Source organism: Aliiroseovarius sp. S1339 (assembly GCF_023195695.1).
Taxonomy (GTDB): Bacteria; Pseudomonadota; Alphaproteobacteria; order Rhodobacterales; family Rhodobacteraceae; genus Aliiroseovarius.
Genome location: NZ_JALPQG010000002.1, coordinates 283700 through 341370, shown reverse-complemented (window position 1 = coordinate 341370; position 57671 = coordinate 283700). Strand labels below are relative to the sequence as shown.

General features: G+C 57.7%; 53 protein-coding genes (2 of these 53 running past the window's edge). 24 read left to right on the top strand and 29 right to left on the bottom strand.

The window, feature by feature from the left end:
- The 6 genes from MUY35_RS04650 to MUY35_RS04625 form a co-directional block, all read right to left on the bottom strand.
- Positions 1-696: the 5' portion of an ABC transporter substrate-binding protein gene (locus MUY35_RS04650; RefSeq protein ID WP_248364255.1), read on the bottom strand. Its footprint begins 294 nt before the window's first position; 696 of the gene's 990 nt are visible here — the first part of the coding sequence; it begins with the start codon at positions 694-696; the stop codon falls past the left edge of the window.
- A 40-nt stretch (positions 697-736) separates the two neighbouring features.
- The gene (locus MUY35_RS04645) at positions 737-1582 is read right to left on the bottom strand and encodes an ABC transporter permease (RefSeq protein ID WP_248364253.1); all 846 of its coding nucleotides are present in this window, start codon (positions 1580-1582) and stop codon (positions 737-739) included.
- On the bottom strand, positions 1579-2514 hold the full coding sequence (locus MUY35_RS04640) for an ABC transporter permease subunit (RefSeq protein ID WP_248364251.1): 936 nt from the start codon (positions 2512-2514) through the stop codon (positions 1579-1581). Before MUY35_RS04640 ends, MUY35_RS04645 begins: the two co-directional genes overlap by 4 nt.
- Positions 2507-3289 (bottom strand): ABC transporter ATP-binding protein, encoded by a 783-nt coding sequence (locus tag MUY35_RS04635; protein ID WP_248364250.1) that lies wholly within the window; start codon positions 3287-3289, stop codon positions 2507-2509. The genes MUY35_RS04640 and MUY35_RS04635 overlap by 8 nt, the downstream gene beginning before the upstream one ends.
- Position 3290: 1 nt before the next feature.
- Positions 3291-4745, bottom strand: coding sequence for a dihydropyrimidinase (hydA, locus tag MUY35_RS04630; protein WP_248364248.1), 1455 nt, complete (start codon positions 4743-4745; stop codon positions 3291-3293).
- A gap of 77 nt (positions 4746-4822) precedes the next feature.
- Positions 4823-6076 (bottom strand): Zn-dependent hydrolase, encoded by a 1254-nt coding sequence (locus tag MUY35_RS04625; RefSeq protein WP_248364246.1) that lies wholly within the window; start codon positions 6074-6076, stop codon positions 4823-4825.
- Between the two features lie 183 nt (positions 6077-6259).
- On the opposite strand from MUY35_RS04625, the gene MUY35_RS04620 reads away from it, so the two are divergent.
- Complete coding sequence (locus MUY35_RS04620; protein ID WP_248364244.1) at positions 6260-6907, top strand: TetR family transcriptional regulator C-terminal domain-containing protein; 648 nt, start codon at positions 6260-6262, stop codon at positions 6905-6907.
- Positions 6907-7533 (top strand): TetR family transcriptional regulator C-terminal domain-containing protein, encoded by a 627-nt coding sequence (locus MUY35_RS04615; protein WP_248364242.1) that lies wholly within the window; start codon positions 6907-6909, stop codon positions 7531-7533. The genes MUY35_RS04620 and MUY35_RS04615 overlap by 1 nt, the downstream gene beginning before the upstream one ends.
- Here the strand turns inward: MUY35_RS04615 and MUY35_RS04610 are convergent.
- From MUY35_RS04610 to glpD, 4 genes are all read right to left on the bottom strand, one after another.
- Positions 7514-8404 carry a DMT family transporter gene (locus tag MUY35_RS04610; RefSeq protein ID WP_248364240.1) on the bottom strand — a complete coding sequence of 297 codons (891 nt, stop codon included), beginning with the start codon at positions 8402-8404 and terminating at the stop codon, positions 7514-7516. The genes MUY35_RS04615 and MUY35_RS04610 overlap by 20 nt on opposite strands.
- 7 nt (positions 8405-8411) lie before the next feature.
- Positions 8412-9716, bottom strand: coding sequence for an NAD-dependent dihydropyrimidine dehydrogenase subunit PreA (preA, locus tag MUY35_RS04605; RefSeq protein ID WP_248364239.1), 1305 nt, complete (start codon positions 9714-9716; stop codon positions 8412-8414).
- Positions 9716-11056 carry an NAD(P)-dependent oxidoreductase gene (locus MUY35_RS04600; protein WP_248364238.1) on the bottom strand — a complete coding sequence of 447 codons (1341 nt, stop codon included), beginning with the start codon at positions 11054-11056 and terminating at the stop codon, positions 9716-9718. The genes preA and MUY35_RS04600 overlap by 1 nt, the downstream gene beginning before the upstream one ends.
- Positions 11057-11160: 104 nt before the next feature.
- A complete protein-coding gene (gene glpD / locus MUY35_RS04595) occupies positions 11161-12729 on the bottom strand; it encodes a glycerol-3-phosphate dehydrogenase (RefSeq protein WP_248364237.1) in 1569 nt (522 codons plus the stop codon).
- A gap of 390 nt (positions 12730-13119) precedes the next feature.
- Between glpD and MUY35_RS04590 the strand changes: the two genes are divergently transcribed.
- Both MUY35_RS04590 and MUY35_RS04585 read left to right on the top strand, forming a co-directional pair.
- Positions 13120-13578, top strand: coding sequence for a (2Fe-2S)-binding protein (locus MUY35_RS04590; protein ID WP_348984495.1), 459 nt, complete (start codon positions 13120-13122; stop codon positions 13576-13578).
- A 2-nt stretch (positions 13579-13580) separates the two neighbouring features.
- Positions 13581-15815, top strand: a complete 2235-nt coding sequence (locus tag MUY35_RS04585; protein ID WP_248364235.1) for a molybdopterin cofactor-binding domain-containing protein — start codon at positions 13581-13583, stop codon at positions 15813-15815.
- A gap of 388 nt (positions 15816-16203) precedes the next feature.
- Here MUY35_RS04585 and uvrB read toward each other — a convergent pair whose 3' ends face one another.
- The gene (gene uvrB, locus MUY35_RS04580) at positions 16204-18378 is read right to left on the bottom strand and encodes an excinuclease ABC subunit UvrB (protein WP_282569179.1); all 2175 of its coding nucleotides are present in this window, start codon (positions 18376-18378) and stop codon (positions 16204-16206) included.
- 583 nt (positions 18379-18961) lie between these two features.
- Here uvrB and MUY35_RS04575 point away from each other — a divergent pair.
- Positions 18962-19273, top strand: a complete 312-nt coding sequence (locus MUY35_RS04575; RefSeq protein WP_248364234.1) for an ETC complex I subunit — start codon at positions 18962-18964, stop codon at positions 19271-19273.
- Positions 19274-19846: 573 nt separating this feature from the next.
- Here MUY35_RS04575 and MUY35_RS04570 read toward each other — a convergent pair.
- The 4 genes from MUY35_RS04570 to MUY35_RS04555 all read right to left on the bottom strand — a co-directional run bounded on the left by MUY35_RS04570 (position 19847) and on the right by MUY35_RS04555 (position 23354).
- A complete protein-coding gene (locus MUY35_RS04570) occupies positions 19847-20734 on the bottom strand; it encodes a metallophosphoesterase (RefSeq protein WP_248364233.1) in 888 nt (295 codons plus the stop codon).
- Between the two features lie 114 nt (positions 20735-20848).
- Positions 20849-21775: an HAD family hydrolase gene (locus MUY35_RS04565; RefSeq protein ID WP_248364231.1), complete on the bottom strand. Its 927-nt coding sequence runs from the start codon at positions 21773-21775 to the stop codon at positions 20849-20851.
- 75 nt (positions 21776-21850) lie between these two features.
- Entirely contained in the window at positions 21851-22228 is a 378-nt protein-coding gene (locus MUY35_RS17155) for a DUF6634 family protein (RefSeq protein WP_348984496.1), read from the bottom strand.
- A gap of 244 nt (positions 22229-22472) precedes the next feature.
- Positions 22473-23354 (bottom strand): metallophosphoesterase, encoded by an 882-nt coding sequence (locus tag MUY35_RS04555; RefSeq protein ID WP_247034127.1) that lies wholly within the window; start codon positions 23352-23354, stop codon positions 22473-22475.
- 424 nt (positions 23355-23778) lie between these two features.
- On the opposite strand from MUY35_RS04555, the gene MUY35_RS04550 reads away from it, so the two are divergent.
- Positions 23779-24228, top strand: a complete 450-nt coding sequence (locus tag MUY35_RS04550; RefSeq protein WP_247034129.1) for an antitoxin Xre/MbcA/ParS toxin-binding domain-containing protein — start codon at positions 23779-23781, stop codon at positions 24226-24228.
- Positions 24229-24745: 517 nt separating this feature from the next.
- Positions 24746-26170 carry a DUF2235 domain-containing protein gene (locus MUY35_RS04545; RefSeq protein ID WP_247034131.1) on the top strand — a complete coding sequence of 475 codons (1425 nt, stop codon included), beginning with the start codon at positions 24746-24748 and terminating at the stop codon, positions 26168-26170.
- A gap of 294 nt (positions 26171-26464) precedes the next feature.
- Here MUY35_RS04545 and MUY35_RS04540 read toward each other — a convergent pair whose 3' ends face one another.
- Together MUY35_RS04540 and MUY35_RS04535 are read right to left on the bottom strand one after the other, a co-directional pair.
- Positions 26465-27058 (bottom strand): N-acetyltransferase, encoded by a 594-nt coding sequence (locus MUY35_RS04540; RefSeq protein WP_248364227.1) that lies wholly within the window; start codon positions 27056-27058, stop codon positions 26465-26467.
- Positions 27059-27372: 314 nt separating this feature from the next.
- Complete coding sequence (locus MUY35_RS04535) at positions 27373-28005, bottom strand: tyrosine-type recombinase/integrase (RefSeq protein ID WP_248364226.1); 633 nt, start codon at positions 28003-28005, stop codon at positions 27373-27375.
- A 211-nt stretch (positions 28006-28216) separates the two neighbouring features.
- Between MUY35_RS04535 and MUY35_RS04530 the strand changes: the two genes are divergently transcribed.
- On the top strand, positions 28217-28654 hold the full coding sequence (locus MUY35_RS04530; protein WP_248364225.1) for a GFA family protein: 438 nt from the start codon (positions 28217-28219) through the stop codon (positions 28652-28654).
- Positions 28655-29155: 501 nt separating this feature from the next.
- Here the strand turns inward: MUY35_RS04530 and MUY35_RS04525 are convergent.
- The 3 genes from MUY35_RS04525 to MUY35_RS04515 all read right to left on the bottom strand — a co-directional run bounded on the left by MUY35_RS04525 (position 29156) and on the right by MUY35_RS04515 (position 32441).
- Positions 29156-30049: a haloalkane dehalogenase gene (locus MUY35_RS04525; protein WP_248364224.1), complete on the bottom strand. Its 894-nt coding sequence runs from the start codon at positions 30047-30049 to the stop codon at positions 29156-29158.
- Positions 30050-30268: 219 nt separating this feature from the next.
- On the bottom strand, positions 30269-31018 hold the full coding sequence (locus MUY35_RS04520) for a lysophospholipid acyltransferase family protein (protein WP_248364222.1): 750 nt from the start codon (positions 31016-31018) through the stop codon (positions 30269-30271).
- Between the two features lie 319 nt (positions 31019-31337).
- A complete protein-coding gene (locus MUY35_RS04515; protein ID WP_248364221.1) occupies positions 31338-32441 on the bottom strand; it encodes a hypothetical protein in 1104 nt (367 codons plus the stop codon).
- A gap of 51 nt (positions 32442-32492) precedes the next feature.
- Between MUY35_RS04515 and MUY35_RS04510 the strand changes: the two genes are divergently transcribed.
- From MUY35_RS04510 to MUY35_RS04500, 3 genes are all read left to right on the top strand, one after another.
- Positions 32493-32651, top strand: a complete 159-nt coding sequence (locus MUY35_RS04510; protein ID WP_248364220.1) for a hypothetical protein — start codon at positions 32493-32495, stop codon at positions 32649-32651.
- A 159-nt stretch (positions 32652-32810) separates the two neighbouring features.
- On the top strand, positions 32811-33980 hold the full coding sequence (locus MUY35_RS04505) for an IS66 family transposase (protein ID WP_248364219.1): 1170 nt from the start codon (positions 32811-32813) through the stop codon (positions 33978-33980).
- On the top strand, positions 33980-34507 hold the full coding sequence (locus MUY35_RS04500; RefSeq protein WP_248364218.1) for a GrpB family protein: 528 nt from the start codon (positions 33980-33982) through the stop codon (positions 34505-34507). Before MUY35_RS04505 ends, MUY35_RS04500 begins: the two co-directional genes overlap by 1 nt.
- A 527-nt stretch (positions 34508-35034) precedes the next feature.
- Here the strand turns inward: MUY35_RS04500 and MUY35_RS04495 are convergent.
- On the bottom strand, positions 35035-35766 hold the full coding sequence (locus MUY35_RS04495) for a DUF6602 domain-containing protein (protein ID WP_248364217.1): 732 nt from the start codon (positions 35764-35766) through the stop codon (positions 35035-35037).
- Positions 35767-35966: 200 nt separating this feature from the next.
- Between MUY35_RS04495 and MUY35_RS04490 the strand changes: the two genes are divergently transcribed.
- Positions 35967-36311 (top strand): DUF305 domain-containing protein, encoded by a 345-nt coding sequence (locus MUY35_RS04490; protein WP_348984494.1) that lies wholly within the window; start codon positions 35967-35969, stop codon positions 36309-36311.
- A gap of 432 nt (positions 36312-36743) precedes the next feature.
- Here MUY35_RS04490 and MUY35_RS04485 read toward each other — a convergent pair whose 3' ends face one another.
- The 4 genes from MUY35_RS04485 to MUY35_RS04470 all read right to left on the bottom strand — a co-directional run bounded on the left by MUY35_RS04485 (position 36744) and on the right by MUY35_RS04470 (position 41227).
- On the bottom strand, positions 36744-39077 hold the full coding sequence (locus MUY35_RS04485; protein WP_248364216.1) for a heavy metal translocating P-type ATPase: 2334 nt from the start codon (positions 39075-39077) through the stop codon (positions 36744-36746).
- Positions 39078-39144: 67 nt separating this feature from the next.
- A complete protein-coding gene (locus MUY35_RS04480) occupies positions 39145-39831 on the bottom strand; it encodes a VTT domain-containing protein (protein WP_248364215.1) in 687 nt (228 codons plus the stop codon).
- Positions 39832-40036: 205 nt separating this feature from the next.
- A complete protein-coding gene (locus tag MUY35_RS04475; protein ID WP_248364214.1) occupies positions 40037-40423 on the bottom strand; it encodes a DUF302 domain-containing protein in 387 nt (128 codons plus the stop codon).
- 213 nt (positions 40424-40636) lie between these two features.
- A complete protein-coding gene (locus tag MUY35_RS04470) occupies positions 40637-41227 on the bottom strand; it encodes a calcium-binding protein (RefSeq protein ID WP_248364212.1) in 591 nt (196 codons plus the stop codon).
- Positions 41228-41397: 170 nt separating this feature from the next.
- Between MUY35_RS04470 and MUY35_RS04465 the strand changes: the two genes are divergently transcribed.
- The 7 genes from MUY35_RS04465 (at position 41398) to ccmI (ending at position 48158) form a co-directional block, all read left to right on the top strand.
- A complete protein-coding gene (locus MUY35_RS04465; RefSeq protein ID WP_248364210.1) occupies positions 41398-42120 on the top strand; it encodes a response regulator in 723 nt (240 codons plus the stop codon).
- Positions 42120-43529 carry an ATP-binding protein gene (locus MUY35_RS04460; protein ID WP_248364209.1) on the top strand — a complete coding sequence of 470 codons (1410 nt, stop codon included), beginning with the start codon at positions 42120-42122 and terminating at the stop codon, positions 43527-43529. The genes MUY35_RS04465 and MUY35_RS04460 overlap by 1 nt, the downstream gene beginning before the upstream one ends.
- The gene (locus MUY35_RS04455) at positions 43526-43846 is read left to right on the top strand and encodes an SHOCT domain-containing protein (protein WP_248364208.1); all 321 of its coding nucleotides are present in this window, start codon (positions 43526-43528) and stop codon (positions 43844-43846) included. Before MUY35_RS04460 ends, MUY35_RS04455 begins: the two co-directional genes overlap by 4 nt.
- Positions 43847-43950: 104 nt before the next feature.
- Positions 43951-45951 (top strand): heme lyase CcmF/NrfE family subunit, encoded by a 2001-nt coding sequence (locus tag MUY35_RS04450; protein ID WP_247034174.1) that lies wholly within the window; start codon positions 43951-43953, stop codon positions 45949-45951.
- 4 nt (positions 45952-45955) lie between these two features.
- Positions 45956-46519, top strand: a complete 564-nt coding sequence (locus tag MUY35_RS04445) for a DsbE family thiol:disulfide interchange protein (protein WP_248364207.1) — start codon at positions 45956-45958, stop codon at positions 46517-46519.
- Positions 46516-46992 carry a cytochrome c-type biogenesis protein gene (locus tag MUY35_RS04440; protein WP_248364206.1) on the top strand — a complete coding sequence of 159 codons (477 nt, stop codon included), beginning with the start codon at positions 46516-46518 and terminating at the stop codon, positions 46990-46992. Before MUY35_RS04445 ends, MUY35_RS04440 begins: the two co-directional genes overlap by 4 nt.
- Positions 46992-48158 (top strand): c-type cytochrome biogenesis protein CcmI, encoded by a 1167-nt coding sequence (ccmI, locus tag MUY35_RS04435; protein ID WP_248364205.1) that lies wholly within the window; start codon positions 46992-46994, stop codon positions 48156-48158. The genes MUY35_RS04440 and ccmI overlap by 1 nt, the downstream gene beginning before the upstream one ends.
- 179 nt (positions 48159-48337) lie before the next feature.
- Here ccmI and MUY35_RS04430 read toward each other — a convergent pair whose 3' ends face one another.
- Genes MUY35_RS04430 through MUY35_RS04415 form a run of 4 tightly spaced genes read right to left on the bottom strand, consistent with a single transcriptional unit; the run spans position 48338 to position 52987 of the window.
- The gene (locus tag MUY35_RS04430) at positions 48338-49114 is read right to left on the bottom strand and encodes a hypothetical protein (protein WP_248364204.1); all 777 of its coding nucleotides are present in this window, start codon (positions 49112-49114) and stop codon (positions 48338-48340) included.
- Complete coding sequence (locus MUY35_RS04425; RefSeq protein WP_248364202.1) at positions 49107-50051, bottom strand: cation diffusion facilitator family transporter; 945 nt, start codon at positions 50049-50051, stop codon at positions 49107-49109. Before MUY35_RS04425 ends, MUY35_RS04430 begins: the two co-directional genes overlap by 8 nt.
- Positions 50052-50111: 60 nt before the next feature.
- Positions 50112-52232 carry a protein-disulfide reductase DsbD domain-containing protein gene (locus MUY35_RS04420; RefSeq protein WP_248364201.1) on the bottom strand — a complete coding sequence of 707 codons (2121 nt, stop codon included), beginning with the start codon at positions 52230-52232 and terminating at the stop codon, positions 50112-50114.
- The gene (locus tag MUY35_RS04415; protein ID WP_248364200.1) at positions 52226-52987 is read right to left on the bottom strand and encodes a DsbA family protein; all 762 of its coding nucleotides are present in this window, start codon (positions 52985-52987) and stop codon (positions 52226-52228) included. The genes MUY35_RS04420 and MUY35_RS04415 overlap by 7 nt, the downstream gene beginning before the upstream one ends.
- A gap of 788 nt (positions 52988-53775) precedes the next feature.
- Here MUY35_RS04415 and MUY35_RS04410 point away from each other — a divergent pair.
- The 5 genes from MUY35_RS04410 to MUY35_RS04390 form a co-directional block, all read left to right on the top strand.
- Positions 53776-54288 carry a L,D-transpeptidase gene (locus tag MUY35_RS04410; protein ID WP_248364199.1) on the top strand — a complete coding sequence of 171 codons (513 nt, stop codon included), beginning with the start codon at positions 53776-53778 and terminating at the stop codon, positions 54286-54288.
- A gap of 32 nt (positions 54289-54320) precedes the next feature.
- The gene (locus MUY35_RS04405; protein WP_248364198.1) at positions 54321-54779 is read left to right on the top strand and encodes a cytochrome c; all 459 of its coding nucleotides are present in this window, start codon (positions 54321-54323) and stop codon (positions 54777-54779) included.
- A 395-nt stretch (positions 54780-55174) separates the two neighbouring features.
- Entirely contained in the window at positions 55175-55759 is a 585-nt protein-coding gene (locus tag MUY35_RS04400; RefSeq protein WP_248364197.1) for a cytochrome c, read from the top strand.
- Position 55760: 1 nt separating this feature from the next.
- Positions 55761-56702: a cytochrome c gene (locus tag MUY35_RS04395; RefSeq protein ID WP_248364196.1), complete on the top strand. Its 942-nt coding sequence runs from the start codon at positions 55761-55763 to the stop codon at positions 56700-56702.
- 49 nt (positions 56703-56751) lie between these two features.
- A protein-coding gene (locus MUY35_RS04390) for a multicopper oxidase family protein (RefSeq protein ID WP_248364194.1) crosses the window boundary here: on the top strand, positions 56752-57671 show its 5' portion. It continues 472 nt past the right edge of the window; only the first 920 of its 1392 coding nucleotides appear in the window; it begins with the start codon at positions 56752-56754; its stop codon lies off the right edge, out of view.

Sequence of the window (57671 nt, the reverse complement as noted above, 5' to 3'; positions counted from 1 at the left end):
CTTGTTGGTAAACGCCTCGTCGCTCAGGTTTTCTTCCATCACGTAAAGGCCGTCTTCCAGCGTCGCGACGCCTTGGTCTTCATACTTGAACGTCACCAGCTCTTCCGGTGTGACACCGGCATCAATCACCTGCCAGTATTCGTTATAGGTCATGGTCGAAATGCAATCGGCCTGACGTTGCACAAGGGGATCGACGTTGAAACCTTGCTTCAACACTTCGACGCCAGTTTCGCTGGCGCCATCGGTTGCGATACCCAATTTGGACATCCAGCTCATGAATGGAAACTCGTTGCCGAAGAACCAGACACCAAGGGTGCGGTTGGCCAGATCTTCCGGCGCGCTGATACCGACATCGCCCCAGCAGGTCAGCATCATACCGGACGATGCGAACGGCTGCGCGATGTTGACCAGCGGCAGACCCTTTTCGCGTGCGGCCAGTGCGGCAGGCATCCATTCAACGATCACGTCGGCCCCGCCGCCTGCGATCACCTGAGTGGGCGCAATATCCGGTCCACCGGGCAGAATGGTCACGTCCAGATCCTCTTCGGTATAGAACCCTTGGTCCAGCGCGACGTAATAGCCCGCGAACTGCGACTGGGTGACCCATTTGAGTTGCAATTTCACTTCGTCCGCCGCCATAGCGGTGCCCGAGGTGAGCGCCAGGGCAGCAGCCCCGATCACTGAATTGAATTTCATGTCTCTCTCCTTGTTGAACTTCGTTTGTTATTATTATTGCTCAGCCTCGTTGGGACGGGTGCCAGAATGTCACCTTCTTTTCGATCCACGCCACAACACCATAGAACATCGTGCCTGCCAATGCTGCGACGGCAATTTCCGCCCAGACCAGATCAATGGACAGACTGCCGACACCGGTTGAAATGCGAAAGCCCATGCCGCGGGTGGGTGATCCGAAATACTCGGCCACGATTGCGCCGATCAGGGCCAGCGTGGCCCCCACTTTCAGCCCGTTGAAGATAAACGGCATGGCGGCCGGGATGCGCAGTTTCCACAGGGTTTTGAAATATCCTGCGGCGTAGGTTTTCATCAGATCGCGCAGCATGGCGTCGGTTTCGCGCAGGCCTTGCACCGTGTTCACCAGAACGGGAAAGAACACCATGACGACCACCACAGCCGCTTTTGACTGCCAGTCAAACCCGAACCAGCTGACAAGGATCGGGGCGATGCCTACGATGGGCAGGGCGGCCACGAAATTCCCGATGGGCAGAAGCCCGCGCGTCAGGAAGGGGGACCGGTCAATCAAGACCGCCATTACAAAGGCCGCACCCGCGCCGATAAAGTAGCCGCTAAGCGCACCTTTCAAAACGGTTTGCTTGAAATCCACCCACAGCAACCCTGTCGAGTTCGCAAACGTGTCCGCGACCGCAGATGGTGCTGGCAGGATTGCGGCTGAGACGTTGAAGCTGTGGACCAAAGCCTCCCACGCGACCAACAGTGTCATGCCGAAGATGATCGGCACCGCATATCGCACAAGCGCCGTGTCGGACCATTTGGACCGGGCCATGGTGACATTTGCAGCCCAAGCCGCCAGCCAGAAGGCGAGGGCGAAGATCAACCAATTCATGAGCGCATCCCCATCCTTCGCAGCAGCACATGCTGCGTTCGATCAAGCAGGGTGACCAGCACACCGGCCAGAATGGCGGCTGCAAAAAGCGCCGCCCAGATCGCCAGCGGTGTGCCAAACTGATCCCCGATCAGGATGCGCGCGCCAAGACCACTGATTGCCCCGGTTGGAAGCTCGCCAATGATGGCACCGACAAGAGCGGCCGCAATGCCGATTTTCAGCGACGTGAAAAGATAGGGCAGCGAAGCTGGCATGCGCAGTTTCAGGAACCGCTGCACGCCGGATGCGCTGTAGGTTTTCAACAGGTCCAGTTGCTCTGCGGTGGGCGAGCGAAGGCCTTTGACCATGCCCACCAGCACCGGGAAGAAGCACAGGTAGGATGAAATCAACGCCTTGGGAAACCCGCGCCCCTCGATCCCGACCTGCGATGACAAGACGATGATCATCGGCGCCAGCGCCACGATGGGGATGGCTTGCGAGATGATGGCCCACGGCATCACCGACATCTCGATCACGCGGGACTGCACGATTGCAATGGCTCCGACAATGCCAATTGTGGTGCCAAGCAGAAAGCCCCAGAAGGTGGACTGAAGCGTGATCCATCCGTGATAGATCAGCGACCGTTTCGACCACGTGCGCCCCTTCAGGACCATCGCGCCCGTGGTCTTCCACAGCTCTTCGCCGACTTGCATGGGGGTGGGAAGCCGGGGGCGATCAAGGTCATATCCCGCCGCGATATGGTCGCGGTTGTTCGACATCAGGGTCAAAATCGGCACATTGCGCCGTTCAACCGCTGACGGGGGCTCAATTTCCGCGCCCGCGCGTGCCGCCTGATCAAGAGCCACGCGAATATTCATCGGCGCGACAGCGAGATACCAGATGACGACGATGGTGGCCAAAACGGTCAAAACGGAAAGCGCGGTCTTAGTCATAGGAATGTCCCGCCCGCAGCCCTTCGCGCACCCGATGTGCCACGTCCAGAAACGCCTGAGTGTCGCGGATATCAAGCGGGCGATCTACCGGCAGCGGGTTCTCGATAACATCGGATATCCGCCCCGGTCGGGGCGACATGACGACGATCTTGGTTGATAGATATACCGCTTCGGGGATCGAGTGGGTGACGAAAGCAATCGTCTTCTGCGTCTTGGCCCACAGCTTCAAAAGCTGCTCGTTCAAGTGGTCGCGCACAATCTCGTCCAGCGCGCCAAAGGGTTCGTCCATCAGCAGAATGTCCGCGTCAAACGCCAGCGCCCGCGCGATCGAGGCGCGTTGTTGCATCCCGCCAGACAGCTGCCACGGGAATTTCTTCTCAAACCCGTCCAGTTCGACCAGTTCGAGAACGCGTTTGATGCGCGCGTCTTGGTCCTCTTTCGTATACCCCATGATTTCAAGCGGCAGGCGAACATTGCGCCCGATGGTGCGCCACGGATACAGCCCTGCGTGCTGAAAGACATAACCATAGGCACGCGATTTACGCGCCTCGCGTGCCGACACACCATTCACCGTGATCGAGCCACCTGTGGGCTCCTCCAGGTCAGCCATGCAGCGCAGGAACGTTGTCTTGCCACAGCCCGACGGGCCGATGAAGCTGACGAAATCGCCCTTGTTGATATCAAGCGACACGTCCTTGAGCGCATGCACCGGGCCGTCATTGGTTTGGAAGGTCAGCGAGAGGTTCTCGGCCTTTACGATGGTTTCTGTGCTCACCTTAGACACCTGTCGCCGGAATGCCGGTGCGTTTGACCGGCTGTGGTGCGGTCAGTTCTTTCCATTTGCTGAGCGCGGTGTTGACCGTCGCGTTCGGTTCGCGTTCAACAAACTTGCCGTGGCCTTCCTGCGTCTTGATCTCGCCGTCATGCACCGCAACCTGGCCGCGTGTCAGCGTGAAGCGGGGCAGGCCTTTGACCTTGTGGCCTTCAAACACGTTATAATCGATGGCCGATTGTTGGCTGCCTGCCGTGATGGTCTTTTCCTTCTCGGGATCCCACACAACAAGGTCGGCGTCGGCCCCCACCAGAACAGCTCCTTTCTTGGGATAGCAGTTCAGGATTTTGGCGATGTTGGTTGAGGTGACGGCGACAAATTCATTCATCGTCAGGCGCCCCGTGGCCACGCCGTTCGTCCACAGCATCGGCATCCGATCCTCAAGCCCGCCGGTGCCGTTCGGGATCTTGGTGAAATCCCCAACGCCATAGCGTTTTTGTTCGGTCGTGAAGGCACAGTGGTCGGTCGCGACGACGGACAAGCTGCCCGATTGCAGACCGGCCCACAGGCTGTCTTGGTGCATCTTGTTGCGGAAGGGCGGCGACATCACGCGACGCGCTGCGTGATCCCAATCCTTGTTGAAATACTCGCTTTCATCCAAGGTCAGGTGCTGGATTAGCGGCTCACCCCAAACCCGTTTGCCCTGCATGCGGGCGCGGCGGATCGCCTCGTGGCTTTCCTCGCAGGACACATGTACGACATAGAGCGGCGCACCGGCCATGTCGGCAATCATGATCGCGCGGTTGGTGGCTTCGCCTTCGACCTGCGACGGGCGGGAATAGGCGTGGGCTTCCGGCCCGGTGTTGCCCTCGGCCAGCAGCTTGGCGGAGAGTTCCGCCACTACGTCGCCGTTTTCGGCATGCACCATCGGGGTCGCGCCCAGTTCGGCCAAACGGTTGAACGAAGCGAACAGCTCGTCATCATTCACCATCAACGCGCCCTTATAGGCGAGGAAGTGCTTGAACGTGTTGATGCCGCGTTCCTGAACGACGGTTTTCATGTCGTCGAACACTTGCTCGCCCCACCATGTCACGGCCATGTGGAAGGAGTAGTCGCAATTGGCGCGGGTCGATTTGTTATCCCAGCGTTTCAACGCGTCCAGCAGGCTTTCCCCTTGGTTTGGCAGCGCGAAATCGACAACCATCGTGGTGCCACCGGCCAGTGCCGCCCGCGTGCCGCTTTCGAAATCGTCCGAGGAATAGGTGCCCATGAACGGCATTTCGAGGTGCGTGTGCGGGTCGATCCCGCCGGGCATGACGTAGCAACCGGTGGCGTCCAACTCCTTGTCGCCTTTCAGATCCGGGCCAATTTCGATGATCTTGCCGTTGTCGATCAAGACGTCTGCCTTGTAGGTAAGGTCTGCTGTGACGACGGTTCCATTTTTAATGACTGTGGTCATTTCAGTTCTCCCTGTGGATGGCGTCTTTTGATATCCTCACCCAGTGGGTGGGGCACCTTTGCGCCATAACTAGTTGTTCAGTCGACGATTTCCGCCGTCTCCAAAACCGCATGCATCAGCACGTCCGTGCCTGCCGCCGCCCATTCCTTGGAAATGTCCTCCGCCTCGTTGTGGCTCAGGCCATCCACACAGGGGCACATGATCATCGCGGTCGGATAGATCTCGTTGATCCAGCAGGCGTCGTGGCCCGCGCCGGAGACGATGTCCATGTGGCTATAGCCCAGTTCTTTCGCGGCATTGCGCACGGCTTTCACGCAGCCTTCGTCAAAGGCGGGCGGGTCGAAGGTGCCGACCATCTCCCAGCTCATTTCCACGCCGATATCCGCACAGAGCTTCGGCGCACGTTCGTCAAACTCGGCGATCATCGCGTCGATCACCTCTTGCAGGTGCGAGCGGAAATCGACGGTGCAGACGACCTTGCCGGGGATGATGTTGCGCGAGTTCGGGTAGACGTCGATATGGCCAATCGCCCCCACCGCGTTGGGTTGGTGCTTCATCGCGATCTCGTGGACCAGTTCGGTGATCAGCGCCAAGCCACGTCCTGCGTTGATCCGCATGGGCATGGGGGTCGAGCCTGTGTGGCTTTCCTTGCCGATGATGGTCACTTCCAGCCAGTTCAGACCTTGGCCGTGGGTGACGACGCCGATGTCTTTGCCCTCGGCCTCAAGAATGGGGCCTTGTTCGATGTGCAGCTCAAACATCGCGTGCATCTTGCGTGCACCGACTTCTTCGTCGCCGACCCAGCCGATGCGCTTCAACTCGTCACCGAATTTCTTACCTTCGGCATCTTCGCGCGCGTAAGCCCAGTCTTGCGAGTGCTTGCCAGCGAACACGCCAGAGGCCAGCATGGCAGGCGCGAACCGCGTGCCTTCTTCGTTGGTCCAGTTGGTCAGCACAATCGGGTGTTTGGTCTTGACGTTCAGGTCATTCATCGTGCGGATGGCTTCCAGCCCGCCAAGCACACCCAGCACGCCGTCATACTTGCCGCCCGTCGGCTGCGTATCCAGATGCGAGCCCATATAGACAGGCAGGGCGTCGGGGTCTTCGCCAGGGCGGGTGGCAAACATGTTGCCCATAGTATCGACGCCCATGGTGCAGCCTGCAGCCTCGCACCAGCTTTGAAACAGAGCGCGGCCGTCGGCGTCTTCGTCGGTCAGGGTCTGGCGATTGTTACCGCCCGCGACGCCCGGCCCGATCTTGGCCATCTCCATAATGCTGTCCCAAAGACGGTCAGGATTGATGCGCAGGTTTTTCCCGTGGCTCATAGTCATCTCCCATTTGGTCGGCCTTGCGGCGTGCGGAAATTAGATTCCGTCGTTACCCACAGGCTGGCGGATTTCTGCACGATCGGTCAATCTTTTTCTGACCGATCGTGCAGACAACACCTGTTTTTTGCGCAAAACTCGTGCCACAAGATGAAACGCTGTGCGGATTTTGCACAAACAACGAGTGTGATGAGCGACGTGAACAAGACGACAAGAGGCATCCAAAGCCGCAATCGCGAAGAGGTGACAGCCCGCATTCTGGTTGCCGCCGAAAAAGTGTTTGCCGAGTTTGGATATGCCGGTGCCTCGATCAGTCGGATCGCGGCCGTGGCGGGGCTGCCCAAATCAAACGTGGTTTATTATTTCGAGACGAAAGAGGCGCTGTATCGCCGTGTCGTGGGCGAGATCTTCGATATCTGGCGTGCAGCGGCGGACAGTATCAAGGTCGACAACGACCCGATCCAAGCGCTGGGCGACTATATCGACACCAAACTGGATCTTGCGCGCACGCGGCCCTATGGCTCGAAAGTTTGGGCGAACGAGATTATCCAGCGCGCGCCCATCGTGCAGGACTATCTGGAAGACGAGTTGCGATCCTGGACCGAAAACCGGATTACGGTGATCGACGCATGGATTGAAAACGGGCAAATCCGCCCGATCAGCGCACGTCATTTGCTCTATGCAATCTGGGCGACGACGCAGCATTACGCTGACTTTACCCATCAGATCACGACACTGAACAATGGGGTCGAGCTGTCGGATACGCAGTGGGACGAGACCAAGACAGCCGTCAAAGACTTGCTGCTGTCCGGCGTTCAGCTGCATGGGGACACCTGATGGCGAAAGCAGGTGCAACATCCCGCCCGACACGGATTCAGCGCGAAAAGCGACAGGCGATTTTTGAGGCGGCGTTGAATGTATTCTCTGAAAAGGGATTGCGGGGGGCGACACTTGATCAGATCGCCAAAGCTGCCGGGATATCGAAGCAAAACATTGTCTATTACTTCAACGGCAAAGAAGCGATTTATTCCGAACTGTTGGAAGGTCTTCTTGAACAATGGGTCAGCCCGCTGCGCGACTTGTCCGAGGACGGTGATCCGATGGAAGAAATCCTGACCTATGTCAGCCGCAAAATCGAAATGTCACGCGACATGCCCCGTGAAAGTCGTTTGTTTGCGACCGAGGTTTTGCATGGCGCGCCCCGTTTGGGCGACATGCTGAACACCGATCTGAAGGCGCTGGTGGATGAAAAAGCCGCGATCATCGCAGGTTGGATGGTCGAGGGGCGGCTGGCGACCATTGACCCGCATCACCTGATCTTCTCGATCTGGGCGATGACACAGCATTATGCGGATTTCGACCTTCAGGTGCAGGCGGTCTTGGGACCGGTGCGCAGTGACACACGGTTCGAAGATGCCGAGGCGTTCATCACCCATATGCTGGTCAGAACGCTTCGCCCCTAAGCAGCATGGCAAGTGCCAGCAGGGTTGCGGCCACACCGGCCATCAGAAGGGCAGGTTGGGTCGCGCCGTAAAACAGGAACTCCCACAGCACCACCCAGCTGGGCACCAGATATGTATAGGCCATGACCTTGCTGGCGGGAAGGCGCTGGCTGGCATATTGGACCAGAAAGAACGTGCCGGCTGTGGTGACAACCGCAAGATAGGTAATGACCATCCAAACCGCCGGGCGCAGGGCCGCGAAATCCGTGTGGATCACGTCGCGGAACCCATAAATGCCGGTGACGATCAACGCGCCCAGCACAGTCCCGATCGAGGTCTGCAAAGGCTGCACACCCTGCGCCAGCTTGCGCGCCAAAGCGGGCACCAGCGCATGGCACAGCGCGCCGATGGCAAACAGCGCCTCGCCGCGCCCAACCTCAAAACGCAACAGTGCGTTCAGGTCGGCGCGGAAAATGACCCACACCGCCCCCACCGCACCGATGGTCAGCGCAATCAACGTCCACCGCCCCGACCGTTGCCCCGCGATCAGCAATCCGCACCCGGCGGCCATCAGCGGGGTTAGGGTGAAGACGGCAGCGGTCGAGACCGGGGTCGTGATCCTGAGCGCTTCGAACATGGTAATGAAATAGACGGCCATCAGCCCGCCCATCAGGCCAAAGCGCCAAAAACCCGTGAAGACCGGACGCACCGGTATACGCATGACGCGCGCCAGCCCGAACAGGACCAGCGCGGCCAGCGCAAACCGCACCGTGTTCAGGGCGGTGGGGGTGATCTCTTTTGCGACGATGTGGCCAAAGCTGAAGGACAGCGACACCAGCGCCGAGAAAGACAACATCGCCAGATGGCCCTGCCGGGAGGAGGACAGGGCCATCCCAGCCTTACTCGGCGGCTGTGGCGCTTGGGTTGTTGGGGTGGGTTGTCCAGTTGGCATATTCTTTCTCAACAACCTTTCCGGTTCGTTCGTCCATGGCACCCGGTGCTATGGTTTCCATGGTGATGCAGCCGTCGACGGGGCAGACATTCACACACAGGTTGCACGCCACGCATTCGTCGTCTTTCACGTCGAAAACGCGATCCTCGGACATGCTGATCGCTTGGTGCGAGGTGTCTTCGCAGGCTGCATAACAGCGCCCGCATTGGATGCAAGCGTCTTGGTCAATGCGCGCCTTGGTGACGTGGTTCAGGTTCAGATATTGCCAGTCGGTGACATTGGGCACCGCACGGCCGACCACTTCTTCGATTGAGGTGTAGCCCTTTTCATCCATCCACTGGCTGAGGCCCGAGATCATTTCCTGCACCACCTTGAACCCGTAGGTCATGGCGGCCGTGCAAACCTGCACGTTGCCCGCGCCAAGCGCCATGAATTCGGCTGCATCGCGCCATGTGGTCACACCGCCAATGCCCGAAATGGGCAAGCCATGCGTGCCGGGGTTGCGGGCAATCTCGGCCACCATGTTCAGGGCGATGGGTTTCACCGCCGGGCCGCAATAGCCGCCATGGGTGCCTTTGCCGTCGATCATCGGTTCGGGCGCCATGGCGTCCAGATTAACGTTGGTGATCGAGTTGATCGTGTTGATCAGACTGACCGCATCCGCGCCGCCATCTTTCGCCGCCTGCGCGGGCAGAAGGATGTTGGTGATGTTGGGCGTCAGCTTCACGATGACGGGCAGGTCGGTGGCTTCCTTGCACCAGCGCGTGACCATCTCAATATACTCCGGCACCTGACCGACAGCCGATCCCATGCCGCGTTCGGCCATCCCGTGCGGGCAGCCGAAGTTCAGCTCGAACCCGTCACAGCCGGTTTCGGCGATGCGGGGGATGATGCGTTTCCACTCATCTTCCTCGCAGGGCACCATCACGGACGCGATCAGCGCGTGGTCGGGATAGTCCTTCTTCACGCGGGCCATTTCCTCAAGGTTCACCTCAAGCGGGCGGTCGGTGATCAACTCGATGTTGTTCAGACCCAGCAAGCGGCGGTCGGCCCCGTGGATCGCGCCATAGCGCGGGCCGTTCACGTTGACGACGGGTGGCCCTTCGGCTCCAAGCGTCTTCCACACAACACCACCCCAACCGGCTTCGAACGCGCGGCGCACGTTGTATTCCTTGTCGGTGGGCGGGGCCGAGGCCAGCCAGAACGGGTTGGGTGACTTAATTCCAAGAAAGTTTGATGTCAGGTCGGCCATTAGCTTGCTCCTGTCAGAGTGGCGTGGATGTCCATGGCCGCATCGCGACCTTCGGCAACGGCGGTGACGGTCAGGTCGTCCCCGCCCGAGGCGCAATCGCCCCCGGCCCAGACATTTGCCAAGTTGGTTTTCTGCGCGTCATTGACCGCGATCTTGCCGCCGTCCAGCGTCAACCCGTCCGGCGTATCACCAAGTTTCTGGCCGATGGCTTTGAACAGTTGATCGGCGGGCAGGGTGAAGGTCTCGTCCAACGTCTCCAACTTGCCATCGCGCGTTTCGGTATAGGCGAAGGTCACGGCAGTCAGCGATCCGTTGCCTTCGATCCCCACCGGGGTCGCATTGCAGATCAACGTCACGCCTTTCTGCCGCGCCAAGTCCTGTTCAAACTTGGAGGCTGCCATCGCCTCTTGCCCGCGACGGTAAACGATTGTCACGTCCTCGGCGCCCAGCAGTTTCGCCTGAACGCCCGCGTCAATCGCGGTCATGCCGCCGCCGATGACGACGACGCGTCGGCCAACGGGCAGGGCGGTCAGGTCACTTGCCTGCCGCAAATCGGCGATGAAATCGACGGCATCCGTGACGTTGGTTTTGTCTTCACCGTCAAGACGCAATGCGTTGACGGCGGTCAGGCCCATGCCAAGAAACACCGCGTCGAAATCATCTTGCAGCCCGTCCAATGTGATGGACTGACCCAAAGCCTGCTGATAGCGGATTTCGATCCCGCCAATGGCCATGAGCCAATCCAGTTCCTTCTGCGCGAAATCATTGGTGGATTTGTAGGCAGCAATGCCAAATTCATTCAGACCGCCCCCTTTGGACCGCGCCTCGAAGACCACAACGTTGTGGCCCAGCATCGCCAAGCGGTGCGCACAGGCAAGGCCAGAGGGGCCAGCGCCCACGACGGCGACCTGTTTGCCGGTCTCAGCCGCACGCACGAATGGGTGCACACCTTTGGCCATCAATGTATCGGTCGCATAGCGTTGCAGGCGGCCGATTTCGACGGGCTTGCCCTCGGCAACTTCGCGCACACACACTTCTTCGCAGAGCGTCTCGGTCGGACAGACCCGCGCGCACATCCCGCCCAGGATGTTCTGGTCAAGGATGGTCTTGGCCGCCGCTTCCGGCGTTCCGGTGGCGATCTGGCGGATGAACAGCGGGATGTCGATGGTTGTCGGACAGGCCGTCATACACGGCGCATCGTGGCAAAAATAGCAACGATCCGCAGCCACAAGCGCTTCGTGTTCGTCGTAAGCTGGATGCAGGTCCGCGAAGTTTGCTTGCACGTCGGCTGGCGTTAGGCGACCCGGAGAGACGCCGTTTTCCCTGTTGGTTTGGGGCATTTCGTGATTCCCATTCTTGTTTTGATCCTTTCATGAAGGCACAAAATCAAGAATTTTACCAGATGGTAAAAAAATAAATCAACAGAAGTATAGGGAAGCGCGGGTCAGAGGTTTCTGATAATCCAATTATCGAGCACCTCAATCTCGCCCTTCTGCAGACGCAGGCCGAGCTTTGAACGACGCCAGACGACATCCTCGGCCCGGCGGACATATTCCTTGTCGATCAGCCAGCGGACTTCCTGTTCGCTCAGGGTTGCGCCGAAGTCGCGGCCAAGGTCACCAGCAGATTTCGCGCCGCTTAAAATGTTCCAACTTTCAGTGCCATAGGCCCGCACAAGACGCTTGGCCCAAATGTCGGTCAGGAACGGGAAGTCTTCTTGCAACTTTGCAATCAGCGCCTGCACCCCGTCGACGGGGAAGTCGCCACCGGGCAGCGGCACGCCCGCGGTCCAGTTTGGTTGATCGGTCGCCAAATGGGGCCCGAGCTTTGCCAGCACGTTTTCAGCAAGGCGGCGATAGGTGGTGATCTTCCCCCCGAAAATGTTCAGAACAGGAGCCCCCGCCTCATCATTCAGCTTCAGCACATATTCACGGGTTGCGGCTGTGGCAGAGCTCGCGCCGTCATCATAAAGCGGGCGCACACCAGAATAGCTCCAGACCACATCGTCTTGCGTGATCGGTTTCTCAAAATACTGGTTGGCGAATGCAATGAGGTAGTGCTGCTCTTCCTCGGTGCAGACCGGGCTTGTGTCTACATCCTCGTGCGGTGCGTCGGTGGTGCCGATCAGGGTGAAGTTCGTCTCATAAGGGATCGCAAAAATGATCCGTCCATCCTGGCCTTGGAAGAAATAGGCTTTGTCGTGATCAAACAGCTTGGGCGTGACGATGTGCGATCCACGCACCAACCAGACCCCTTCGGTGGTCTGAACGTCCAGCGCTTCGTCGATCAACGCGCCGATCCATGGCCCTGCGGCGTTCACAATGATCTTGGCCTTGTGCTGGGTGACTTCTCTGGTCTGGGCATCTTGGGTTTGAATATCCCAATGATCCGTGTGGCGCGTCGTTTTGATCACCTTCGTGCGCGTCATGATCGTGGCACCACGCGCTTCGGCGTCGCGCGCGTTTAGGACGACAAGTCGCGCATCCTCAACCCAGCAATCGGAATACTCATAGGCTTTTGCAAACTTGTCTTTCAGGGGCGCGCCTTCCGGAGTGCCCGGCAATGCCAATGTTTTGGTACCCGGCAATATCTTACGCCCGCCAAGGTGGTCGTAAAGAAACAGGCCAAGGCGGATCAGCCAGGCAGGGCGGCGCCCCTTCATCCACGGCATGACAAACGTCAATAGCTTCGAGGTCGGGGTGTCTCCCTCAAACCGCATGTCTTTGTGATAGGGCAGCACGAAGCGCATGGGCCAACTGATGTGGGGCATCGCGTGCAAAAGGACCTCCCGTTCGACCAATGCTTCGCGCACCAGCCGGAACTTGAAATACTCAAGGTATCTTAACCCACCGTGAAACAGCTTGGTGGATGAGGAAGAGGTCGCCGACGCCAGATCATTCATTTCGGCCAGTTTTACAGATAGCCCGCGTCCCGCCGCGTCGCGCGCTATCCCACAGCCGTTTATGCCGCCGCCAATGATGAACAGGTCGCTGATGTTGTCTGTCTTTTCCATCGGGTGGCCTCGCATCCGTGATTGCCAATGGTATGCACAGAATCTTGATCATGCGAATGAAAAAGACTTTCGCCAATATCCGTTTTGGCGCAAATTTGCGCAGATTCTGACGGCCAGACCCGGCTGCGATGTGGTCGTGACAGGTGGCGCGATGTGGGCCGCGGATGGCAGGCTTTTGGGTGAGCTTGCCGCCTGATCGGCGCGCCGTCGGATCCGGGCCGGGTTGCCACGGATCAAGCACAGCCAGGCAACTTGGCCGCAACCGCAACGAACGCGGCCCCGAAATCGTTGTTGCCTAGCATTAATTTCTGTGGCTTTATTACCTGACCGGTGGTCATTTATCCGTCGACACGTTATTCTATGCAAGCAGCGCGGTCGGGAGGCGGCTCGGTGAAACTCACGGTAAATGGTACGGTGCACGACGTGGATGTCGAAGAGGACATGCCACTTTTGTGGGTGCTGCGTGATGAAGTCGGGCTGAACGGGCCAAAATATGGCTGTGGTGTCGCTGCATGTGGCGCATGTACGGTGCATATTGATGGGGTCGCAGTGCGGTCTTGCCAAACGCCGGTGTCCGATGTGGATGGCGCTGTCACCACCATCGAAGGCCTTGGAAACCCATCTGAAATGCACGCGGTGCAAGCCGCTTGGCTGGAACATCAAGTGGCGCAGTGCGGCTATTGTCAGGGCGGACAGATGATGCAGGCGGCTGACCTTTTGGCAAACATTCCCACCCCGACGGATGCGGATATTGATGACGCCATGTCCGGCAACCTGTGTCGCTGTGGCACATATCCACGTATCCGCGCGGCTGTGAAGACAGCCTCCAAGACATTGCGAGAGGCGTGACCATGGGCCGTGTCGCAACAATCGCTCGTCGCACATTTATGGTCGGTTCTGTCGCCATTCTGGGTGGTGTGGCCTTCGGGTATTACAAATACAAGCAACCTGCCGAAAATCCCTTATTGGATGATCTTGCTGATGGCGCGGCCGCGTTGACGCCTTATGTGCTGATCAATGCAGACGGCATCACGCTGATCACACCGCGCGCAGATATGGGGCAGGGGTCGTATTCCGTTCAGGCGGCTTTGATCGCCGAGGAACTGGATGTCGATCTGAACCAAATCAAGGTTGATCCCGGCCCGCCGTCAAAAGCCTATTATAATACCGCACTTGCGAACGATGCCGTTCCGTTCCCATCGACGAACCAAAGTGCTGCGGCCAACACCATGCGCGGGACCGTCGATTTGGTGATGAAGCTGATGGGCGTCCAGCTCACCGGTGGTTCGACCACTGTGCCTGATGGGTATGAGAAGCTGCGCGTCGCAGGAGCCGTTGCGCGTGAGACATTGAAAGCCGCGGCCGCCGAACAAGCCGGTCTGACCATCACTCAGCTGAAAACCGAACGCGGCGCGGTCGTGCTGCCGGACGGCAAGCGCATTCCCTATCAGGCGCTCGCCGCCAAGGCCGCCGAGATCAAGCCCGTTACAGATGTGGTGCTGCGCCCGTCAACCCAATGGCGGCTGGTGGGCAAGCCCATGCAGCGCGTTGATATGGTGGCGAAATCCACCGGCACGCAAAGCTATGGAATCGATATGCGGATGGACGGGTTGGTCCATGCCGCCGTCCGCCTGAACCCGCGCAAAGGTGGCGACGTGATCAGCTTTGATGCCAGCACCGCCGAGGCGATGCGCGGTGTGCAAAAGGTTATCCCCGTCACCGGAGGGGTGGGCGTGATTGCCGACAACACATGGCGCGCCTTTCAGGCTGTGGACGCGATCGAGGTGGAATGGGGTGACGCGCCATATCCTGCAGAACAAGACCAGCACTGGCAGGTTCTTGCAGACACGCTGGACAGCGGCGATCAAGATGCCCGGCCACGCGACGATGGTGATGTAGACAGCATGCCCATGACGATCAAGGCTGAATACCACGCGCCCTATGTGGCGCATGCACCGCTGGAGCCGCTGAATGCCACGGTTCGGGTCACAAGCGCTCGCGTTGATGTCTGGACCGGAAACCAGATCCCACGCATGACACAAGCAAATGTTGCCAAGATCACAGGTGTGCCGGTCGATAATGTGCATGTGCATATCCTGATGATGGGCGGCAGTTTTGGGCACCGGCTTGAAGACGAGGTTGTGAAACGCTGCGCGGAAATGGCGATGGCACTGCCGGGCACGCCTGTAAAGCTGACCTATAAGCGCGAAGAAGACACGGCCCAGGATTTCACCCGCCCGGTTGCAATGATGCGCGCGCAAGGGGCGGTTGAGGCGGGGCACGTAACGTCGATGGATATTCGCGTCGCGTCTCCGTCGATCTTGGACAGCCAGATGGGCGAGCGGCAGGGCATGGGTTTGCCGGGGCCGGATGCGACCATCACACAGGCGCTTTGGGATCAGCCCTACGCGATTCCGCATTATCGCGTGACGGGCTACCGGTCGCCAAAGTTGGGCCCGGTCAGTTCGTGGCGGTCAGTCGGGGCGTCGCAAAACGGGTTCTTTCACGAGAATTTCCTGAACGCTTTGATCCACGAGGCTGGAGCCGACCCGGTCGAGGAGCGCCTCCGCCTTATGACGGATGAGCCGTCGCGCAAAACACTTGAGGCCGTAGCCGAGATGTCGGGTTGGGGCGGAGCGCTGGGCGCAAACAAAGCCCGAGGCGTAGCCTTCTGCCTGTCCTTCGGCACCCCCTGCGCGCAGATTATCGAGATCACCAATGGCGAACATGGCATCAAGCTGGACAAAGTCTGGGTCGCCGCCGAAGTCGGCCGCGTCATTGATCCGGTGAATTTCGAGAACTTGGTGCAGGGCGGCGTGATCTGGGGGCTTGGCCACGCGATCAACAGTCAGATCACCTATTCCGACGGCATGGCCGAGCAAGACAACTTCTACGATTTCGAAGGTTTGCGCATTTATCAAACCCCCGAAATTTTGGTGCGTGGCTTGGAGAACCGTGACCACGTCACTGGGGTGGGCGAACCGCCCGTGCCGCCAGCCGCGCCCGCCTTGGCCGAGGCGATTTTTCAAGCCACCGGCACCCGACCGACCGAGATGCCATTTGCCAATAGTTTCACTTTCGTCTGACCGCCTAGCCACCACTCACGAGGTCAGACCCAGCGCGCTCGCCTGTATTGGCGGGCGCGTTTTTTTCTATTCTCTGAGTTTTCTATCTTGGATCAAGAAGTACAGGGTGTATGAAGCAATGGTCGCCCAAATCGCCAGCCCTATCCAAATCAGAACGGCGAAAACTGCCCAGAGAAACCCCAAAAAGATCACCAGGGTAAACTCGAACAGCTCCGACATTTGACGAAGATATTCAGCAAAGGGACCGCTGCACTCAATGCCGATTGCAATCGAGCCGGTACAGACACCTGAGGAACTCGCCCATACTGCAAGAACTGGGCCACCAAGAGTTGGAGCCAAGAGCAAATATAGAAAGAATTTGAGAAAAGGGGTCCAGACAGTCAATGGCTTACCTGCCCCGACCTTTGCGACCCGCCCGTTGCCCCGGTTTGCCAGCAGTCGACCGCCCCTTTGTCTTGGTCGCCGCTTCCCCGGCGGCCTCAATCGCGGATTGCCGCGCCAAGGGGTCGTCGGCGATCGCGAGTTCCACCGCTTCCAGCCGGTGCACCTCGTCACGCACGCGGGCGGCCTCTTCAAATTCGAGGTTCTCGGCCGCTTTGCGCATCTGGGCTTTCAGGCCTTCCAGATGGGCCAGAAGGTTGTCGCCGACCATGGGCTTGTCGATGGTCGCCGTGACGCGCGACATATCGGTGTCACCTGAATAAAGACCCGACAGCACGTCATCGACGTTCTTCTTGACCGTCTCAGGGGTGATCCCGTGTTCGATGTTATAGGCCTTCTGCTTTTCACGCCGCCGTTCGGTTTCTTTCAGCGCGCGCTCCATCGAGCCGGTGATGCGGTCGGCATACATGATGACCCGACCTTCAGCATTTCGCGCCGCGCGCCCGATTGTTTGCACCAGAGACGTTTCCGAGCGCAGGAACCCTTCTTTGTCGGCATCCAGAATGGCGACCAGACCACATTCGGGGATGTCCAGCCCTTCGCGCAGCAAGTTGATGCCGACCAGCACGTCAAACGCCCCAAGGCGCAGGTCACGCAGGATTTCGATCCGTTCAAGCGTGTCGATGTCCGAGTGCATGTAGCGCACGCGGATGCCCTGTTCGTGCAGGTATTCGGTCAGGTCCTCGGCCATGCGCTTGGTCAGCGTTGTGACCAGCGTGCGCATACCGCGGGCGGCGACTTTGCGCACTTCGTCCAGCAAATCGTCAACCTGCATGTCGACCGGGCGGATTTCGACCTCTGGGTCAATAAGGCCGGTGGGGCGGATCACCTGCTCGGCAAACACGCCGCCGGTCTGCTCAAGCTCCCAACTGCTGGGCGTGGCGGACACGAACACCGATTGCGGGCGCATTGCGTCCCATTCCTCAAACTTGAGCGGTCGGTTGTCCATGCAACTGGGCAGGCGGAACCCGTGTTCGGCCAGCGTGAATTTACGCCGATAGTCGCCGCGATACATGCCGCCGATTTGCGGCACGGATACGTGGCTTTCATCCGCAAATACGATCGCATTGTCGGGTATGTATTCAAATAGGGTGGGCGGCGGTTCGCCCGGCGCGCGACCGGTCAGGTAGCGTGAATAGTTTTCGATGCCGCTGCAAAACCCGGCAGCCTCCAGCATCTCGAGGTCAAACTTGGTGCGTTGTTCAAGCCGCTGCGCTTCCAGCAGCTTGCCTTCTTCTTCGAACTGGATCAGGCGCACGGCAAGCTCTTGTTTGATGCTTTGGATCGCCTGTTTCAGCGTCGGTGTCGGCGTAACATAGTGCGAGTTTGCATAGACGCGCACCTTTTCCAGCGTGTCTGTCTTGGCCCCGGTCAGTGTGTCAAACTCGGTGATGCCTTCCAGTTCTTCGCCAAAGAAAGACAGGCGCCAGCCGCGATCCTCAAGGTGGCTGGGCCAGATTTCCAGACTGTCGCCGCGCACCCGGAATGACCCGCGCTGGAAGGCGTTGTCATTGCGCTTGTATTGCTGTGCCACCAAATCGCGCATGATGGATCGCTGGTCGTATTCCTTGCCGACCGTGATGTCTTGCGTCATGGCGGTATAGGTTTCCGGCGAGCCGATGCCGTAGATACAGGACACCGAGGCCACAATGATCACATCGTCCCGTTCCAGAAGGGCGCGGGTGGCCGAGTGGCGCATCCGGTCGATTTGTTCGTTGATCTGGCTTTCCTTCTCAATGAAGGTATCGGACCGCGCCACATAGGCTTCTGGCTGATAATAGTCGTAATAGCTGACGAAGTATTCGACCGCGTTGTCAGGGAAATACCCCTTCATTTCACCATAAAGCTGGGCTGCGAGCGTTTTGTTCGGGGCCAGAATGATCGCAGGGCGCTGCGTTTCTTCGATGATCTTGGCCATTGTGAAGGTCTTGCCCGTGCCGGTCGCCCCCAAAAGCACCTGATCACGTTCACCGGTTTCCAGCCCGCCGACAAGTTCCGCGATTGCCGTGGGTTGATCGCCTGCGGGCTGGAACGGTGTGTGCATGACAAATCGCTTGCCGCCCTCAAGCTTGGGGCGGGCCGTCGGGGCGAGGGTCGGGCTGGTCAGCGGGCTGTGGGTCATGCGAATCCTTCCGGCTCTAGAATGGTCACATTTTGTTCTTCTTCAAGAGGTAAGGAATACTTTACCCTTCCCTCCCCATAATTGGCGAGTTGAGCGGATTGCCCATTTTTCGGATTATGGGGTTAAGATAGAAGCTTTCGTCTATGTGAAGGCGCTTACCAGTTGGCAACCAAAGGTTGCAATAGTGCAAAGAGGAGCGAAAAGCCCCTTTTTGCTTTAGGCTATCTAAATACCAGAAATATAACGTAAAAAATTTGCCCCAAGACAAAAAATTTCTGCAAAAAATGCAACTAAAGGTGTTTTTAGTGCTTGCCGAAGCGCGAACGCCGCGCTAGGTTTGTCTTGCAAGCAGCAGAACGGACTGCCGGTGGCGGTGATACACCCACCCCACCCCACCCCTCGCTCCCTCGCCGTCCACCGGCAGTCACTCTGATTTTCCAAAACCACCACTCACGATGCGCTTCCGGCCCGCAGCTGGGCTGGAAGCCGCATGTGGGGTGCAACCACCATTTCATTGCCAAATCCGCTTGAATTACGATCCCGCATGCCGGATAAACTGCTCAGGCTTTCAAGGAGATTCCGGATGCGTGCACGTATTTATCAACCCGCTCGCAATGCCATGTCGTCGGGCTTGGGTAAGACCAAGGTCTGGCTGTTGGAATACGCGGCGGACGAATCGCGCGAGGTTGACCCCCTGATGGGCTGGACCAGTTCTGCGGACACGCAAAGTCAGGTGCGCCTGAAGTTCGATACGAAAGACGCCGCGCTGGCCTATGCGCGCGAACATGGCATTGAGGCCATCATTCAAGAGCCGAACAAGCGAAAGCCTATTATCAGGCGCGGCGGCTATGGCGACAACTTCGCCACCAACCGCCGAGGCCCCTGGACCCACTGACCCCCTGTAAATCGGGGCAAAGTTGTCTCGAAATCGGGGTAAGGATCCCGCGAACCACCGCCCGGATCAATAGGTTGGTCTCGTGACCGAAGCGCACACAACATTTAGAGCCATAGGTGACCGACCAGGTCGCCTTCTTTGTTTGTGTTGAACAGAGAGTCATTCCGATTGATCTCACACGATCCATCATTCGCAGCGAATGTTTCGAGGAACGGAGAGGGACGAGGGCGGCGACAAGGCACCATTAAACGAGGAGCGTGTTTCTCTCGGCGCGCGTAGGTTGTTTCGCGTAACCTGCAGATCGGGGACTATCGCGTGCAGACAGTTTGGCGCATCGGGATGGCCAGCGGATCATGGGAAAGCTTTACGCTTCTTGCAGCTTGATCGTTTGCGAGTCGGCCCGCCCCGGGTCACCAGTGAAAAAATTTAGTCGAGCCCGGTGCCATGCCGAACGCGCATCCCCTTTGCCGCGCGCATCGTTGAGGGCTTTGAGCGATATCTCATCGTGCAAAATCTAACCGGCTCGTCAGGACAACAAAGATGCGCTTTAACTTTATCGTCCGGTGACTTGTTTCAGACTAAGAATTTCTTCACCGCAGAAATCTGAACTTGGGCCTTGCCATGGTGGGACCGGAAGTGTGCAAAGGCCAATTGCGGTCGATATGCGGCACCGATATCGAGCGCGATTGTGCGATAGTCTTCGATTCCGTCGCAAACCTTCAGATCGTCGGGCGTGACAATATCTCGCCGAAGAGCCGGCGTGTGACCATGAACGATAACGGTCGGTTTATGGTCGCGCCGTTCTGGGTTTGGATCTTGCAAATCCCACCCCTCTCGATGTGACAGAAAAGGGTAACGCATTGTCGCCCAGTGGTCCTCGATTGCGAAAAAAAATCGATCCCGTGCCAGAAACTCGGCAATATCTCCGCAAGGACGAACGCCAGCATGAACAAAGAGTATTTCTCCAAGGTACTTATGGGTTGGTCCTTCGGCCATCCTATGCAGATATTCAGGATGCAGCACCCGCTTGAGTTCTTGGGTGATCTCGCCCGAGGAGTGCTTGCTTTCTGACATACCGATCTCAGCCAAGACGCTACCACCACCATCTGAGACCCAGCGAGAAAGCAGTCTGGGTGAAGACAGCGCGAAGATCAGAGACAGATCATGGTTGCCGGGCAGGACGTGCAATTCGTCCGCATTGGCAAACTGGGCCGCCCCCATCGCTATATTTACGGCGCGGATCGATTCAGGTCCGCGATCAATCAGGTCTCCGAGAAAGACCAGATGCCGTGTGCGCGCCTGTCTTGGCGTATTTTTGATCTCGTCCAACAGTTGTACAAGCAGGTCAGCCTGCCCGTGGACGTCGCCAATCGCGAATACTTCCATTTCTTCTGGCAAGTCGCTGGGCAGGCCTCGCCATGGCAAGCTATAAGAAGCATAGGGCTGCGGGTCATCAGGCATGGCTCTCCAATCTGTTCAGGTTGGGTTTGCGTGGCGACATTGGGCAAAATCAGCGCTGCGCCATTCGTTACTGAGATGCTGGTGAGCGGCTTGGCAATTTGCCGTCAGCGCGTTTCAAACGTCCAATATGGGATTCTGATCGAACTGCGACATCAGAGTTTTCCAAGTCCTTAATTCGACGTCATAACCAAGGTCTTCCGCGATCCCTGCGATGTTAAGTCGATCGACCGCTTTGGGGTTTTCAGTGTGAACAAGGATGAGTTTTTCGCCTCCCCCATACTTAATGCGGTGCAGTCTTTCATGCACGATCTCGCTGACATCAGACGCTTCGCCAATGCCAGCCGCGCCGAAGACAATCACGGCGTGACCTGCGACATTTTTTTCTATGGCTTTAAGGCCAAAACCTGAGGTCGCGACAAGACCTTCTATAATCAAGACTGTATCGAAGACGAAGTGACACCGCTTCCTGAAAAGCTCGGTGTCCCCCATGTCATAGATGTTCAGATCGAGCGGCAAAAGGACCGTATGTGCAAGCTCAGCGTCGTCTCCATGTCTGCCAGAAGCCAGAGTGCCGCGCCGTCGGTTATCAAGCGATTGCACCTGTTGCACTGCGTCATCGCCAAAACAGACGCGCATCCCAAATGAGGCTGGGGCTTCAATGTCGCAGCCTTCCGCATCACCTATGTACAGAATGTCGTTCGCCTTCATGCCAAAGCCCCTTGCCGCGCTTTCGAGCAGGACGGACCTGCCACCACGCGTTTCGGTAGCTTCCGATACGATGACCAGATCGGGATCAGAGGGTAAGGCGTCGATTGCAGATCTTACTTGAGCCTTTGGAAGCTCGGTTAGGACCACGATAGGCAAACCCGCGTCGTGTGCGGCCTGCCAGATTTCGGCCCCCCTTCGCGAAATATGAAATCCTAGATTGGCGTTGAGTTCTCGTGCAATCCGAACGTTTTCAGGCAGGGCCTGGTGTTCAGTCAAAAGTGATCTGACAAGATCAATGCAAATAGCGCGCGGTCTGCTGCGATGCGTTGTCATAATGGTCTCCACATACAATATAGCGGCCGGAACTGATTGTAGAATTCAAACAGCCCCCGGAAAGCTGCGGCGCTTTCAGACATCCTTGAGCCCCTCGCGGACCAAGTCTTCCGCAATGAGGGCTTGAAGCTCCGAGAATTCCAGCGCGCGGGCTCTCAACCCCGCCGCTTTCCGGCCCAATCGTTCGGTCAGATTGTCCGCCGTCGCTGGGTCGTTCAGCCGGTACCACCGCGACACTGTTCGCGCCCATGTTCTGCTGGCATCGATCCCGCAAAGCCGCGAAGTACTTATCAAAGGTCCTCTCAAGGTAGGGTGACCGGTCTGCATTCCCACAAGTATCGCCCCACCATATTCAGGATCACGGATTGCTATCCAGGGTGATATAGTCGGCGCATTTTTTAGATCATCAGATGTGGGGCCACTGATACCGAGTTCAAATGAACGACTTGTCATGCGTCTCATCAACTTCGAAATCAACCGCTCCCTGCAAGACAACCAATCACCTATTGGAACACACCGCGCTGGACCCACCTTAACGTATCGTACCGATGGGGTCAGGGCCTCGAATGCCTTAAGAACCTCAAGCGGAATCGAACCCGTCACCACATAAGAATCACCGCCCGAAGCCACAGAAATAACGGGGTCTGCTTGCTTCAGAGTTTCCAGAAGAATGAGGTCATAAGCATTCGGGTCCAACTCAGCTCTCCCACACGCATGCGTCGATTAGATAATCGCTTTCCGACCGGTGAAACTCGCGCGCGTAACCGACGCTCACGTTGCGCACATCCGTCTTGCCGACTATTGCGCGCAACCTTCTGTGGGAGTGACCGAAGAACCAAGCGTCGGGTTCAAACCTTTCGATCAGGTCCGTCATGTCAGAGTGAAAAGCTGGCGTGAGATCGTCGATCGGTCCGGCGACGGACAAATGCGGTCCGTGATGGGTCACAACAACAGTGCGGCCAGCATCGCCGGCAGGATGAGGTGTCATCAACCCGCGCTCAAGCCAATCTCGATGGTCACGGTGAAGTGCCAGAATATCTTCGGGTTCTATTTCACTGACCGACGGCTGCCAACCAATCCCGTCCCCGGTGGCCAGCGGTTTAACAGGGATCTCCTTCCAAATCTGTGAGTAATCCCGCATGATACGACCAGCGACACCCATGGCTTTCTCCGCGTCCCCGACCAGATCGAAATCGGTCCAGAGTGTGCAGCACAGGAGCCGTGTATCGCCATGGCGCAACTCCGCCTGCTGAACGAAATGCGCTCCAATCGACCGTGCGTGTTCGGCGAGAAGATGTTCGTCGGTCAATGCCGCGCCATAATAATCATGGTTTCCCGGAATGACGTAGATGCGCTCTGGCGCAATATGGTGTGTCAGATAGGAGAGGCCTCTGATCCACCGTGTCGGCGGCCCGTTTGTCAAATCTCCAGCAATGAGAAGCGCATCGAGTGAGCCGTCGAAGAGACGTTCAAGCCCGCTCGCAGTCACGACATTTTCACCAGCCCGTTCATAGCTGTCGATATGAAAATCCGCCAGGATTGCGATCCGGCCGCTCTCGTACGGTATTGTGTGATCCACGTTAATTTCCCTCGATCGGTCGGCAGAGCTTTGCCGTTACCTGACAGCGGAGCAAGATGCGTGTCAACTCATTAAATAACTGTTTTTAAAAGATTATTTGCGAATAATGAAGCCCTCACTTTTTTCGCGCATCTTGGGATATGGCGATGCCCTGTAAGGCAAGGCCGTACGCATCTTTTCCCTGCATTATTCGCAAGTATAGTCATTTGCGAAAAATCGTACGGATGGCACCAACGGCCCATTCCGGTCATTGATCGTCTAACAAAGCACCGCTGGGTAGCATCCGGAAGCAGGCATTGTTGACAACACAAAGCGCCCTATAATGCGTCGAGTAGCTGAGGAGGGGATCTTGCTGGAAGGTGAATCAAATTTGATAGCGTACCAAGTGACGCGTAGATCTTGATCAGATAGAAAAGGCGGCACTATGACCCACGTCACATCATCTGCTACCCAGTCTGGCCGTATCGCGGCTCTTCTCGGTCTCAAGAATGCCGCCAAAATGGACGATGTCGCACTCGCGGACAAGATCGCTGAGGGTCTTGAAGCACAGGCAGCCATCGCTATGGAAGCCGCCTTAGGACCGACGATCAATGTCGTCGGGCATATCATCCCTGAAGCTACATTCAAACGCGCGTACAAAGCGCGCAAGCCGTTATCGCGTGAGATGAGCGATCGCCTTTATGAGGTCGGTAGGGTCTGGGATTTAGTTTGTCGCAGTTACGACGGAGATGAGAATGCGGCTGCGGCCTTCTTATCGCGCAGCCACCCGTTTCTTGGTGGCCGAGCACCCTTGGAGCTTGCTTGCAGAAGTTCAGCTGGCGCAGATGCTGTGGTAAATCTGATGCACCGTGCGGAGGCTGGCTTCTCAGTGTGATGCAGAGATCAATGTCGGCATGCCGGATCTGGAATGCTCCAGACACAAACCGGCAAAATCTTCGATGTGTCAACAATTAAGCCCTCCGGCCCGACAGGATCCCATCGCGAGGGTAAAGTTCAGAGATGTCGGCATAGCCGCTCGGAACATCCAGCACGATGTGGATATTATTCGCCTACTCTCTCAAGCCGGAGCGCCCACTGGTTCTCCCAGTGACTTCCGTCGGCGGTTTCAGGCAGATGACGTCTGTAACAAGAGGGAGTTCTGGGCCGCCCGGACGGCTCTTTACCGACTTTCAGCGACCATACTGTATCTATGATGCAGCTTCCCGAAAACGGACGCTGACAACAGGTCCATGTGAGTTAGTATCGATGATAGGGAAGCGACTATCCTTATCGGCGTCATGGCCGCGCTTGATCCGCTAAGCGTCCGAAAAGGCGTGACATTTGGAGTTTGGTTGACGCCACTTGCCCGCTCAACGATACAGGAACAAACTATAAACGCGAGGCGACTGAGCATGTCAAAGAACATCATTATCTTTTCAGACGGGACTGGCCAAGTTGGTGGACTGCGCCCAGACCAACGCCTCTCAAACGTCTACAAGATGTTCCGCGCGATGCGGCCTGGACCTTCCTCCCCAATCAGTCCCGCCAACCAAGTCTGCTATTACGACCCGGGTCTGGGTGCGGGGGAAGTCGGAGGCTTCACACTCAAGCGCATAAGGAACATTCTCTCCGCAGCGGTCGGGACCGGTATCGATGAAAATGTCATCGACTGCTACGAGAACATCATCGCCAACTATGAGTCTGGCGATCGCATCATCCTCATTGGATTTTCCCGCGGTGCATACACTGTCCGAGCCGTAGCTAACGTGATGAACCTCTGCGGTGTCCCGACACGAATGCCGGATGGCACAGACGTGCCCAAGTTTGGACCACGTCTCCGCAAGATCGCCAGCGATGCCGTGAATTTCGTGTACAACCACGGCAACGGTCGTCCGCGAGGATTGCAGCCCCATTACGAACGTCGCGAAGAACTCGGACGGCGCTTCCGCCAAAAATACGAGAGCTACGTGCCTGACGCGGAAGAGGACGTGCAGGGCAACGTGCAACCAACATTCATCGGCGTCTTTGACACAGTCGCCGCACTTGGGAACGCTCAAGTAACGGTTGTCGCTTGGTCAATTCTTGCGGTTCTTGTGGGCCTCATCGCTTTAATGATCTGGAACTCCGTTAGCTGGATTTTCTGGGCACCTCTCGTACTGCTCTTTGGTCTGATCATGTACTGGTATGGAAAGCTGCGCTGGTCGCAGTGGAAGTATTTCTCTCCAGACGAGAGCAACCCTCTCCGGATCACCAACATCTGGGACTGGCCGAAGATCTGGAAGTTTGGCCACCGGGCTGTCTGGAACCTCGAGAATTACGACAAGTGGCTCGATTCTGACGTCGGCCATGCGCGCCACGCGTTGGCCATCGACGAGAACCGCAAGAGCTTCCCCCGTGTGAAATGGGCTATGCCTGCCGAGGCCAAGAAGACCGAGGGCCGCAACCCACCGTGGCTAATGCAACTCTGGTTTGCAGGATGTCACAGCGATGTCGGGGGCAGCTACCCCGAGCCCGAGTCACGATTGAGCGATATTGCGCTCCAGTGGATGCTCGAAGAGCTCAAGGAATGCGTGCCGGATATCCGAATCAACGATGATATGCTGTTCGTGTACCCGGACGCTTTGGCCATGCAGCATGAAGAAAAATTTATGTTCAGCTACGGACCTTTCAAACGTCGTTGGCCATCGAAGCCTCGAGAAATCCACCCGGGTTTTCCGCTGCATCCTTCCGTGCTTGAGAGATTGGGTGCCACAAAAGTATCTCATGTGGGAGAAATGAAGCCTTATCGGCCTGTGCAACTTATGGATCATCCAGGAGCAAAAGAGTTTTACAAATAGAAACACGCGATTAGGCATGAGTGCATTGCGGCCACGCAAAGGACGGCCCTTTGCGGTCATTCGAGACACCGAAACCTCGGCTGGTTGATTTCCCCGAACCGGACATTCATGCATCGTGCAACATTCTGATTTTTCGGACGGCGGCAACGCGGACAGAACAGACCGCGGTTGTGGTGCTTTCAATGACCGGTGTCAGCCCGAAGCGGACGCACCTCTGCTGGCTCGATTTTGCAGTGGCAGACCTCCGTCGCGCGGGCCGCGATCTGGCAAGTTGCGGACAAAGCTGTCGTTTAATCAATCGCTATTTGGCGGCTCGAAACATTGGAAACAGGGGGGGGGCGCTTGATCGGCTTTGATCAGGCCCATTTCTTTGAAGCCATGACGTTTATACAGCGACAAATTAGCTGGGTTTGTTGACTCCAAATAGGCTGGTCTTCCGTCTTCGTCACAACGCCTGAGGCAGGCCTCAAGCAATGTGGAACCTAACCCTTTTCCTTGGCGCAATGGATCGACCGCAATAAACGCTAGATGCCAGCAGTCGTCATCGGGGTGAAATTCATCCATTTGCCCGAACGTTTCGAACAATGCATCATGCTTTTCTGGTGCAACCGTCTGCTCGAAACAGGCAACAAGCTGTTCTTCGTCAGGGTGTATGCTTGGGGGAAGCCAAAGTGAGCCAGCAGTGAAATCATCGTTTCGAAACGCGCCACCGTGATCAAATGCACGCCCACCAAAGAAGTCCATTACCCGCGGGAAATGGTTTAGAAAATCTCCCGGTTCAGGATATAGCCAACGCATGAATGGGTCCGCAGAAAACCCAAGCGTCAGACCGCTCAGGACATTCGCAGCTTCACTTCGGTCTGATGCTCTAAGCATTGCAGGACTCATGGCCTTTCTCAGCGCGAGTATTCAAGTTGGAGCATGGAGGCCGCAAACACTCGTTGTCAATTGCGCAATATACCCTCCCGCTCGAGCTAGGATGGGTGTCTGCCTTAGGCTCTGACAAGCAGCTTGCCCCATTCATCATGAAGGCCCGCCGTCAGGAAGCGGCCCGAACATTGCAAAGCCCGCAATCTGCGCATCGCTGACATTCGTGCGATGCGCAGCATCGGTCAAAATAGGCTCGATCCAAACTACCGCCTCAGCGCGAATGTAGGTCCGGTCTATATTGGCGAACGGCATGGGCCGCCCGCCAACGTGGTTCAAATGTCGATTTGCTCGGCGATGCTCATCGCATCTTCAAGTTCGACGCCAAGGTATCTGACTGTGCTGTCAACCTTGGTATGGCTGAGCAGAAGTTGAACCGCTCTGAGATTCCCGGTTTTGCGGTATATCTCTGCTGCTTTGGTCCGGCGCAGCGAATGGGTGCCGTATCCACTGGGCTCCAGCCCGATCGCCGCCACCCAATCTCGCACAAGCCGACCATATTGGCGTGTTGAGATATGCGGGCGGTCGTGAAATCGGCTGGGGAATATGAAACGGCAGCCGATCATATCCGGCGACTTGACCCCCGAGGCAATCGTATCGCGCGTGTTTTCAGAGAGTTCGAACTGAACGGGCCGCTTAGTTTTACTTTGGACCACAGACACGCTTTCGCGAACGCGATCATCCCTCACCAAGTCGGTGATGGCCAGTTTCACCAAATCGCATCCGCGAAGTTTGCTATCAATCGCCACGTTGAACAGCGCAAGATTGCGCAAATTGTTCGCCAATTCGAGACGCGTACGAATCGCCCAGACCTGTTTTGGCAAGAGTGGTCGTTTCTGGCCGATAATCTGGCCTTTGTTCCAAGCTCTGCGTTTCGGGGTGACAGCGGGAAGTTGGGCTCTTGGCATGATATGCCCTCCGATCCTCCCTCCACGCCCAAGCATCAACACCGCGCTAACGATGTCATCGTACAAGCGGAGTGAATGTCTGCTCTCGGAGGTCAGCCGAGAACACCATTTCTGCCGATGCATTCGGCGGCAGTGAACCCATAGCGGGCCTGTAGCGATAATTCTCATTCAGGGCTACAGTCGACCCACCGGTTAATGTGTGGGGACCAAAATGAAAGTTGACGGCGGCTGCCACTGTGGCCTCATTCGGTATGAGGCGGAAATCGAAGCCGAGCGAGTGATCGTCTGCCACTGCACGGACTGTCAGACATTATCCGGCTCATCTTTTCGTATTGTTGTACAAACCATTCCGGGGAAGTTCTGGCTCCTTACAGGTGAGCCCAAAATTTACACGAAGATTGCAGAAAGTGGCGCGGGGCGCGAACAAGGATTCTGCCCGGAATGCGGCACACCAATCTTCTCGCGTCCGGTTGGCGATTGCGCTACGGCATTGAGTTTGCGGGTAGGGACACTAACGCAACGCAACGAGTTGATCCCGAATGATCAATACTGGTCCCGCTCATCCCAAAATTGGTTAGCGGGGCTGGAAAGCATCCATGCATGGGAGACTCAGCCAGTCTTCCGTGCTGATGGTGCATTCGATGAATGATCCGAACAAACAACGGCGTGCGACAAACTTCCGCTTCGTCCGCGAACTGTAAATTTGGGAAATAAGTCTCGCTGCGGCACGCTTGAATGGCTGGTTTTCACGCCGCGCAGCCGCGCTGAGAATGATGCGGTCGCGGCGGTTTTTCGTGCCGCGCGCGCTCGCAGCACAAAATGGCAATGACCGGTGAGGGCTCCAAGCCGACCTCGGAGACAGCGCAGCATCTGGCTCCGGCTGGCTTAGATCAGGGCGAGAACGGCCCATTCTGGACCTTGGCCTAATTATTAGGTGCTGCGGCGCGGCGTCCCCAGAGCGAACGTTGGTCGTCGGTCACGCAGCATTTTCATCGGCCAGGTGACGGCCCGGAGAACGATGCTGCCCTTCGCTAATTTGGTCAGTTGCTTGGGTTGGCCCGCAGCTATTTCTGGGGTTTTACAGAACTGATGGCGAACAAGACTTGCGCTGGACCCACCCCACTGGCTTTCGACTCCTGTGTATTGAAAGTTAAGTAACGGCGATGAACTCGAGCGTGGCCTCTACAAGGTCAACGGGCACATCTTCTTGCAGAAAATGGCCAGCATTTTGCAGAATGCGATGACGTTGCCCTTTGGCACCCGGAAGGCATTTCTGGAAAATTCTTTCGCCCCCGACCATGATCTTGTCTTCCGCGCCAAAGACCGTTAGCGCCGGGATCGGCAGGGTGCTGAGGATCTCCCATGCTGCCCGGTTGGGACCTGACGCCGGGTCATCAGGATTGTCCGGTACCAGCAGCGGGAATTGGCGTGCTCCTGCTTGATATCGTGCATCCGGAAACGGTGAATTGTAAGCTGCGACTTCGGCATCTGAGAGCTTGGACACGGTTCCGCCGCGCACGATGCGGCCCGCATTGAAGTCCTCCACGCTCTGGGAATAGTCGCGCCAGCTTTGAAAGGCTGCGCCAAGCGGATGGTCGCCAGTGGGTAATGCGGTGTTGGCGATCACCAGCCGCGCGAAACGGTTGGGCATGTGCGCGACAAGCCGCAAACCGATCAATCCGCCCCAGTCCTGGCAGACCAGCGTGATTTCGCGAAGATCCAATTGGATGACACAATCGGTCATCCAGTCCAAATGACGCTGATAGGTATAGTCTTCACGCGCTACGGGCTTGTCCGACCGACCGAAGCCGATGAGATCTGGCGCCACCACGCGGTGGCCCGCTTGGATGAAGGACGGGATCATGTGGCGGTATAGATAACACCAAGTTGGCTCGCCATGCATGACGAGAATTGGATGGGCATCTGGCGGACCTTCATCAAGATAGTGCATCCGCAACCCCGCACCTACGTTCAGGTAATTGGGGGGAAAATCAAAATCTGCCAGATTCTGGAACCGGTCGTCTGGGGTTCGCAGATATTCCATAGGGTGTCCTTTGCCTATTCAACGTGAGGCTGTGAGGCTTTCCTGTCCAAACATCAATGACAGGGGAAAGCATAGCACAAACTCTGCTCTTGGCCGACCTATTCCGGACTTTATACCAATGAGACGCTGTGGGACGAAACGCACATTGGTCGCGTTGGTTCGTTGCCTGTCAGAGCAGGGAAGCAACGCGCAAATTTAAGGGTGTCTGGATCGAAGGCGCTACGAGAGAACCGGCCGTTTCTCTGCCAGTTGACGATAGATGCAAACAAATTCTTTCTGCAATCTGTCGGCAAATTCGCGTGCATCAGCTTCGACGTAGCCCGCAGTCGGCACAGACTTGCAAAAACGTATGCGGACTTCGCCCGGACGCGCACGGAATGTACCGAGTGGCATAGCGTGATGCCCTCCTTGAAAAACCACTGGGATCACGGGCACTTGAGCTCTGATCGCAATGAGACTGGCGCCGATTTTGAAGCGGCCAACGCCGTCCATTCCCGACAGTCTCCCCTCGCCGCCCCAAGCAACTCTCTCGCCCTGTTTTGCTGCAGAGACCATGCGTTCCAGCAATTGATCGGTGGCTTTGCGGTTTCCCCTTGGCACCATCTCAATCGCGGCTTTCCGACAGGCCGCTCGGGCGAAAGGAAAATACGCGTAGAGATCAGCCGCCGCAGCACGGTCGACATAAGGCCACATCGAGACACAATAGGCCGCGACATCAACAAAGGACGTCTCATTATAGCAAAGGATGCAGCCCTTCCCCGGTTCGGGAAATTCGCCATCAAGTGATACGCTGACCTGACAAGTGTCGAGAAACCGACTGAAATGCCGGGCGAACAAATCACGCGCGTTTTCGCGGTCTTTTGCCCTGAGCGCGACTTGCGCATTTACGATTGGCGCTGCCGCCAAAAAGCGAAGTGATGCACGTCCGCCTCGCCAAATTTCCCCAATGTTTTTCGCAAAATATTTCATCTGACCGAACGCTGTTGACCTGCTTAGTCTCGGCCAGCTTTCGGTAAGATGCAAATCTAATGCTTTCTGCAACGCAGCATACGATCGTCGTTAGTCTGAAACAGGGCTCGATCCTGCCGTTCTCCGCTTTGCAGCATCCGTAAAACTTCAGGACATCAAGTGCGGCACTCCGCGGCCCAAAGCTGCCGTTGAACTGGTCTTCGCGATGCCGCGCCGCAGCCCGTCAAACATGCCATTCGAAGTCAAGTCTATTGAAGCAAAGGTGGCACACGTTCCTTTGGAATCAGGGAAGTACTGAAGGTGCACACTTCAGGCTGCACTAATCTGGTTCGTGGAGAGTTATGAAGGTTCGCTCTTGATCTTCTGAAAACCAATCGATCAAGTCACCGGTACCCACAGCAACACAGCATTGCTGACGGCCTTCAACGAGCGTATCAAATTCTTGCTGAGCAATTCGACGCATGTTTGTATATTCAGTTTTGAAGCGTTTGAGGTTCAGAACCTCAAAGGCATCGAAATACAGCTGCCACTGATCATCTTGTACATTCTGGTGCCGAACAGGAAACGCCAGGTTGACGCTGTAAAAGAAATCACCCAACTCAAACACTACGAAAGCTAGGATGTCACAGCAGCTGACATCACGCGGCGTGTCTAATTTGAATGAGAGCTGCTTCGATGGCATTGCTAAGAACGGCTCGAGCTTGGCCAGCCAGGTGATTTGTTGCCAGGCGCGATCATGCTTTGGTGAGAGCTCCACGAGTGCTTGGCGCCCGGCAAGAAGCGCAGCGAGCCGACCACCTGAGACAATTTTCTCTGTCCCTTCATCAGCTTGCAGGGTGGGAAGAAGATTGCCGTTGAAGATCGTTCCCGCTTCACAGTCTAATTGAAAGTCCACTTGTTCGTTTTCGTCCCAACTGGCCAACTCGGCTGCTACATAGTGGTCCCAGACTGTTTCAAGTTCCAAAGTGACTCGTGCCTGTGTCGTTCCTCTGCCACGGGGCGACATTTTCATGTCAAACAACGCAGTTTTCACCCGAACCTTGAAGTCTTCGTGTTCTGGTCCAATCAAGAAAGGCGAGTAAATTTTGGCATCGAGTTCAAGACTTCGGTTGTCTTTTGTGACCCGCAACACCCCTTCTCGAGGTTTAAGGCCCACTGAAAGCTTTGAACCGGCACTAGGTTTCTCGACGGTCGAAGCTGGAATATCGAAGCGCATATCCTTCATGTCAAAGTTAGAGAGGAGGATCTGCGCATCATCGGTCAATTGCCAGTCAACGATGTCTTTTGCGGTCACACCGTCATCAAAAGTAAACTCGCCGATTGCGCGTGTTTCCGAATATCCAACATTCTCTCGGACGTTCTTTTTTTCTTGCCCGTAATTTGTGCCGTATTTTGAAACGTGAGCACAAAGAACCTCAGTCAAACGCGATTGAGCATTTTCTAGCCCCTCGAGCGAGAATTGAAGGTAAATCTTGTGAAGATCATCTCGACCGTCGCGGTGAGCCTCACGAGCACGTTTAAGAATACGCTCGATTTCGTCCGTCCAAAAATGGCGAACGTAGAAGCCTTCAACTTCGTTTCCTTCGAAGACTATAAGGATCAGGAAGGTAAGCGTCCGGCCTCACTGCTCTGACGCGTCATGGAGTGTGTTGATAGTGTCCACCAGTGATAGTGGACATCTTGAGGGCAGATATGGCGGGTAAGAAGGGTCAGAAGAAGCGGTTCTGGTCGGATGAGGAGAAGGTGTCGATCTGTGCGCAAACATGCGCACCGGGTGTATCGGTAGCGCAAGTTGCCCGTCGGCCTGCGCCGTCTGGGCGAGGATGTGACCGAAGAACTGGAGTATGTTCCGGGACGCTTCATCGTGAACCGCATTGTGCGGCCACGCTTTGCGTGTTCGGGTTGCGAGGCCTTCACACAAGCGGCTTTGCCGTCGCGCCCTATCGAACGGGGCCGCCCTGGTCCGGGCTTGCTGGCGCATGTGTTGGTGAACAAATACGCCGATCACCTGCCGCTCTACCGCCAAAGTGGCATCTTCGAGCGTGATGGGATCGATATTGACCGCTCCACGCTGGCGGATTGGGTAGGTAAATCCACGGCGCTTCTGGAGCCACTCGCAGACACCATCGGTCGGCACGTGCTGGCTGGGCAAGCGATCTTTGCTGACGACACGCCGGTAAAGATGTTGGCGCCCGGCACTGGTAAGACAGCGACTGCACGCCTTTGGGCTTATGGGCGCGACGAACGACCCTGGGGCAGCGATGTCCCACCCGCAAGTTGGTATCAGTTCTCACCAGATCGCAAAGGACAACACCCCAAAGATCACCTCGCGAAGTATCAGGGCTGGATGCATGCCGACGGATATGCCGGGTTCGAAGACCTCTATCGTTCCGGCGATATCCGCGAGGTCGCTTGCATGGCCCATGTCAGGCGCAAGTTCGTAGATATCCACCGTGCTCAAGGCTCCGCCATTGCCGACGAGGCTATCCAGCGCATCGCGCAACTCTACGCGGTCGAGAAGGAAGCCCGTGGATCACCACCAGATCGGAGGGCTGATATCCGGCAAACAAAAGCCGCATCGATCTTCGACGACCTGGAAGTCTGGTTGCACGCCCAACTTCCCAGCATCTCCGGCAAATCGCCACTAGCGGGGGCGATCCGATATGCCCTGACGCGCATGGCGCGGCTCAGGCCCTACCTCGATCATGGCATTCTGGAACTCGACAACAACACGGCCGAACGGGCAATGCGATCTGTTGCCATTGGGCGCAAAAATTACCTGTTTGTCGGGTCGCACACTGGGGGCCGCGCCGCTGCTATCGCCTATACCCTGATTGAAACCGCCAAGCTGAATGGTATCGACCCGCAAGCATGGCTGGCCGATACTCTGGCCCGCATTCCAGATTACAAGATCAACCGTGTTGATGATCTGCTGCCGTGGAAAACCGGAGCCTCGAGCTGATGAACGAAGCATCTACATCTTTAGGTCTGCGTCAGGCGACGCTCGCATTGGCACCTCACGATCCCATATGGATGCGTGTATTTAATATGGAGACAGCACGCATCCGCGCTGCGCTTCCTGATGTGGCATTCGAGACAGATCACATCGGCAGCACTGCCGTGCCTGAACTGCCCGCCAAAGCCATCCTCGACATTGCCATGCGTGCCGCCGAGCAAGACGAAGATCGGATCGCAGAAGTTCTTGTCGATCTTGGATATATCGACCGCGGCATCAGATCGGGACGCCTCTTCATCCGACTACGTGATGGCGATATCAGGACCCACAACCTACATCTTTACCGTCCTGAAGAGCCCGACTACGGCGAGCAGATCGCTTTCCGTGACGCGCTGCGTGCTGATCATGAACTTAGGGATCGATACGCTCAGCTCAAACGGGATCTCGTCGACAGGTTCGGAGACGCAGGGCGCAGAAATTACACCGAAGGTAAGACCGACTTCGTTCGTGCGGTGATCAAAAAAGCGGAATAACTGAAAACGCGGTCACACCGGACGCTTACTCAGGAAGCACGGCAAGTCTGTCTGTATGGCCTTAAGCGCATTCGAGAGTTTGACCTTGGCAATTCGTTTATTGCCACGGGTTGATTTAACTTGGACCAGGGAGCGAATGACCCCATCGCGCAGGTCAGCAGGTAACGCGGACTGATGGTCAGAATCGATCTCAACAACGTAGTCCCAACCATGGTCGTCTTCATCAGACTTGTTGCAGGTTGCGTTCTGCTGGGAACATAGTTCGCTGAACTTTTTCTCTCCCAGGCGACCTAGCTTTAGTGACTTAATGCCAGACATAAATTGAACTTCCGCTGTCTCTAACTACCACGCGTATGTCTTGCCACAGCCAATCGTTGAAACAGCCATTGGCTATTGCGGAACCACTACATTTCACAAATCCGTTGCAATCAGTGACGTTGGTGCCGTCTGTATCCTCCTTTACATGAATGAGGACTCGCTTCGGGAGGTCATCTAGGTGGTCGGTCATGCTTGCATTCAGTGTCGGGTTATGAGTCTAGCCAGCGACTATAAGCCCTCACGTCCATCATTGGGACCGTGCCAAGCGTTTGTAATCGAGCGATTAACTCAAGGAGAAACGTGGTGGTAGCGCATAAAGATGTTGTATGGCCATTCACCCCAGTGCCAACGTCAAAGCCAAAGATGCCGTGGGCAGCGACGCACCCTAAATCCAGCCGCTTCAAGTCGCAAGGATCAGCATCCAGTTTCGATTGCAGCGCATCTCCGAGAGGCGGGTTCTTCCAATCGCTCTCCAGAGTTACGAGACCTCCAATGATGTGCTTGGGCGACACCGGCGCTGTAGGGCCGTTGGCGGTTGGGATTGGCATGCTGGTTCGATGGAGACTTCGAACGCTCGCGACCTTTTCTCGCGCATAATCGATCATAGCGGCATTGATCGACTGTTTTGCTTCGAATACGGCATAGACGCTTTCTGCGGGAACCACTTTCGCCCCAAGGAAATCAAACACGAATGGAGAGTACTGACGGTCGAAAACCACGACATCGATCTGGTCGCTGAACACTCCTTCACTGTCCACAATATGTGCACTGCACACACAGTAACGTTCTGGAAGATAGGTTTTTAAGAGCCCTATCCAAATTGCCTCTGAGGTATCTCCTTTGGTGCCAGGGTGGTTCAGTGCGTCACGAGCTACATTCAACTCAGTATCGATTTGGCGATGTAGGCTGGCAAAAAGCTGTGGTAGTGACCATTCACTCATCTTATCAATCCGCTCCAATTTCCGGCAAGAGCTCGTTTGGCAGCCGCCGCAACCGCCTGCTTGCCTGAGGTCGACAGGTCATCTGAGATCACGTTGTTTGTGTTTGCCGGATCAACAATCCGCTTTTTTGCCAAACTACGCTCAAAGAACCGCAATGCCGTGGCAATGTTGTCTGAGAGCCGACCGCGCAGCTTGCGGCGATGGCAGTTATCATGCTTTCTTTCATGTTGGGGATGTACTCCAATCGTAACCTCAATATCGCAATCTTCATCGGGGCCATCGTCGCCTTTGGCGTCTCACTATGGCTCGTGCGTAGCCAGGAGACCGTGGAAGACCTCGCCTGGATGCGCGCGATGATTCCGCACCATTCCATTGCCATCCTGACCAGTGAGCGGGCTGATATTTCTGATCCGCGTGTGCGTGCTCTCGCGGATGCAATTGTCGAGGCTCAGCGCGGTGAGATTGCCGAGATGAAGCACTACATCAGCGAAATCGAAGCCAATGGCGACGCCGCTCCGGGTACGCCGAGGTACAGCGTTGATTAGGCTGGGCGAGAGAGCCATGACAGCGGCAGAGTTCGAGCCCTCAACAAAGGATGGTAAACCGGTTGCAACAATCAAGACTAAGGGCATCTTCGGCGGTGCTGACCATGGTAACATCATTGGAAAGCCTGAACACATGGACTTCCGTTGACTTACCGGTTTCATCCACCGTTTCAACTCGGACGCACCAAGTCGGATTGCGTTTGGACGCGGCGTCAGACTGTTGTTGAGGGCCGCCAACTGTGGCCAGCGCTGCCTGAGCATTTTTCTGTTCAACCCGCGTGTCCAGGGCGATCTGACGCGCTTTCGTATAGAGATCGATCCGCGCCCTGGCAGTCGAGGGCTTTGATAATTTTTTCGGACGCTGACTTGCAGTCTCTGTAACTCATGCCGGGAATGTGGAAGGGCACCATACGCATCTCCTATTGAAACTGCCTATAGATCAACCCGACGCAATCGCAGGGCATTGCTAATGACCGAAACCGAAGACAGGCTCATCGCTGCTGCCGCAATCATTGGTGAGAGCAGTAAACCGGTAACAGGATAGAGCAACCCGGCAGCTATCGGCACGCCAAGCGCGTTGTAGGCGAAGGCGAAGAACAGGTTTTGCTTGATGTTGCGCAGCGTGGCGCGCGCCAGTTTGCGCGCCCGCACGATGCCCATCAGGTCGCCGCCCAACAGGGTGATGCCGGCACTTTCCATCGCCACATCAGCCCCGGTGCCCATGGCGATCCCGACATCGGCCGCGGCGAGGGCAGGAGCGTCATTCACCCCGTCGCCCGCCATGGCGATCTTGTGGCCGTCGCGGCGCAACTGGTCAATCAGGTCCTTCTTGGCTTCGGGCAACACTCCCGCGCGCACCTCGTCGATACCCAGCTCGCTTGCCACCGCCTGCGCCGTGCGCTCGTTGTCGCCGGTCGCCATGATGATGCGCAGCCCCTGAGCGTGAAGTTCGTCGATCGCCTCCGCGGTCGAATCCTTGATCGGGTCGGCAACCGCAACGATGCCCACAAGCGCGCCGTCGACAGCGATGAACATGGCCGTCTTACCCAGGCTGCGCAAGGCGTCCGCCTGGGTTTCCGCCTTTGCCGTATCCAGCCCCATTTCCAGCATCATCGCGGCATTGCCAAGCGCGACTAAGCGCCCTTTGACCTTGCCGCGCACACCTTTGCCGGTGACCGCCTCGAAATCGGTCGCTTCATGTCGGGTCGCGTTTTGTGCCTCCGCCCCCTCGACAATTGCTTCGGCGAGCGGGTGTTCTGAGCCACGCTCAAGCGCTGCGGCAAGCGACAACAGTTCGATTTCAGGCAGGTCGGCCAACACAACTGTATCGGTCAACTTTGGCTTGCCCATAGTCAGCGTGCCGGTCTTGTCGACGATCAGCGTATCGACCGCCGCCATCCTTTCCAGCGCCTCTGCGTCTTTGATCAATACGCCTGCCTGCGCGCCGCGCCCCGCCGCCGTGGTGATCGAAATCGGTGTTGCCAAGCCAAGCGCGCAGGGGCAAGCGATGATCAGCACCGACACCGCCGAGGCGATGGCGAAGACCAGCGCGGGTTCCGGGCCAAAGATCAGCCAAACGACGAACGCGAAAATAGCGACGGCCACCACGGTTGGGACGAAGATTGCCGAGACCCTGTCGGCCATCCCCTGAATCGGGGCGCGCGAACGGCGAGCGTTTGAGACCATCTCCACGATCTGCGCTAACACAGTATCGGCACCGACCTTGCCCGCTTCGATCACGAGGCTGCCGTTATGGTTGATCGTGGCCCCGGTCACCGCATCACCCGGGCCCTTTTCTACCGGCATCGACTCGCCGGTCAGCATGCTCTCGTCCAAACTGGAGCGGCCGTCAATCACCACCCCGTCCACCGGCACCGCGTCACCGGGGCGCACCCGCAACCTGTCCCCCTCCATTATATTTTCCAAGGGCGCATCATATTCCGTGCCGTCGGGCAGGATACGCCGGGCGATCTTGGGCGCGAGGTCGAGAAGCGCCCGGATGGCATCGCCGGTGCGCTCGCGGGCGCGCAACTCCAACACCTGTCCGACAAAGACCAGCGTCACGATCACCACCGCCGCTTCGAAATAGTTGCCGACCGCATCACCCGTCCGGTATTGTTCCGGAAACACGCCGGGCAGGAATGTGGCGACCAGCGAATAGAGATAGGCCGCCCCGACGCCGAGGCTGATCAGGGTCCACATGTTGGGTGAGCGATTCAGCACTGAATCCCAGCCGCGCTTGAAGAACGGCAGAGCCGCCCAGAGGACGATGGGCGTTGCCAACACGAATTCCAGGTAGCTGGTCGTCTGATGTCCGATCCAGTCGCGCACCGGCAAAGCGACCATTTCACCCATCGCCAGAATGATCAGCGGCACCGCCGCCACTGACGAGATCCACATCCGGCGAGTGAAGTCGGTCAACTCCTCGCTCGGTTCGTCCGAGGGCAGCATCGGTTCCAGTGCCATGCCACAGATCGGGCAGTCTCCGGGTTCATCGCGGACGATTTCCGGGTGCATCGGGCAGGTAAACTGGGCGTCCGCAGGGACCGCCCTCTTTTGCCCGGCGGCGCGCCCCGAGGCATAGAACCACGGATCCGCCTCGAACTTCGTTTGGCAGCTCTCAGAGCAAAACTGGAAGGCCTTGCTTTGGAACTCCGCGTGACGCCCGTCGGGTTTGACCGCGACCATCATCCCGCAGACCGGGTCCTTTGCTGTCTCGGTCCCCGCCGGAATGTCGGGCGCCGTATGATGATGATCGTGCTCCATGTTCTGCCAACCTTTCTATGTCTCGTTTCAGCTTGCGACCTCCAGCAGCTGGAATGTCAAGCCAGTTTCAACGGTGGTCGGGAGCACCCTTTTCAGACCTTCTCCGCATGGCCATCCAGAGGAGTGGCAACCCGGTCACAAGCCCGAGGCCAAGCACTGCCCATGTCGCCCGGACCAGGTTTCCGCTGGTCGTCTCGCCTCCGAAATGGGCAAGCACGAAACTGGCCGGAATGATCCCCGCAAGCGTAGCAAGCGCGAAACGCCCGAAGTGCAGACGGCTCAAACCGGCAGCGTAACTGACAATGTCGAATGAAATGAAAGGCATCAACCGGCTGGCGAAAACGGTGAAGGTCAACGCGTTCTGAGAGCCGAGCCAGCCCGTATCCACCTTGCGACCGAGCCATCCAACGAGCGCATCGCGCCCAAGGAACCTGGCCAGGGCGAAGGCGATAAGTGCCCCGAGTTCCGCCCCGACAACGATGTAAACTGTCCCCAGGGCATGTCCATAAGCAGCCCCGGCTGCCAATGCGATCGGCGCGCTTGGAATGGGTGTCGCGACGATCGCGATTGTCATGAGGGAGACGATAAGGACCGGCCCCCATATCCCCGCGGCCTCGACCCAGCTGGAGACTCTTTCACCATCGAAGCTTTCTATGACGTTGGCGAGCGGCCCCAAGGCCAAGGCGAGAATGCTGAAGACCAGCAGTGCGCCGGCCACCATTCGTGCGCTTCGCCGGGAAAGAAACCGGCTCATTCGTGCTTCACAGAACATGGAGCGCAAACATAAGGGTTACCCCCAACAGGTCGATGCCGACGCTGAACAGTCCGGCACAGCTACATGTCTCTGTTTCTTGGATACTGTCGGCCACCATACCGCCTTGTCTCCCAACTATTGACGTTCGAAACCAGTTCCCTGACGCATTCGCCCTCCGGCGATGGGAAGGTCATGTAGCTGCCAATCAGGCCGCGTCGACAGCTTCGCGCAGCATCTCGCGGACCTCTCCCGCAACACTGTGGAGTTGGTCGTTGTCGATAGCCTGCATTGACGCCACTGGGTCGATGCAGCTGATCTCTGTGCTGCCGCTTACTTCGCGCAGGATAACGTTGCAGGGCAGCATCGCGCCGACGCGCGGTTCGATCCCGATCGCTTTGTGGGCCATCTGCGGATTGCAAGCGCCAAGGATACGATATCCGTTCATATCGACGTCAATCTTCTCCTTCATCGTCGTTTTGACGTCAATTTCGGTGAGGACGCCGAAGCCTCGTTCGGCCAAGGCGTCTCGGACGCGCATTTCCGCGTCGTCGATGCTGACGCCCGTAAGCGAGCGGTCGTAAGTATAAGTCATTTCTCTCTCCTTGGGGTCACTTTCGCAGCTGCTTTTTCGGTTCAGGACGTCCCAACACGATCGCAGTCGTTGCGAAAAACAGCCAATCGGTAATAATTCTAAAACTCATCAGATTTACCTCCGTCAAAGCTGGTCAAATTCAGCATCGATCCACCACCATGGCCCGGCGCCAAATATGGGCGCTGGCCCGTGGGCCGACGCCCAAAAGATTGCTCAGTTGTCGTTCATCATTTCGCCATTGCCCATGCCTTGGCCATCGCCAGGCTGCATCTGCCCCATTCCTTCGCGCATTTGCTGCATGCGCTCCAACTTGTTTGCCGGAGCCATCATTTCTTCAGCTGTAACGGCGCCGTCGCCATCGGCGTCCAAGTGCTGGAACCGATCCACCATCATCTCACGGAACATCGCGCTGTGCAGCATCTCGAATTCTTCGATAGACAAGGCGCCGTCGCCGTCGCTGTCATATTCGGTGAGCTTGGCCTGTAGTCCGGCGCGCATTTCCTCGGGCGTCACCGTACCGTCACCGTCGGCGTCGAACATCTGCATCATGCCACCCCCCATCGGGTGCATTCCGCCCATCATGCCGCCGCCCATCATCTGGCCGTGCATACGCTGCATCATGCCCATCATGTTGGACATGTCTCCCATATTGCCCATCATTCCAGAGCCGTCTTTCATCATCATGTCGGCACGGTCGTTCGAGCCGGGTTGTCCGCCGTGTCCGTGATTGGATTCTGCGATTGCGGTACTTCCGATTGCAGTTGCAGCCAAGACAGCCGCTGTGAGCAAGATTCTGCGGGTCATTGTGATTTCCTCGTGCTTTGGTTTCGATGGATTTCATATGGTAGCGATAAGTCGTGGTGGAATGCCGAGAAACAACGGTTTTGTAACACCTCGTAGCAAACGCCACCCTTGTTACATTTCGTGACAATTCTCATCGGGAAACCCAGGCGGCAATCGCTAAAAGGAGCAACATGAACGAACAGCCTCATATCCTTGTCGTGGACGATCATCGCGAAATCCGCGATTCCGTTACGCGGTACCTGGAGAAGAACGGCCTGCGCGCGACATCTGCACGAGATGCTGTCGAGATGGACGCCAAGCTGGCAAAAGGACAGTTCGATCTCATCGTCCTGGACGTCATGATGCCCGGCGAAGACGGGTTATCGGTCTGCCGCCGCCTGTCATCCACAGGCGACGTGCCGATCCTGATGTTGACGGCACTCGGCGAAGAGACGGATCGCATCGTCGGGCTGGAAATCGGAGCGGACGATTACCTTTCCAAACCGTTCAATCCCAGAGAACTGCTTGCGCGGATAAAGGCCATCCTGCGGCGTTCGTCACTGCCCGAGACCTATGCTGGTAAATTATCGGGACGGCGCATCGCCTTCGCACAGTGGACCTTGGATACCGACAGCCGCTTGTTGACGGATGAGAACGGGGCGCGTGTGGATCTTACAGGCTCGGATCTCAAGCTTCTGGCCGTTTTGCTCGAACGGCCGCGTCTCGTTCTGAACCGTGATCAGCTTCTCGATCTCACTGCCGGGCGCGCGGCTTCCCCCCTTGATCGGACGATCGACAATCAGATCAGCCGCCTGCGCCGAAAAATCGAGGCTGATCCATCCCGTCCTCGCTTAATCACGACCGTACGCGGTGGTGGATACTGCCTGGCAACCGATGTGACGGAGTTGGGCTGATGACGCGTCTCTTTGACAGTCTGCGCGGCCAACTGGTTCTGTTGATCATCGCTGCACTCGTAGCAGCCCAAGCGGTAAGTCTCTGGTTGTTCGTGGACGAGCGGAGCCTCGCTGTGCGCGCCGCGCTCGGGTTCGAAGCGGCCGGGCGGGCTGCGAATGTAGCACGGTTGATCGAGGAAGCACCTGCTACGCTGGAACCCGCTATTCTGCGCGCGGCCAATTCACCACTGGTACGCTTCGAGGTGTCGGAAACGCCTGCTGTCGATCATGAGACCCACGCGGACAGCGGTGCAGTCGAAGCAAGGGTTCGTCGCCTTCTCGGGCCCCCAGTCGACCGCGAAATACGCGTAGAACTGCACGAGGTCGACCACGAGATCCTGCCGATGCCGCATCTGGCACCCGAGATGGCAGAAATGCACCTTGCGATGATGCGGGGCGACCTGTCGGCAATCGAAATGCAGCTATCTATTGCCCTGACCGGCGGGCAGTGGCTCAATGTTGGCACAAGGTTCGAGCGCCCGCCGCTACAATGGCCTTGGATGTCTTTCGTGAGCTTTGGCATCACGGCTGCTATCATTTTTGTTTCCGCTTTCTGGTTTCTTATGAGCCGCCTGACCGGTCCGCTTCTGCGCGTGTCTCGTGCCGTTGACAGGCTCGGGCGTGGCGAGAATGTCAGGCCGCTGCCATTGATCGGACCCGCAGAGGTGCGCGAACTGACACGGGCGTTCAACAGAATGCAGGACAGGTTGACCCGTTTCCTCGCCGACCGGACCAGGCTTCTCGCTTCGCTCGGACATGACCTTCGGTCACCTCTCACTGCACTCCGCGTCCGCTCGGAGATGGTCGACGAGCGCGAGACGCGTGACAGCCTCATTGCCTCGATCGAAGAGATGCAAGAGATGGTGGAATCGACTCTTTCATTTGCGCGAGGGATCGCGGGCTCAGAAGACTACGAGACGGTCGAATTGGGCGCATTTCTCAAACAGCTTCGCGCCGACATGCTGGAAAGCTTTGCATTGCAGGAAGGCGAGACCATTCGCCTGCGACTGCGGCCGCAATCGGTCAGGCGCGCGCTTCGAAACGTCATAGACAATGCGGAACGCTATGGCGGAAAGGTCGATGTCAGCTTTGGACGTGAGGACGATCACGCCTTCATCCTAATTGGCGACAATGGACCCGGCATACCGAATGCTGACCTCGAACAGGTCTTCGAGCCCTATTTCAGGCTTGAGAAATCTCGTTCGAGAGAGACTGGAGGAACCGGGCTTGGGCTGTCTATCGCCCGGACCATCATCCGGGCACATGGCGGCGACGTCAGCCTCGCAAACCGAGTAGAGGGCGGTCTCGTCGCGACAGTGACGCTTCCGCTGGAATCGCAATCCTTGGAAACCGAAAGGACAATGACATGAAATTTCACAACCCAATCATTGCCGCAGGTCCTCTCATTTTCGTCGCGGCACCGGGAGTGGCCGATACCTATGAGAGTTTCGGCCACATGATGTGGGGTGGCGACCACGGAATTTTCGGTGGCCTGATAATGTTGATTTTCTGGGCGCTTATCATCGGCTTGATCGTGCTCGCGGTTCGCGGGTTTTCCAACCACCAAGTCTCTGACAATAGGCAGAAAGCAATCGATCTCCTACGTGAACGATTTGCCCGCGGCGAAATCGACGACGACGAATTCGAGCGTCGGCTGGCAAAGCTGGAACCCGGCATACAGAGATGACTCCACTAACGGCAATGTGAAGGCGGGGTCTGCAGCCGAGCTTGACCTTCCAGGTCGGGAATGCCGCATGACCGAGACAACGAGCAACTTACCGGAGTATCCATATGATACCTGAAATTGGACAATTCGCACTGGCACTGGCGCTGGCGATTGCATTGGTGCAGAGCGTCCTGCCCATCCTCGGCGCCTCCCGTGGTGATCTCGTTTGGATGCGAAGTGCGCGGGCATCGGCGCTCGCCCAACTTGTGTTCATCGGCATCGCTTTCGCCGCCCTCATGCGATCGTTCACAGTCAGCGATTTCACCGTCAGGAATGTCGTCGAGAATTCGCATTCCCTCAAGCCGATGTTGTTCAAGATCGCAGGTACTTGGGGGAGCCATGAAGGTTCTCTACTGCTCTGGGTGCTGATACTTGCTGCCTTCGGGGCAGGTGTCGCCCTGCTCGGGACCAACATTCCCGATGCACTGAAGGCGCGCACCCTGTCGGTGCAGGCTTGGATCAGCACTGGTTTCCTATCTTTCCTGCTGCTGACCTCCAATCCGTTCGAGCGTGTGTTTCCGCCACCACCGGATGGCAACGACCTCAATCCACTGCTTCAGGATGTCGGGTTGGCGATGCATCCACCGCTCCTTTACTTCGGTTATGTCGGGTTCTCGATCGTGTTCTCCTTCGCAGTCGCTGCGCTGATTGAGGGCCGTGTGGACGCGGCTTGGGCCCGCTGGGTGAGACCGTGGACGCTGGCAGCCTGGATGAGCCTGACAGCGGGCATCGCGCTGGGATCTTGGTGGGCATATTACGAGCTTGGTTGGGGTGGGTGGTGGTTCTGGGATCCGGTTGAGAACGTCAGCTTCATGCCATGGCTTCTGGGCACTGCGCTGTTGCATTCGGCAATCGTCACCGAAAAGCGCGATGCTTTCAAAAGCTGGACGATCCTGCTGGCAATCCTGACATTCTCACTGTCTCTGCTGGGCACATTCATTGTTCGCTCCGGCCTATTGACCTCGGTTCACGCGTTCGCGGTCGACCCCGAACGCGGACTCTATATCCTCGGCTTGCTGGGTCTCTCTATCGGCGGCTCTCTTACGCTATATGCCTGGCGCGCCCCGTCGATGGAAGGCGGCGGTCTCTTCGCACCGATCAGCCGCGAGGGCGGCCTACTGATCAACAACCTGCTGCTGGTAGTCGCCACAGGAACGGTGCTGGTCGGTACACTCTATCCGTTGTTTACTGAGGCGTTGGCCGATCAGAAAATTTCTGTCGGCCCCCCATTCTTCAATGCGTCCTTCATACCGATCATGCTGCCTCTATTGATGATTATGGCCGTTGGTCCGTTCCTGTCGTGGAAGCGTGCCGACCTGAAGGGGGTATTCCAACGCCTCCGTTTTGTCGCTCTGTTATCAGGGCTGGCCGCGCTTGCGGTCTGGTACCTGACCGAGGGTGGGCCCGCTCTGGCCTATCTTTCAATCGCGATTGCCACCTGGCTCCTTCTGGCGACACTGCGCGAATGGGCGACCCGGATCAGGCTATTCGATGTGCCGTTCGCGCAGGCCTTTCGAAGGGCGCGCAACCTGCCTCGTGCAGCCCACGGCATGACGCTGGCACATGCAGGCCTTGCCGTCGCGGTCTTTGGCTTCGTCGGGTCCAGCGCCTGGAAATCCGAGGAAATCGTATTCGTCCAGCCTGGTGCCGAGATTGCGATTGCAGGGTTCGACGTGCGCTTTGACGGTGTCGAACAACTGCAAGGTCCGAACTATACCGCCGACAGGGGCACGCTGGTCGTCATGCGCGACGGTGCATTTATCACGATTCTCTATCCTGAGCGCCGTTCCTACCCGGTGGCTCAGAGCACGACCACCGAATCGGCCATCCGCTCGACGCTGGCGGGCGATCTCTACGCCTCGCTGGCCGAACCAGCAGCGGAAGGTGCGGCACAATCGGGCGCTTGGACTTTGCGCATTCTTTACGAGCCGCTGGTCAACTTCATCTGGATCGGATCGGCGCTACTGGTGCTGGGCGGCGGCTTGTCGCTATCGGACCGGCGCCTGCGCGTTGGCGCACCGCGTCGCTCCGCCACACTCAAACCACAAGCAACGCCGGCGGAGTAGCACCATGAAACGATTTCTCGCAGCCACGCCGATCCTGATTGCCCTTGTCCTGGGCGCCTTCTTCCTGTGGGGCCTCAATCCCGAACGCGATCCGAACGCGATCCCGTCGGTCCTAATATCTCAACCCGTGCCGGAATTCGATTTAGCCGCCTTGGACGGCGTCGGCGTACCGGGTCTGTCACAGGCATACTTGACGGACAATCCCGCGCCGGTTGTGGTCAACGTCTTCGCCTCCTGGTGCGTCCCCTGCCGTGCCGAACATGCTGTCCTGACGCAGATGGTCGAACGCGACGGCGTGCGGCTCATGGGGATCAACTACAAGGACAAGCCCGAGGACGCGCGCGCTTGGCTCGAAGATCTGGGCAATCCCTACGAACGGATCGGGTCCGATCTAAACGGCCGCGCCGGAATCGAATGGGGTATTTCCGGCGTCCCCGAAACCTTCATCGTTTCGGGCGATGGCACAGTTCTCTACCGCTATGTCGGTCCGGTCGTAGGCCCTGACGCGGAAGAAAAGTTTGCGACCGCGCTCACGCAGGCACGCGCCATCAATGGTGCGGGAACATGATCCGAATCGTTGTCCTCACGGCTCTGATCTTGATCGCCTTGCCGCTTGCCTCACATGCCGTCGAACCCGACGAAATGCTGGCCAACCCGGTCCTGGAGGTGCGTGCGCGCGCGATTTCGAAAGATCTGCGCTGCGTGGTCTGCCAGAATCAGGACATCGACAGTTCCAACGCGGGCGTTGCGCGTGACCTGCGGCTGCTGGTTCGCGAGAGGCTAATGGCTGGAGACACCGATCAGCAAGTGTTGGGCTATATCCAAGCCCGCTATGGCGACTATGTTCTGCTGAAACCGCCCTTCAAACCGGAAACCTACGTTCTTTGGTTGACGCCCCTCATTCTCTTTCTGATCGGCTCCGGCGGCGCGGTCGCGGTCCTTGCCAGATCCGGTCGGCGAATGGCGAATGCAGACCTGAGCGACGAAGAGGAGCGCCGGGTTTCCAAACTGCTGGCACAGACTGGAAGGAATGAACCGTAATGCTATGGATTATCTTTGCGTCCCTGGCGCTGCTTGCAGCAATTTGCCTGCTGCTTCCCCTGCGATCGCTCCGCTCGGACATCTCCGGCCGCACCGAAGGGTCCGTTTCCATCCTGTCCGATCAGTTGCAAGAGGTGCGCGCCGATGCGGAGCGCGGCCTGATCACGAAGGAGGAAGCCCGCGCTGCCCTAATCGAGATCAAACGGCGCATACTGTCGCTGGAACGGAAGAGCCAGCACGCGGAACCAGCCAGATCTGCTCGCTCTTCAGGCATCGTCGTCTGGGCGACCGCCTTGATGGTACCTTTGGCGGCAGGCGCACTCTACATGCAACTGGGATCGCCCGACCTGCCGAGCCTGGCGTTCGCCGAGCGTGAGGCGGAGCGAAACCAACAGGTTGAAATCACCGGGTTGACCGAGCGTTTGTTGGCCCGCTTGCAAAGCGATCCGGGCGGCGGCCCGACCGAAGGTTGGATGTTGCTCGGTCAAACCTACATGCGCATGGGCCGCTACAGGGATGCGGTTTCCGCCATGGAGAACGTGACCGAGCGCCCCGATGCAACCTCGGCCATTCTTTCGCAATACGCCGAGGCGATGATCGCTGTAGATGATGGGATCGTGACACCCGCTGCCCGCAAAGCCATCGCAGCGGCACGCGACATGGACCCATCCAATCCGGCAGCCACCTATTACGAGGCCATTGCGCTCAACCAGGCCGGCGACAGCGAGGCGGCCCACGATCTGCTGACTGGCCGTCTGGGCACGGCCACTGGCCCTGCCCCCTGGATGGAAGCGTTCATCGCCCAGGCCAACCGCATCGGAGAGACACTTGGCCGCGACCTCGTTAGCCTGGCAACATTCGCTCCGACGGTTAACAGAGACACGCCTGGCCCTACCGCAGCCGACTTGGCTGCGTCGGCAGATATGAGCGAGCAAGACAGGAGCGCCTTCGTCCGCTCGATGGTCACGCGGCTGGCCGAGCGGTTGCAGGACGAACCTAATGATCTGGACGGCTGGATGCGGCTTGGCAACGCCTATCGAGTGCTGGGCGAGATGGAGAAGGCGCGTGCGGCCTATGCGGCGGCCGAGAGGTTGACCGAAAGCCTGCCATCCGGCGACCCGCGAGTGCAGCGGATCAGGCAGGCACTAACAGAACTTCGCAGCTGACGGCGCGCTGCGCTTCGGCACGCAACCGAGGATGCGAAACCTTGCTGGCGGGATTCGGACGAATTGACAGGGATGCACTGCGCGATGCGGATCATCGCGCGTCGTAGGTCTCGTCAGTGTAGTGAGAAGCAGCAGGATGGTGCGCATGGGGCGATCCTGATCCTCTTTCGTTCACGTTCTCAGGACGTCGCTGGCTCGTCGTGTTTCTCCTGGCCGCATTCTGCGCTGCGGCCCGCGTGTGCGATCCAGCACATGTCGCAGACCGGGTCGCCATTGGACAGAGTACGCTTGCGGAAATAGTGGCCCCGTCGACCATCCCCTGCGATGACGTCGGCACCGGGCCAGTCGTAGCGGCACCAGCTCTGCCGGAACGCTTCCAAGGAGTCGGGGTCGTCCTCCGCCCGGGCCATGCGGCGCACAAAGCTCTGCGGCGGGCAATGGGTGAAATGGGTCAACAGGTCGTCGCCGTCGCGGCTGACCAGAGCGGCATAGCCTGGCGCGCCGGAGGGTGTGAAGGGGAACACCAGCAGCGCGCGGATGGTCCAGCGCAGCCGGCGACCGGAATCGCGGGTGAGCAGGCGCACCGGCAGTGCGCTGAACGCCAGCATCCGCCGGTAGATGTCCCAGCCGAGATCAGCAACCACCTGCCGTGCGGAATCGGGCGCGATGGCGCAAGCGCGCAGGCTGCGGTCGGCAGCCATCGTCCAAATCGCCATTTCCACCATCATCTGGCTACCGAAAGTCGGAAGCTCTGCCTGCCCTGCATGGGAGCGCAGGTGGCCTGCCTCCGTGGTCATCGCCACTACGAATGCCTCGATTTCCGGCGCCAGCCAGCGGGTCTCGCGCCCCTCCGTGTCGCGCAGGCGGCGTATGGCAAGACCGCGCCGCGCCGCCCGGGCGACGAGGCGTCGGATCAGCTTGCGTGCCAACCACAGGCGGAGCGAACCGTCAGCCATTGCCGGCCTGACGGTCCGAGGTAATATCGATCATTTCGGCGCCGCGCTCGTCGAGACACTCGGTTTCGGTCTGGAGCGTTACGAAGAAGAAGTCGTGATCTTCGCGCAGCACGCGATGTGCCCGTCGTAGCACCGCCTGGGGATCCGCGTCGTCACCGACGCGGAGATGGGCCGAAAACACGTTGCGCCCGCTGGTCAATGTCCATGCGTGGACATGATGCACATCGCGCACCCCGTCGAGCGTTTCCAGATCCGCGATCACCGACTCCAAATCGATCTCGCTCGGCGTTGCCTCCATCAACAGCCGCGCCGCATCTCGCAGGATGCCCCAGCTGGCCCAGAGCAACACGAAGCCGAATGCCATTCCCAAAAGCGGGTCGATCATCAGGAAACCGGTAAAGCGGATCACCAACGCCGTGACGATGATGAGCAGGCTGCCCACGAAGGTCTGGATGATATGCCAGAGCGCGCCGCGCACGTTCATGTCGCTCTGGCTCTGTTTCCAGATAAGGCCAAGCGAAATGAACTCTGTCACAAGGCCCCCGGCCGCGGCAAGCAACATCGGCCCTGTCGGTAAATCGATCGGTGCATTCAGGCGCATCGCCGCCATGTAGATGACGACCAGCGCCATGCCGGCCAGAAACCCGCCATTGACCAGGGCGCCGAGAATCTCAGATCTGTACCAGCCAAAGCTGAAATCCGCATCGGCAGGCCGGCGGGACAGTCGGGCCGCGCCTAGGGCTACGAGGATTCCGCCCACTGCGGAAAACGTGTGGAATGCATCCGACAGGACCGCGATCGATCCGGTCCACAGTCCGATACCCAGTTCCACGATGAAGTAAACGCCAGTCAGCCAGGCCGAGATGACCATGCCCCGACCACTTGTCGGCATGTGTGAACCGTGCCCGCCTATATGGGTTTCTTTTTCTGCACTCATTGAACATCCCTCCTGAGACATTAAACAATTCCTATCCAGCATAGGCAGAACAACCACGTCTTAATCGCCCGAAGCGACTGATCTCTCCGCTGCTTTCTCGAGCGCGGAGAGCACAGCCTCGGACGACAAAAGCTCAGGCAAGACGATCCCCTCCGGCGCGCCCGGCCCATAGACCGCGTTGAACGGGATACCGTAGCGGTCGAAGCTTTCCAAATAGCGTGAGATTGAGTCGTCAGGACGGGTCCAATCGGCCTGCATTGCCGTCACACCCGACGTGCGGATGGCGCTTAGGACCGGCTCACGGTCGAGCACAAGCGCTTTGTTGGCCTTGCAGGTGAGGCACCAATCGGCGGTCACATCGACGAAGACGACTTCTCCTCTCGACACGAGCTTTGCAATCTCTCCACGGTCGAATGCGGTCCATTCTGTCGCCAAGGTGACGTTCGGTGTGCTGGCCTCGGACAGATATCCCGCCGAGACAATGGCCAGAGCAGTCATGACTGCAGCTCCAGACAAGCGGATGCCTGCAGACAGCCGATTGAAGGAAAGGATCGTGACCAGGATCGCACTGAGTGCCAGAACCGCAAGAGCCGAGCGAACCCCGCCAACACCGATGAGCACCCAGAACAGCCACCCGGCCGTTCCCACCAATGCCAGCCCGAGCAGAATCTTTAGCCACAGCATCCAGCGGCCCGGCTTCGGCAGGTGCGAGATCGCCGCTGGAAACGCGGCAACAAGAAGATAGGGAAAGGCCAGACCCAAGCCCAGAGCGGTGAATATCACCGCGATGTCGAGTGCCCCCCCGGCCAAAGCAAAAGCCACGGCGGTGCCGAGGAAGGGCGCCGAACATGGCGTCGCGAGGACGGCTGCAAATGCGCCCGTGGCAAAGTCGCCAGTATAGCCTTTTCCGCGACCAGCGCGCGCGAGTCGCGTCTGCAACGACGACGGGACGGAGATTTCAAACGCCCCGAAAAGGTTGGCAGAAAACACTGCGAGTATTAGGAACATCACCGCCAGAAATACGGGGTTCTGGAATTGCAGGCCCCAGCCCACAGTCATCCCAAGACCGCGCGCCGCGATCGTCAAAGCCGCAAGCGTCCACATGAACGCTAATACGCCGAGCGCGGAGACCGCAAACCCCATGCGGATGCGACCCCTGCCTTGATCTCGCATCTTCATAGTCGATGAAAGTTTGATAGAGAGTACCGGCAGCACGCACGGCATGACATTCAAAATAAGCCCGCCAAGGAAGGCGATTGCGGCAACCCAAGCCAGTTCTGCCACGCCCGGCAGCACGCGATCAAGCGTGAAGGGTGGCTTCGGCGCTTCATCGGTCAACTCCGCGAACAAGCTGGCCGAGCGCTCGCCATCTGTCACTGTGAGCCATAAATCGGGCAAGTCCGTCTCCACATTCAAAACGGGCAGACGGGCCCAGAGCAGATGACTACCTTCGCCCAAGCGGATATCGGGCTTGCCAAATGCCGTTCCCGCGCCCAGTTCAGGAAAGACATCCGGGCTGTCAAACGGTTGCTCGCTTCGCGCGGCCAAAGTCAGCGCCGTCATATCGGGATCGAAATAGGCCGACTGAATCGAGATACCACTCTCAGCGCCGTCGTCCGGAACCTTTTTCACATAGGAAGAAATGAGCGCGGCCGCAGCGGCGTCAACGCCGCTGGCTCGTGGCAATGCGAGCGTTAGCGTGAACTCCTGCGGGACGCAAACAATCGAACAGGTCAAGAGCGTGACATTGGCATTCAAATGTACTGGCGCGCCAGGCTCGGCCAATGTGATGCGCAGCGGAAGCACCACGTCATCGTGATATCCGAAATTCTCGATCCCGAAAGCGGTGAACCGTTGCGGCGCGGGCCACAACAAATTGACCTCCGCTACATTCTCCGACCCGGTCCAGTCGATCGATGGGGGAGTGCCGACCTCGCCGGGCGACCGCCAATAGGCTTTCCAGCCCTCGCCCAGATTCAAATGAAGCCCGGCTGACAGTGACATCGCGTTCGGGCCAACACCGTTCTCGGCAACGATCAGACGCGCCTGGACGGCCGTGTTGGAAAAACTCTCGGACTCGGCCGCATTCGAAACGTTAGCCAGTCCCGCGCTGGCGCAGATCAGCAAGATCAGCCTTGAAGCGAAAACCCGGAAGAATTTTTCCAACACGTATTCTAACATTGGGACGTCCAATTTTCCTCGATCTCCATCTCTGCAATACGCAGGATAGTAGCCTCATCGACCTGGCCTTGGATAACCGTTCGACCAATCACCAGCGCGGGCGTGCCAATGAATCCGAAAACCTTCGCCAGAGCCGCACTGTTCTCCAATTCTCTGACAACCGCGGCGCCCTGCATGTCGGCAACCAGACGCCTGTGATCGATACCGATGTCCTGTGCCAAAGCTTGTAAGTATTCCGGCGTCGCCACAAAGGGGGATTTCATAAGCCGCTCATGAAAGGCGACATAGGCGCCCTGGCGCTTCGCCGCCAGAGCAGCCTTTGCCGCAATATCCGAAGGCTGCCCGAGAAGCGGCAATTCATGCCAATTGACGTGTAAGTTGCTGTCGGTACGCGCGTCGAGTGCGGCAAGGGTTTTTGTCTGGACACGACAGAAAGGGCAGTAATAATCCGAAAAGGACGCGGCCGGAACGAGTTGTGTTTCAGACAGAAAATCGCCGTACAACGCGCCGCAAATATCTGCCCTGACACGCGCCTCAGCTTCCGCTAAAATATCGGTGTTCGGAGCAATCAATCCGAAGAATGGATCGAATCCACCCGAACTTTCCCCAACAGATAGCCTACGAAATCCCAGTGGATTGTGAACTTCGTCGAAGTTAAGCTCGGTCGGACGAATATCTGGAAAATACCTGAAACCAGCATAAGCAGCCACAAGAGCCGCGAGAACCCCCAGAGTATGTCGCCGCTTCTCAATCATATCTTGTCACTTTCTCCTTCACTCCAGATCAACGGCGAATCCCCTCCTGCCTTCTTGGCACTCAAGCACCGCCAACCCACTGTCGGTAACCCGCTTTACCATACAACCTTCGGGGAGGTCGGCCACTTGGCGCTTTGAGGTGATTTGGGTATCACCGCTGGGATTGCATTGGCTTATTGTCTGAGCACACGCGCCGAGCAAGAGTGTGATCAGGAGCAGTAAAAACCAGCGAAAGATACTTAACCTCGCCACCATCTATTCGACGGCTACACTTTGATCCGTCTGGATCCGCCCATTGCCGGTCTGCCTGCCCTTTTCGCCAGCTGCCCCATGGCATGCTATCCCCATCATCCGATGAGCGATCACATGAGCGCCGACACAAACAAGAACGGGCGCGAATGCGGAGAGTCCGAAGGACAGATCACTTGAATGCCTACCTGCGACTGCGAAAGCCGCAACGGGAATTAGCATCACTGCGCAGCAGGTCCACATGGCGTATTTCATCAGCCGCATTTCGCTCGATTGCTCAGGAAGAGTTTCGCGTTCATTCATTTCATTACCTCTTCAATACAGGTGATGGGCTAAAGGCTTCCTGCACCGGAAGGTCAATGTTACAAAAGGATACAAAAATCACTGTTTTGTCAGAGCGCTCTCGCTTGACCTTCCCGTGCTGGAAGGTGGTTTATCCTACTTAAATAGGCACATTTCAGATATGAGAGCAGGCCAACATGAGGCAGACTGAAAAGACCTTCGATCGACGTGGATTTCTAATGACGAGTGCCAGTGGCATGGCTTCATTAGCGGCTCCATCCGTGCTTTGGGCTCAGCAAGCTGCACCAGCGACGCGCAACATTTCCTCTTTTCGGTTGCACGATTGGCAGGATCATTTCGACACTCTCGGCAAAGGCATCTTGCTGTCAGATACGATCACAAAGGTTCTTCAGCACTGGACCGCAGATGGTGAGATGCGCATCTACCCGACATCGGTACCAATGTCGGACGAACTGACACGCCGTGGCTATACCGAGATCGTTTTTAAGGATAACGCCCCCGACTGGGCGCCGACCCCAGCGATGATTGAACGCGACCCCAGCTTGCCGCGTTATGTGTCACCGGGGCCGGATAACCCGCTGGGCATCCGCGCGATGCATCTGGGTTGGCAGTATTATCGCATTCACGGCACCAACGATACGCGCAAGATCGGTCGTAAATCATCGAACGGCTGCATAGGTCTTTATAACGAGCATATCGTCGAGGTATTCAACAGAACGCCCGTTGGAACACAGGTCAAACTCATTTAATCGGGTCATCAGGTTGAAGAGGAAAAAGTAGTATGAACAAGACATTGATGGCGATAATTGCCTTCTTTCTCGTTGGTGGGGGGGCGATCTTTTGGAACGCAATGCAACCTGCGCCGCAGGGCGCGAGTCATTCGATGGTTCCACCCGATACCAGCAACCTGGTCGAGGGTGCTGCGATCGTGGATGTGGCGCTTCCCGCGGAACTGTCGGCAGAAGCACAAATGGGGAAACGGGCGTTCGAAGCGAAATGTGTAGATTGTCACGCAGCGAATGCCGCGGGTCAAAATGGCGTCGCACCGCCGCTTGTCCACAAGATCTATGAACCCAGCCATCATTCCGACATGGCATTTATTCTTGCAGCGAAGAACGGTGTGCGGGCGCATCACTGGAATTTCGGCAACATGCCTGCGGTTGAGGGTCTGACCGACGGAGACGTCAAAATGATCGCGCGTTACATTCGTGAACTCCAGAAGGAGAACGGCATCTTTTGAGCGACGAAAAAGTCATAGTCGGGCCTTTCGCCTTGATGCGCGCGATTCTTTTATGCGCGCTCTTCGCATTCGGCTTGGCCCCTCAAGGTGCTGAGGCGCATTCTTCCACCCCCGCTGCGACAACCGAAATCCAAGCAGTAGTTGATGAGGGTCATGGCAAAAATCACTCAGTTATCCAAGAGGTGTTCGGGCATTGCCATCCTGGAATTGATTGTGCGCTTGCCGCGATCGAGGTGGATCCAATGCATACAAACCAACTCGGACGTACGGTGACCAACAGGTTTCGGCTTCTCCCTACAACGTGTGATGGCATCGGACCCACCTACGAACCGCCGCCGCCGCGATCCCTTACCTGATCGGAGACACCTCGAAATCAGGATTTGAAGGATCACGACATGAGATATACAGAGATTTTTACTTCAGCCGTGCTTGTCGGCGTGGCATCGGCGGCACTTGCCCATGGCGGCGCGACCGGTATCGTGAAGGAGCGCATGGACGCAATGTCGGCGATGGGCAAGGCCGTGAAGCAGGTCGCGCCCATGATGAGCGGCGAAACCGCCTATGATGCCGACACGGTGCGCCGTGCCGCAGAAACCATCGGGAAGCATGCTGGCGACACTATGACCCGCCTGTTCCCGGAAGGAAGCGGCGGCATGCCTTCGGTCGCCAAAGATGCGATCTGGCAGGATTGGGAGAGCTTCGCGAGGCTTGCGGAAGAATTGCACACATACTCCGAGGGCTTGGCCCTTGCCGCTGACAACTCACCCGCAACTCAACCGGGCGCGATGCCGAGTGCGGGTGCCATGATGGGTGAATCCGACATGATGGGAGCTGACTCGATGATGAGCGGCGGTCGCATGAAGGCCGATAACGCCATGAGTCGTGAAGAACTGGCTGAAATGCCGGTCGTTGCGGTTTTCGCAATGGTCAGCAACACCTGTTCGTCCTGCCACACCCGCTTCCGCGCCGAGGCGAAGTAAGATGAGGCGGGTTCTTGCAGGCACTGCTGTCTTTGCCCTTGTGGGCACGGCGGCCATCGCGGCACTGGTGGCCTGGCCGATCGGCCATCCGCCCGCCGAGATCGAGTTGACCGGCGATGTCCAACGCGGCGCCTATCTGGCGCGCGCGAGCGGTTGCATTGCCTGTCACACGAATTTCGAGGGTGGGGGGGCTCCGCTGGCCGGTGGCGCGCCGCTTGAAACCCCGTTTGGCGTCTTTTATCCCCCGAATATAACCACCGATCCTGAGAATGGCATTGGAAACTGGAGCGTGTCGGAATTCGCGATGGCCGTCAGGCAAGGGGTTTCGCCCGAAGGTGAGCCATTTTTCCCCGCGTTCACATATCCGTTCTACGCGGATTTTTCCGATCAGGACATTGCCGATATGTGGGCGGCGTTCCAGACGGTCGCACCGGTGGCAGCCGCCGCGCCACCGCACGACGTTGGTTTTCCGTTCAACCAGCGCTGGGGGTTAAAGCTCTGGCGCGCGGCGTTCATTGGCGATCCGCAAACCGAACCCCTGAGGGGGAAGAGTGACGATTGGAACCGGGGTCGTGAACTGGTGCGTGGTGCCGCCCATTGCGGTGCCTGTCACACTGGTCGAAACCTTGTAGGCGGGCGCATGCCCGATGCCGTTTTTGCAGGCAACGACGATCTGCCAGGTGGAAATAAAGCCCCGTCGATCCTGTCCGATGATCTGGTAGAACGCGGGTGGACGGTCTCCAATCTGTCCTTCGCTCTGCAAAGTGGGGTTACCCCGTCAGGAGATATCTTCGGCGGCAGCATGGGTGAGGTCGTCCAGAACGGTACGCGGTTTCTCTCGGAGGCGGATCTGAAAGCGATGGCGATTTATCTTCTCGACAGCGATGTGCCTGGAGGCAGGGCGTTGGCCGGCACGCCAAGAACCTATAAAAACATTGATTAACACGGCGAGACGGCTCGCCGCCCCGACTACTACAAGGACATGCAGAAAAATGGCAACACGGCGAGAATTTCTTGGGCAGGGTGCGGCGATGATCGCGGCCGCGACTGTACCGGCTTTGGGACGAGCTGCAACGCCGCGATTTAGCCAACTCACGGCGCGGCCTGCAACCGTCCAGTTGGCTCCACGGTCATTCCCGGAGACGAAAATATGGGGGTATAACGGCGAGATGCCAGGGCCCGAACTACGGCTGGCACAAGGTGCGCGGATCCAGAAAACGTTCCTGAATGAACTGCCTCAAGCGAGCTCAGTCCATTGGCATGGGGTCCGCATTGATAATGCGATGGACGGGGTTGCCGGTCTGACACAACCAGCCGTCGAACCAGGACAAGGCTTTGACTATGATTTCGTGGTGCCTGATGCCGGCACCTATTGGTACCACGCACACAATCGGTCGGCCGAACAGGTCGCGCGAGGGCTATACGGGGCACTAATCGTGGAAGAGGCCGAGGCGCAGGATATCGACCGCGAGGAGGTGTTGATCCTTGACGATTGGCTTCTCGATCCAGACACGGCGCAGATCGATCCCGATTTTGATTCCCGTCATGATCGCAGCCATGCGGGACGGCGTGGCAACTTCATCGCCACCAACGGACGCCACGACCTGACGCTGGACGTGAAACAGCACGAACGTCTGCGCCTGCGGCTGATCAATGCGGCAAATGCCCGGATATTCGTTCTGGCGCTTTCCGGTATGGAAGGCTGGACGATGGCGTTGGACGGCATGCCGCTAACCCAACCAAAGCCCTTGACCGACGCTCTGATCCTCGGACCGGGCCAGCGTGCCGATCTGATCGTCGATGTGACAGTTGAGTCTGGCAAAACCGCCCACCTCGTGCGCATCGAAGACCAAGAGGGTGCCTCCCAGGTGGCGTTTCCGGTGTCAGGCCGCGCGGCATCGGCGCGCCGTGA

Excerpts from the sequence above, each read along its gene's own strand:
- MUY35_RS04460 (WP_248364209.1), top strand. The coding sequence starts at position 42,120 with ATGACGCGTCTCTTTGACAGTCTGCGCGGCCAACTGGTTCTGTTGATC.
- glpD (WP_248364237.1), bottom strand. The coding sequence starts at position 12,729 with ATGGAAAAGACAGACAACATCAGCGACCTGTTCATCATTGGCGGCGGC.
- MUY35_RS17155 (WP_348984496.1), bottom strand. The coding sequence starts at position 22,228 with ATGACAAGTCGTTCATTTGAACTCGGTATCAGTGGCCCCACATCTGAT.
- MUY35_RS04405 (WP_248364198.1), top strand. The coding sequence starts at position 54,321 with ATGAACAAGACATTGATGGCGATAATTGCCTTCTTTCTCGTTGGTGGG.
- preA (WP_248364239.1), bottom strand. The coding sequence starts at position 9,716 with ATGGCCGACCTGACATCAAACTTTCTTGGAATTAAGTCACCCAACCCG.
- MUY35_RS04395 (WP_248364196.1), top strand. The coding sequence starts at position 55,761 with ATGAGGCGGGTTCTTGCAGGCACTGCTGTCTTTGCCCTTGTGGGCACG.
- MUY35_RS04430 (WP_248364204.1), bottom strand. The coding sequence starts at position 49,114 with ATGGCTGACGGTTCGCTCCGCCTGTGGTTGGCACGCAAGCTGATCCGA.
- MUY35_RS04420 (WP_248364201.1), bottom strand. The coding sequence starts at position 52,232 with ATGTTAGAATACGTGTTGGAAAAATTCTTCCGGGTTTTCGCTTCAAGG.
- MUY35_RS04645 (WP_248364253.1), bottom strand. The coding sequence starts at position 1,582 with ATGAATTGGTTGATCTTCGCCCTCGCCTTCTGGCTGGCGGCTTGGGCT.
- MUY35_RS04620 (WP_248364244.1), top strand. The coding sequence starts at position 6,260 with ATGAGCGACGTGAACAAGACGACAAGAGGCATCCAAAGCCGCAATCGC.
- MUY35_RS04575 (WP_248364234.1), top strand. The coding sequence starts at position 18,962 with ATGCGTGCACGTATTTATCAACCCGCTCGCAATGCCATGTCGTCGGGC.
- MUY35_RS04520 (WP_248364222.1), bottom strand. The coding sequence starts at position 31,018 with ATGAAATATTTTGCGAAAAACATTGGGGAAATTTGGCGAGGCGGACGT.
- MUY35_RS04455 (WP_248364208.1), top strand. The coding sequence starts at position 43,526 with ATGAAATTTCACAACCCAATCATTGCCGCAGGTCCTCTCATTTTCGTC.
- MUY35_RS04440 (WP_248364206.1), top strand. The coding sequence starts at position 46,516 with ATGATCCGAATCGTTGTCCTCACGGCTCTGATCTTGATCGCCTTGCCG.
- MUY35_RS04625 (WP_248364246.1), bottom strand. The coding sequence starts at position 6,076 with ATGACTATGAGCCACGGGAAAAACCTGCGCATCAATCCTGACCGTCTT.
- MUY35_RS04495 (WP_248364217.1), bottom strand. The coding sequence starts at position 35,766 with ATGAGTGAATGGTCACTACCACAGCTTTTTGCCAGCCTACATCGCCAA.
- MUY35_RS04600 (WP_248364238.1), bottom strand. The coding sequence starts at position 11,056 with ATGCCCCAAACCAACAGGGAAAACGGCGTCTCTCCGGGTCGCCTAACG.
- MUY35_RS04470 (WP_248364212.1), bottom strand. The coding sequence starts at position 41,227 with ATGACCCGCAGAATCTTGCTCACAGCGGCTGTCTTGGCTGCAACTGCA.
- MUY35_RS04465 (WP_248364210.1), top strand. The coding sequence starts at position 41,398 with ATGAACGAACAGCCTCATATCCTTGTCGTGGACGATCATCGCGAAATC.
- MUY35_RS04585 (WP_248364235.1), top strand. The coding sequence starts at position 13,581 with ATGGGCCGTGTCGCAACAATCGCTCGTCGCACATTTATGGTCGGTTCT.
- MUY35_RS04490 (WP_348984494.1), top strand. The coding sequence starts at position 35,967 with ATGGCAGTTATCATGCTTTCTTTCATGTTGGGGATGTACTCCAATCGT.
- MUY35_RS04445 (WP_248364207.1), top strand. The coding sequence starts at position 45,956 with ATGAAACGATTTCTCGCAGCCACGCCGATCCTGATTGCCCTTGTCCTG.
- MUY35_RS04415 (WP_248364200.1), bottom strand. The coding sequence starts at position 52,987 with ATGATTGAGAAGCGGCGACATACTCTGGGGGTTCTCGCGGCTCTTGTG.
- uvrB (WP_282569179.1), bottom strand. The coding sequence starts at position 18,378 with ATGACCCACAGCCCGCTGACCAGCCCGACCCTCGCCCCGACGGCCCGC.
- MUY35_RS04545 (WP_247034131.1), top strand. The coding sequence starts at position 24,746 with ATGTCAAAGAACATCATTATCTTTTCAGACGGGACTGGCCAAGTTGGT.
- MUY35_RS04550 (WP_247034129.1), top strand. The coding sequence starts at position 23,779 with ATGACCCACGTCACATCATCTGCTACCCAGTCTGGCCGTATCGCGGCT.
- MUY35_RS04450 (WP_247034174.1), top strand. The coding sequence starts at position 43,951 with ATGATACCTGAAATTGGACAATTCGCACTGGCACTGGCGCTGGCGATT.
- MUY35_RS04615 (WP_248364242.1), top strand. The coding sequence starts at position 6,907 with ATGGCGAAAGCAGGTGCAACATCCCGCCCGACACGGATTCAGCGCGAA.
- MUY35_RS04425 (WP_248364202.1), bottom strand. The coding sequence starts at position 50,051 with ATGAGTGCAGAAAAAGAAACCCATATAGGCGGGCACGGTTCACACATG.
- MUY35_RS04475 (WP_248364214.1), bottom strand. The coding sequence starts at position 40,423 with ATGACTTATACTTACGACCGCTCGCTTACGGGCGTCAGCATCGACGAC.
- MUY35_RS04400 (WP_248364197.1), top strand. The coding sequence starts at position 55,175 with ATGAGATATACAGAGATTTTTACTTCAGCCGTGCTTGTCGGCGTGGCA.
- MUY35_RS04610 (WP_248364240.1), bottom strand. The coding sequence starts at position 8,404 with ATGGCCCTGTCCTCCTCCCGGCAGGGCCATCTGGCGATGTTGTCTTTC.
- MUY35_RS04540 (WP_248364227.1), bottom strand. The coding sequence starts at position 27,058 with ATGAGTCCTGCAATGCTTAGAGCATCAGACCGAAGTGAAGCTGCGAAT.
- MUY35_RS04410 (WP_248364199.1), top strand. The coding sequence starts at position 53,776 with ATGGCTTCATTAGCGGCTCCATCCGTGCTTTGGGCTCAGCAAGCTGCA.
- MUY35_RS04500 (WP_248364218.1), top strand. The coding sequence starts at position 33,980 with ATGAACGAAGCATCTACATCTTTAGGTCTGCGTCAGGCGACGCTCGCA.
- MUY35_RS04530 (WP_248364225.1), top strand. The coding sequence starts at position 28,217 with ATGAAAGTTGACGGCGGCTGCCACTGTGGCCTCATTCGGTATGAGGCG.
- MUY35_RS04565 (WP_248364231.1), bottom strand. The coding sequence starts at position 21,775 with ATGACAACGCATCGCAGCAGACCGCGCGCTATTTGCATTGATCTTGTC.
- MUY35_RS04570 (WP_248364233.1), bottom strand. The coding sequence starts at position 20,734 with ATGCCTGATGACCCGCAGCCCTATGCTTCTTATAGCTTGCCATGGCGA.
- hydA (WP_248364248.1), bottom strand. The coding sequence starts at position 4,745 with ATGACCACAGTCATTAAAAATGGAACCGTCGTCACAGCAGACCTTACC.
- MUY35_RS04525 (WP_248364224.1), bottom strand. The coding sequence starts at position 30,049 with ATGGAATATCTGCGAACCCCAGACGACCGGTTCCAGAATCTGGCAGAT.
- ccmI (WP_248364205.1), top strand. The coding sequence starts at position 46,992 with ATGCTATGGATTATCTTTGCGTCCCTGGCGCTGCTTGCAGCAATTTGC.
- MUY35_RS04485 (WP_248364216.1), bottom strand. The coding sequence starts at position 39,077 with ATGGAGCACGATCATCATCATACGGCGCCCGACATTCCGGCGGGGACC.
- MUY35_RS04480 (WP_248364215.1), bottom strand. The coding sequence starts at position 39,831 with ATGAGCCGGTTTCTTTCCCGGCGAAGCGCACGAATGGTGGCCGGCGCA.
- MUY35_RS04535 (WP_248364226.1), bottom strand. The coding sequence starts at position 28,005 with ATGCCAAGAGCCCAACTTCCCGCTGTCACCCCGAAACGCAGAGCTTGG.
- MUY35_RS04640 (WP_248364251.1), bottom strand. The coding sequence starts at position 2,514 with ATGACTAAGACCGCGCTTTCCGTTTTGACCGTTTTGGCCACCATCGTC.